This is a genomic window from Micromonospora sp. NPDC049049 (assembly GCF_040649115.1).
GTDB lineage: Bacteria > Actinomycetota > Actinomycetes > Mycobacteriales > Micromonosporaceae > Micromonospora.
In genome coordinates, this window is record NZ_JBEZEX010000029.1 from 1 (window position 1) to 57521 (window position 57521).

General features: G+C 71.8%; 46 protein-coding genes, 1 tRNA gene and 4 pseudogenes (1 of these 51 running past the window's edge). 25 read left to right on the forward strand and 26 right to left on the reverse strand.

Going from position 1 to position 57521, the window contains the following annotated elements; genetic code table 11:
* Both AB0B68_RS25230 and AB0B68_RS25235 read right to left on the reverse strand, forming a co-directional pair.
* A partial coding sequence (locus tag AB0B68_RS25230; protein ID WP_355008434.1) for a glycogen/starch synthase occupies positions 1–158 on the reverse strand: 158 nt, incomplete at its 3' end.
* A 136-nt stretch (positions 159–294) separates the two neighbouring features.
* Complete coding sequence (locus AB0B68_RS25235) at positions 295–2238, reverse strand: amylo-alpha-1,6-glucosidase (protein ID WP_357263103.1); 1944 nt, start codon at positions 2236–2238, stop codon at positions 295–297.
* Between the two features lie 42 nt (positions 2239–2280).
* On the opposite strand from AB0B68_RS25235, the gene AB0B68_RS25240 reads away from it, so the two are divergent.
* Entirely contained in the window at positions 2281–4986 is a 2706-nt protein-coding gene (locus AB0B68_RS25240; RefSeq protein WP_357201597.1) for a glucosidase, read from the forward strand.
* 132 nt (positions 4987–5118) lie between these two features.
* Complete coding sequence (locus AB0B68_RS25245) at positions 5119–5586, forward strand: hypothetical protein (protein ID WP_357263106.1); 468 nt, start codon at positions 5119–5121, stop codon at positions 5584–5586.
* Positions 5587–5693: 107 nt separating this feature from the next.
* On the opposite strand, the gene AB0B68_RS25250 is transcribed toward AB0B68_RS25245, so the two are convergent.
* Complete coding sequence (locus AB0B68_RS25250) at positions 5694–6851, reverse strand: FAD-dependent oxidoreductase (RefSeq protein WP_357263109.1); 1158 nt, start codon at positions 6849–6851, stop codon at positions 5694–5696.
* A 99-nt stretch (positions 6852–6950) separates the two neighbouring features.
* On the opposite strand from AB0B68_RS25250, the gene AB0B68_RS25255 reads away from it, so the two are divergent.
* The gene (locus AB0B68_RS25255; RefSeq protein ID WP_357201606.1) at positions 6951–7550 is read left to right on the forward strand and encodes a TetR/AcrR family transcriptional regulator; all 600 of its coding nucleotides are present in this window, start codon (positions 6951–6953) and stop codon (positions 7548–7550) included.
* Positions 7551–7667: 117 nt separating this feature from the next.
* Here the strand turns inward: AB0B68_RS25255 and AB0B68_RS25260 are convergent, their stop codons facing one another.
* The gene (locus AB0B68_RS25260; protein ID WP_357201609.1) at positions 7668–8051 is read right to left on the reverse strand and encodes a DoxX family protein; all 384 of its coding nucleotides are present in this window, start codon (positions 8049–8051) and stop codon (positions 7668–7670) included.
* A 179-nt stretch (positions 8052–8230) separates the two neighbouring features.
* Between AB0B68_RS25260 and AB0B68_RS25265 the strand changes: the two genes are divergently transcribed.
* Positions 8231–9124: an RNA polymerase sigma-70 factor gene (locus AB0B68_RS25265; protein ID WP_357263113.1), complete on the forward strand. Its 894-nt coding sequence runs from the start codon at positions 8231–8233 to the stop codon at positions 9122–9124.
* Between the two features lie 6 nt (positions 9125–9130).
* Here AB0B68_RS25265 and AB0B68_RS25270 read toward each other — a convergent pair whose 3' ends face one another.
* Positions 9131–10330 (reverse strand): low temperature requirement protein A, encoded by a 1200-nt coding sequence (locus AB0B68_RS25270; RefSeq protein WP_357263116.1) that lies wholly within the window; start codon positions 10328–10330, stop codon positions 9131–9133.
* Between the two features lie 177 nt (positions 10331–10507).
* On the opposite strand from AB0B68_RS25270, the gene AB0B68_RS25275 reads away from it, so the two are divergent.
* A complete protein-coding gene (locus tag AB0B68_RS25275; protein ID WP_354944538.1) occupies positions 10508–11086 on the forward strand; it encodes a TetR/AcrR family transcriptional regulator in 579 nt (192 codons plus the stop codon).
* A 28-nt stretch (positions 11087–11114) separates the two neighbouring features.
* On the opposite strand, the gene AB0B68_RS25280 is transcribed toward AB0B68_RS25275, so the two are convergent.
* On the reverse strand, positions 11115–11759 hold the full coding sequence (locus AB0B68_RS25280) for a hypothetical protein (protein ID WP_357263120.1): 645 nt from the start codon (positions 11757–11759) through the stop codon (positions 11115–11117).
* Positions 11760–11930: 171 nt separating this feature from the next.
* On the opposite strand from AB0B68_RS25280, the gene AB0B68_RS25285 reads away from it, so the two are divergent.
* Positions 11931–12641 (forward strand): HAD family hydrolase, encoded by a 711-nt coding sequence (locus AB0B68_RS25285; protein ID WP_357263123.1) that lies wholly within the window; start codon positions 11931–11933, stop codon positions 12639–12641.
* Positions 12642–13042: 401 nt separating this feature from the next.
* Positions 13043–13828: a L,D-transpeptidase family protein gene (locus AB0B68_RS25290; protein ID WP_357263126.1), complete on the forward strand. Its 786-nt coding sequence runs from the start codon at positions 13043–13045 to the stop codon at positions 13826–13828.
* Between the two features lie 13 nt (positions 13829–13841).
* Here the strand turns inward: AB0B68_RS25290 and AB0B68_RS25295 are convergent, their stop codons facing one another.
* The 5 genes and pseudogenes from AB0B68_RS25295 to AB0B68_RS25315 form a co-directional block, all read right to left on the reverse strand.
* A complete protein-coding gene (locus tag AB0B68_RS25295; RefSeq protein ID WP_210781930.1) occupies positions 13842–14117 on the reverse strand; it encodes a hypothetical protein in 276 nt (91 codons plus the stop codon).
* A 47-nt stretch (positions 14118–14164) separates the two neighbouring features.
* A complete protein-coding gene (locus AB0B68_RS25300) occupies positions 14165–14596 on the reverse strand; it encodes a hypothetical protein (protein WP_355008410.1) in 432 nt (143 codons plus the stop codon).
* Between the two features lie 185 nt (positions 14597–14781).
* On the reverse strand, positions 14782–15483 hold the full coding sequence (locus tag AB0B68_RS25305; RefSeq protein WP_357263130.1) for a VOC family protein: 702 nt from the start codon (positions 15481–15483) through the stop codon (positions 14782–14784).
* Between the two features lie 207 nt (positions 15484–15690).
* A complete protein-coding gene (locus AB0B68_RS25310; protein ID WP_355008433.1) occupies positions 15691–15873 on the reverse strand; it encodes a DUF397 domain-containing protein in 183 nt (60 codons plus the stop codon).
* Positions 15867–16666 (reverse strand): annotated as a pseudogene (locus AB0B68_RS25315) (helix-turn-helix transcriptional regulator). The gene AB0B68_RS25310 and the pseudogene AB0B68_RS25315 overlap by 7 nt, the downstream one beginning before the upstream one ends.
* A 265-nt stretch (positions 16667–16931) precedes the next feature.
* Here AB0B68_RS25315 and AB0B68_RS25320 point away from each other — a divergent pair.
* From AB0B68_RS25320 to malQ, 6 genes are all read left to right on the forward strand, one after another.
* Entirely contained in the window at positions 16932–17189 is a 258-nt protein-coding gene (locus tag AB0B68_RS25320; RefSeq protein WP_357201632.1) for a flavin reductase, read from the forward strand.
* A 279-nt stretch (positions 17190–17468) separates the two neighbouring features.
* Positions 17469–18755, forward strand: a complete 1287-nt coding sequence (locus AB0B68_RS25325) for an ABC transporter substrate-binding protein (protein WP_355008403.1) — start codon at positions 17469–17471, stop codon at positions 18753–18755.
* Positions 18752–19735, forward strand: coding sequence for a sugar ABC transporter permease (locus AB0B68_RS25330; RefSeq protein WP_357201636.1), 984 nt, complete (start codon positions 18752–18754; stop codon positions 19733–19735). Before AB0B68_RS25325 ends, AB0B68_RS25330 begins: the two co-directional genes overlap by 4 nt.
* A gap of 1 nt (position 19736) precedes the next feature.
* Positions 19737–20573 carry a carbohydrate ABC transporter permease gene (locus tag AB0B68_RS25335; protein ID WP_357201639.1) on the forward strand — a complete coding sequence of 279 codons (837 nt, stop codon included), beginning with the start codon at positions 19737–19739 and terminating at the stop codon, positions 20571–20573.
* Positions 20574–20583: 10 nt separating this feature from the next.
* Entirely contained in the window at positions 20584–21792 is a 1209-nt protein-coding gene (ugpC, locus tag AB0B68_RS25340) for a sn-glycerol-3-phosphate ABC transporter ATP-binding protein UgpC (RefSeq protein WP_357263133.1), read from the forward strand.
* Between the two features lie 174 nt (positions 21793–21966).
* Positions 21967–24021 carry a 4-alpha-glucanotransferase gene (malQ, locus tag AB0B68_RS25345; RefSeq protein ID WP_357263136.1) on the forward strand — a complete coding sequence of 685 codons (2055 nt, stop codon included), beginning with the start codon at positions 21967–21969 and terminating at the stop codon, positions 24019–24021.
* Between the two features lie 10 nt (positions 24022–24031).
* Here the strand turns inward: malQ and AB0B68_RS25350 are convergent, their stop codons facing one another.
* Positions 24032–25141 carry a winged helix DNA-binding domain-containing protein gene (locus AB0B68_RS25350; RefSeq protein WP_357263139.1) on the reverse strand — a complete coding sequence of 370 codons (1110 nt, stop codon included), beginning with the start codon at positions 25139–25141 and terminating at the stop codon, positions 24032–24034.
* Positions 25142–25279: 138 nt separating this feature from the next.
* On the opposite strand from AB0B68_RS25350, the gene AB0B68_RS25355 reads away from it, so the two are divergent.
* The 4 genes from AB0B68_RS25355 to wrbA all read left to right on the forward strand — a co-directional run bounded on the left by AB0B68_RS25355 (position 25280) and on the right by wrbA (position 27766).
* On the forward strand, positions 25280–25672 hold the full coding sequence (locus AB0B68_RS25355; RefSeq protein WP_357201651.1) for a hypothetical protein: 393 nt from the start codon (positions 25280–25282) through the stop codon (positions 25670–25672).
* 64 nt (positions 25673–25736) lie between these two features.
* Positions 25737–26495 carry a HipA family kinase gene (locus AB0B68_RS25360; RefSeq protein ID WP_357263143.1) on the forward strand — a complete coding sequence of 253 codons (759 nt, stop codon included), beginning with the start codon at positions 25737–25739 and terminating at the stop codon, positions 26493–26495.
* Complete coding sequence (locus AB0B68_RS25365; RefSeq protein WP_357201657.1) at positions 26492–26860, forward strand: DUF3037 domain-containing protein; 369 nt, start codon at positions 26492–26494, stop codon at positions 26858–26860. The genes AB0B68_RS25360 and AB0B68_RS25365 overlap by 4 nt, the downstream gene beginning before the upstream one ends.
* Positions 26861–27148: 288 nt before the next feature.
* The gene (gene wrbA / locus AB0B68_RS25370; protein ID WP_357201660.1) at positions 27149–27766 is read left to right on the forward strand and encodes an NAD(P)H:quinone oxidoreductase; all 618 of its coding nucleotides are present in this window, start codon (positions 27149–27151) and stop codon (positions 27764–27766) included.
* Between the two features lie 95 nt (positions 27767–27861).
* Here wrbA and AB0B68_RS25375 read toward each other — a convergent pair whose 3' ends face one another.
* Complete coding sequence (locus AB0B68_RS25375; protein ID WP_357263146.1) at positions 27862–29784, reverse strand: anthranilate synthase family protein; 1923 nt, start codon at positions 29782–29784, stop codon at positions 27862–27864.
* A gap of 204 nt (positions 29785–29988) precedes the next feature.
* Between AB0B68_RS25375 and AB0B68_RS25380 the strand changes: the two genes are divergently transcribed.
* The 3 genes from AB0B68_RS25380 to AB0B68_RS25390 all read left to right on the forward strand — a co-directional run bounded on the left by AB0B68_RS25380 (position 29989) and on the right by AB0B68_RS25390 (position 34454).
* A complete protein-coding gene (locus tag AB0B68_RS25380) occupies positions 29989–31401 on the forward strand; it encodes an FGGY family carbohydrate kinase (protein WP_357205650.1) in 1413 nt (470 codons plus the stop codon).
* 99 nt (positions 31402–31500) lie between these two features.
* Positions 31501–34035, forward strand: a complete 2535-nt coding sequence (locus AB0B68_RS25385; RefSeq protein ID WP_357205647.1) for a nitrate- and nitrite sensing domain-containing protein — start codon at positions 31501–31503, stop codon at positions 34033–34035.
* 5 nt (positions 34036–34040) lie between these two features.
* Positions 34041–34454 (forward strand): roadblock/LC7 domain-containing protein, encoded by a 414-nt coding sequence (locus AB0B68_RS25390; RefSeq protein WP_355008432.1) that lies wholly within the window; start codon positions 34041–34043, stop codon positions 34452–34454.
* Between the two features lie 79 nt (positions 34455–34533).
* Here AB0B68_RS25390 and AB0B68_RS25395 read toward each other — a convergent pair whose 3' ends face one another.
* Positions 34534–35877 (reverse strand): GH1 family beta-glucosidase, encoded by a 1344-nt coding sequence (locus AB0B68_RS25395; protein WP_355008392.1) that lies wholly within the window; start codon positions 35875–35877, stop codon positions 34534–34536.
* An 848-nt stretch (positions 35878–36725) separates the two neighbouring features.
* Here AB0B68_RS25395 and AB0B68_RS25400 point away from each other — a divergent pair.
* Complete coding sequence (locus AB0B68_RS25400) at positions 36726–39632, forward strand: glycoside hydrolase family 48 protein (RefSeq protein ID WP_357205644.1); 2907 nt, start codon at positions 36726–36728, stop codon at positions 39630–39632.
* A gap of 317 nt (positions 39633–39949) precedes the next feature.
* Here the strand turns inward: AB0B68_RS25400 and AB0B68_RS25405 are convergent, their stop codons facing one another.
* Complete coding sequence (locus tag AB0B68_RS25405; RefSeq protein ID WP_357205655.1) at positions 39950–40618, reverse strand: DUF3159 domain-containing protein; 669 nt, start codon at positions 40616–40618, stop codon at positions 39950–39952.
* A gap of 170 nt (positions 40619–40788) precedes the next feature.
* Between AB0B68_RS25405 and AB0B68_RS25410 the strand changes: the two genes are divergently transcribed.
* Positions 40789–41676 (forward strand): phosphatase PAP2 family protein, encoded by an 888-nt coding sequence (locus tag AB0B68_RS25410; protein WP_357205641.1) that lies wholly within the window; start codon positions 40789–40791, stop codon positions 41674–41676.
* 36 nt (positions 41677–41712) lie between these two features.
* Here AB0B68_RS25410 and AB0B68_RS25415 read toward each other — a convergent pair whose 3' ends face one another.
* Together AB0B68_RS25415 and AB0B68_RS25420 are read right to left on the reverse strand one after the other, a co-directional pair.
* A complete protein-coding gene (locus tag AB0B68_RS25415; RefSeq protein WP_357263149.1) occupies positions 41713–42576 on the reverse strand; it encodes a DUF1028 domain-containing protein in 864 nt (287 codons plus the stop codon).
* Between the two features lie 47 nt (positions 42577–42623).
* Positions 42624–43844 carry a low temperature requirement protein A gene (locus AB0B68_RS25420; protein ID WP_357205635.1) on the reverse strand — a complete coding sequence of 407 codons (1221 nt, stop codon included), beginning with the start codon at positions 43842–43844 and terminating at the stop codon, positions 42624–42626.
* A gap of 154 nt (positions 43845–43998) precedes the next feature.
* Between AB0B68_RS25420 and AB0B68_RS25425 the strand changes: the two genes are divergently transcribed.
* A complete protein-coding gene (locus tag AB0B68_RS25425) occupies positions 43999–44982 on the forward strand; it encodes an LLM class F420-dependent oxidoreductase (protein ID WP_357196541.1) in 984 nt (327 codons plus the stop codon).
* Positions 44979–45770 carry an SDR family oxidoreductase gene (locus AB0B68_RS25430; protein WP_357196531.1) on the forward strand — a complete coding sequence of 264 codons (792 nt, stop codon included), beginning with the start codon at positions 44979–44981 and terminating at the stop codon, positions 45768–45770. The genes AB0B68_RS25425 and AB0B68_RS25430 overlap by 4 nt, the downstream gene beginning before the upstream one ends.
* A gap of 54 nt (positions 45771–45824) precedes the next feature.
* Here AB0B68_RS25430 and AB0B68_RS25435 read toward each other — a convergent pair whose 3' ends face one another.
* The 6 genes and pseudogenes from AB0B68_RS25435 to AB0B68_RS25460 all read right to left on the reverse strand — a co-directional run.
* Positions 45825–48182 carry a transglutaminaseTgpA domain-containing protein gene (locus AB0B68_RS25435; RefSeq protein ID WP_357263152.1) on the reverse strand — a complete coding sequence of 786 codons (2358 nt, stop codon included), beginning with the start codon at positions 48180–48182 and terminating at the stop codon, positions 45825–45827.
* Positions 48176–49348, reverse strand: coding sequence for a DUF58 domain-containing protein (locus AB0B68_RS25440; protein ID WP_357263155.1), 1173 nt, complete (start codon positions 49346–49348; stop codon positions 48176–48178). Before AB0B68_RS25440 ends, AB0B68_RS25435 begins: the two co-directional genes overlap by 7 nt.
* Positions 49349–49362: 14 nt before the next feature.
* Entirely contained in the window at positions 49363–50358 is a 996-nt protein-coding gene (locus AB0B68_RS25445; RefSeq protein ID WP_124777372.1) for a MoxR family ATPase, read from the reverse strand.
* Positions 50359–50385: 27 nt separating this feature from the next.
* Positions 50386–53001 (reverse strand): fibronectin type III domain-containing protein, encoded by a 2616-nt coding sequence (locus AB0B68_RS25450; protein ID WP_357263158.1) that lies wholly within the window; start codon positions 52999–53001, stop codon positions 50386–50388.
* 193 nt (positions 53002–53194) lie between these two features.
* A pseudogene (locus tag AB0B68_RS25455) lies at positions 53195–53659 on the reverse strand (fibronectin type III domain-containing protein); the annotation flags it as partial.
* A 1731-nt stretch (positions 53660–55390) separates the two neighbouring features.
* Positions 55391–55789: pseudogene (locus AB0B68_RS25460) on the reverse strand (tetratricopeptide repeat protein); the annotation flags it as partial.
* 250 nt (positions 55790–56039) lie between these two features.
* Between AB0B68_RS25460 and AB0B68_RS25465 the strand changes: the two are divergent.
* A tRNA-Leu gene (locus tag AB0B68_RS25465) sits at positions 56040–56123 on the forward strand.
* A 163-nt stretch (positions 56124–56286) separates the two neighbouring features.
* On the opposite strand, the gene AB0B68_RS25470 is transcribed toward AB0B68_RS25465, so the two are convergent.
* The 3 genes and pseudogenes from AB0B68_RS25470 to AB0B68_RS25480 all read right to left on the reverse strand — a co-directional run.
* The gene (locus tag AB0B68_RS25470) at positions 56287–56505 is read right to left on the reverse strand and encodes a hypothetical protein (RefSeq protein WP_357196538.1); all 219 of its coding nucleotides are present in this window, start codon (positions 56503–56505) and stop codon (positions 56287–56289) included.
* A gap of 44 nt (positions 56506–56549) precedes the next feature.
* Positions 56550–57229 (reverse strand): annotated as a pseudogene (locus tag AB0B68_RS25475) (cellulose binding domain-containing protein); the annotation flags it as partial.
* A 111-nt stretch (positions 57230–57340) separates the two neighbouring features.
* On the reverse strand, positions 57341–57521 hold the 3' portion of the coding sequence (locus AB0B68_RS25480; protein ID WP_357196515.1) for a disulfide bond formation protein DsbA. It continues 338 nt past the right edge of the window; the window shows 181 of its 519 coding nt (coding positions 339–519); its start codon lies beyond the right edge, outside the window; the stop codon is at positions 57341–57343.

Below are 57521 nucleotides of genomic sequence, written 5' to 3' on the forward strand. Positions count from 1 at the left end.
ACGGTGACTTCGTGGCCTGCGGCGGCGAGGGCGACGGAGAGGGCGTGCACGTGTCGGCCGAGGCCGCCGACGAGCACCGGCGGGTACTCCCAGGAGAGCATCAGCACCCGCAGCTGTCGGGCGGGGTTGATGTCGATCACGTGGGCATCGAGTGACATGCGGCCCCCTTTGAATTGTCCCCGGGCGCGCGCCGACCGACACCGAATTGATGTCGCCGTCGCGTCTGGATCGGGGCCAATCCTGCCGGGATCGCGATAACCAGCGGCGACACCACCGTTGCGGTCGTGTAAAGCGCTACTGGCTCTTTCGTCGCACCCGCAGCAGTTCGGCCACCGACCATGCCTGGAACGGGCACCCGGTGGCGGTGTGCGGCGCGAGGCCATCTGCCGTCTCGCTAACTGAGCCTAACCCATATTCCATCAAATGAGCCTCAATGCCAACGAAAACGTCATCGACGGACATCTTCCCCCGGCGGGCCGCGTCCACGTACGGGCCGAGCAACCACGGCCATACAGTGCCCTGGTGGTAGCCCCCGTCCCGCTCGGCCGGGCCGCCGCGGTGCCGGCCCACGAACTCCGCGGAATCCGGGGCCAGACTGCGCGGCCCGAGCGGGGTGAGCAGACCGCCCCCGACCCGCCGCACCGTCGCCTCGTCCGGCTCCATCGGCGCGTACGGCAGCGACCAGGCCAGCAACTGGTTGGGACGCAACGCGTCGTCGTCGTGCACCGCGGCGCCACCCAACGGGTACGCCGGCGCGGGCGCGTCCAGCACGTCGTGCAGCCAGCCGGTCGGTGCCGGGAACCGCTCCCGGAACGAGGCGGTGGCCTGCCGGTGGAGTCCCCATAGCTCGTCGGCGTCCTGCCCGGCCAGCTCGGCCAGCTCCGCGAGCCCGGCCAACCCGTTGATCCACAGCGCGTTGACCTCGACCGGCTTGCCGGTGCGCGGGGTGACCGGCACCCCGTACACCCGGGCATCCATCCAGGTCAGCGCGGTGCCGGCGGCGCCCTGGGTGAGCAGCCCGTCGGCCGGGTCGACCCGGATCCCGTACCGGGTGCCGGCGGTGTGCGCGTCGACCACAGTGCGCAGCGCCGGCAGCAGCTCGTCGCCGAGGTCGGTGTCGCCGGTGACGGTGACGTGCCGGCTCACCGCGTGCAGGAACCACAGCGTGCCGTCGACGGTGTTGTACTCCACCCGACCGGTGTCGGCCGTGTTGGCGAGCATCCCCTCGGACAGCGTCGCCGCGTACGCCCGCAGCAGCTCCCGACCCTCGTCGGCGCGACCCGTGCAGAGGAACAGCCCCTCGTACGAGATCATCGTGTCCCGCGACCACGCCCCGAACCACGGGTACCCGGCCACCACGTCGACCGCCGCCTGGTCGGTGCGCACCACGAACGCGTCGGCGGCCAGCGCCAGGGTGGCGTCCACGTCGTCGGCCGGCTGCGCCGTCGCCACCACCCGCCGGTTGCGCCGCCGGGCCGTCGCCACGATCTCCGTGGCCGGCGGCGGCTCCTCGTCGAGCCGACCGGCCCAGGCCCGCACCGACACCGTGTCGCCGGGGCGTTCCAGCTCACCGGAGAAGCGGCCCGCGTACCAGAGATCCTCGTCCGCGTTCAGACCACGGTTGGCCTCCTCGCGGTGGTGCACGCCCAGCCACCACTGCCCCTCGGGCGTCCAGCCCGGGCCGGCGAGCCGGTACGCGCCCTCGACCACCGCGCCGTCGGCCACCGCCTCGACCTGCGGGACCGGGCCGTCGGCCCGCCGTTCGCCGTGCGCGTCCCGCCAGGTGCAGGCGGCCGACAGCTCCAGCCGCACGGGACCACCGGCGACCAGTCGGTGCACCACTGCGACGCAGGAGCGGCCGGGCAGCATGGCCAGCTCCCGTTCGATGACCACCGCGCCGATCCGCCACCGCCACCGGGGCAGCCCGTCGACCAGGTCGAAGCGCTCCAACAGCTCGAAGCCGCGCGGGTCCACGTCGCCGGAGGCCCACTCGTGCGCGCCGAGGCGGACCCGTACGCCGGACGGCACTGTGACCGCCGGATCAAGACTCACCAGTCCCACCTGACGGGACGCCGGCGTTTCGCCGGGAACCACCAACAGGCCGTGGTAGCGACGTGTCCGCAGCCCGCTGACGGTGCCCATCGCGTAGCCGCCGAGGCCGTCGGGGACCAGCCACTCCCGGCTGGCCGCGCTGGTCAGATCGCCGCAGAGCTGCGGGCCGAACCGAATGTCGATCAAGTTTCCTCCACCGGCGGCAACGTGTAACACGCCACGACGAGAATGGCCGCTGTGGTCAAGTACCGCGGCGACGTCAAAGATGTGCACGTGATCACTGACCGATCGTCCTCCGACGCCTCGCCACCCGACGCTGAGCGGCTCCGGCTCGCCCAGGCCGACTCGGGGGAGCAGGACTGGCGTGCATGGGGTCCCTATCTGTCCGAGCGGGCGTGGGGGACGGTACGGGAGGACTACAGCGAGCACGGTACGGCCTGGGACTACTTCCCGCATGACCATGCGCGGTCCAGAGCCTACCGGTGGAATGAAGACGGGATGGCCGGCGTCTGCGACGAACGACAGACCTTCGCGTTCGCCCTCGCCCTCTGGAACGGCAAGGACCCGATCCTCAAGGAGCGGATGTTCGGCCTCGGCGGCGACAGCGGCAACCACGGCGAGGACGCCAAGGAGTACTGGTGGTACGAGGACTCCACGCCCACCCACTCGTGGATGCGCTGGCGCTACCACTACCCGCAGGCCGCCTTCCCGTACGACGAACTCGTCGCGGTGAACGCGTTGCGCGGCCGCGACGACACCGAGTACGAGCTGGTCGACACCGGGATCTTCGACGACGACAGGTACTGGGCGGTGACTGTCGACTACGCCAAGGCGTCCCCGACCGACCTCTGCATGGTGGTGACCGTCGCCAACCGGGGCGACCAGGCGGCCACCCTGCACGTCCTGCCCACCCTTTGGTTCCGTAACACCTGGTCCTGGGGTCTGCCCGGCGGCGACCGGATCCCCCGGCTGACCGGTCAGGGCACCCGCCTCGTCGGCGAACACCGGGTGTTCGGCCAACTGCTGCTGGAGGGCGACGGCGGCCCGGTGCCGCTGCTCTGCGACAACGACACCAACGCCGAACGGCTCTGGGGCCTGCCCGGCCGCTCCCCGTACCCGAAGGACGGCATCAACGACCATGTCGTCAACGGCGCGGCCACTGTCAACCCGGCCCGCGAGGGCACCAAGGGCGCGCTGCACTACGTGCTCGACGTGCCGGCCGGCGGGCAGCGCCAGATCCGGCTGCGGCTGACCCGCACCGCGTCGCCGCCGGCCGCCGCGCCGCCGCCCCCGGCCGACCTCAGCGACGGCTTCGAGGCCGTGGTGTGGGCGCGGCGGGCCGAGGCGAACCGCTTCTTCGCCGGAGTGATCCCGCCGGCCGCCACACCCGACGAGGCGCTGGTCGCTCGGCAGGCCATCGCCGGGCTGATGTGGGGCAAGCAGTTCTACCACTTCGACGTCAAACGCTGGCTCGACGGCGACCCGGGCTCGACACCGCCGGCCGGGCGTCGGCACGGGCGCAACAGCGCCTGGTGGCACATGACCAGCTTCGACGTCATCTCCATGCCGGACCCGTGGGAATACCCCTGGTACGCGGCCTGGGACCTGGCGTTCCACTGCGTGAGCATCGCCCGGGTAGACCCGGGTTTCGCCAAGGAGCAGATCCTGCTCCTGCTCCGCGAGTGGTACCTGCACCCCAACGGGCAGATCCCGGCGTACGAGTGGGCGTTCGGTGACGTGAACCCGCCGGTGCACGCGTGGGCGGCGCTGAAGGTCTTCGAGATCGACGGCGGCCGGGACTACGAGTTCCTGGCCCGGGTGATGCACAAGCTGCTGCTCAACTTCACCTGGTGGGTCAACCGCAAGGACACCGGCGGCAACAACGTCTTCGAGGGCGGCTTCCTCGGGCTGGACAACGTCGGGCCGTTCGACCGCTCGGCGGCGCTGCCGGTCGCCGGGGTGCTGGAGCAGTCCGACGGCACCGGCTGGATGGGCATGTACGCGCTCAACCTGCTGGACATCGCGATCGTGCTCGCCGAACACGACAGGACCTGGGTGGACACCGCCACCAAGTTCTTCGAGCACTTCGCGTACATCGCCGCCGCCGCGTACGAGCAGGGTTTGTGGGACGACGAGGACGCCTTCTTCTACGACGTGCTGCGCCTTGCCGACGGCACGAAGGTGCCGTTGAAGGTCCGCTCCGTCGTCGGGCTGCTGCCGTTGGCCGCCACCACCCGGCTCACCGCCCGGACCCTGCACCACCTACCGGAACTGGGCGCCCGGCTGCGCTGGTTCCTCACCAACCGCCCGGAGTACGCGCAGGTGATCGGCACCCGCCGGTTGGGCCCCGACGGCCGGCAGCAGCGACTGCTGTCCATGGTCGGCCCGGAGCAGGTGGTCCGCCTGCTCGCCCGGATGCTCGACCCGGACGAGTTCCTCTCCGACTTCGGCCTCCGTACGCTGTCCCGCGCGCACCTGGACAAGCCGTTCTCGGTCAACCTCGGCGGGCAGGAGTTCTCCGTCGGCTACGAGCCGGCCGAGTCGACCAGCGGATTGTTCGGGGGTAACTCGAACTGGCGCGGTCCGATCTGGATGCCGACGAACTTCCTGCTGATCAGCGCGCTGCGCGACTACGCGGCGTTCTTCGGCGACGACCTCCAGGTGGAGTACCCGACCCGCTCCGGGGTGAAGCACACCCTGGACGAGATCGCCGACGACCTCTCCGCCCGGCTGATCTCGCTCTTCACCCAGGACGACTGGGGTCGACGGCCGATCTACGGTGCCGCTCAGATGTTCCAGACCCACCCGGACTGGCGCAACCTGATCGCCTTCCCCGAGTACTTCCACGGCGACAACGGGGCCGGCCTCGGCGCCTGGCACCAGACCGGCTGGACTGCCCTGGTGGCCGACCTGATCCTCACCCTTCGCCGCTGACCCCCAGGGGTGCCGTGCCCGCTCTCGCCCCCACCCTGCCCTGAGCGCGCTGCCCCGCGCGCTGCGGGCGGCGGGCGGCGGGTCGTTCGCGCAGGGCGCCTATGTGTGGGCCATTCACTATCGTGATCGGCCATGGGGGAGTCGGTGAAGCCGGTGGGCGAGTTGCAGGTCCTCGGTCAGTCGCGGGTCTGGCCCGGTATTGCGATACCGGGCGTGATCCTGCTCGTGATGATCGTTGTCGGGGCGCTCTTCGACCTGTTCAGCTGGACCGCCCTGGTGTTTGGCGCCGGATGGATCATCATCGCCGTCCAGCGCTCACGAAACGCGGTGTTCGCTGACGACCTGGGGCTGCTGGTCCGCGATCGCAAAGGCTTGCGGCGTTCGTACGCCTGGGATGAGATCGAGCGCATGGGCTGGGTGGACCTGGGGATGTGGGGGGCCAGCCTGGCGGTCAACCCCCGAGGCGGTCCCTACGACGTGCCGGGGCCCAACGCGTCCATCAATGTAGGGCATATCTGGCGCCCCGGCCGTCGGCGCTCCGTGGACCCCGTGCCCGAACTGCTCAAGACCCATGGCATCAAGGCATTGTTCGATCAGTAGGTAGCTGACGAGGCGCCCGGCCCCGGCATGATCGTGCTCGATCCAGGTTGTAGCGGTGTCGCTAACGCTGGGCGCTTCACGTCAACCGATGTGACGCGCGGCACCGCTCAGCGGTTCGCCCGTTCGATACCTCGCCGGACGAGACTGCTGATGCCGGGCAGGGTGACCGCCCTGATGGTCAGGTCGCTCATCCAGACGTGGAATCGGCTGGGTGGCGCGTACTGGGCCATGCCCCGGCGGGCGAGTGCCTGTCGTTTGCCGACCTCGGGGCGTAGTCCGGCCTCCCACTCGGCGAGTGCTGCCGGGAGGTCGTCGGCGTGCCGTCGCAGGGCGGCGCCGAGGTGGTCGGCGCCGGCGAGGGCGAGGGCCGCGCCGTGTCCGGCGAAGAGCGTCACGCACCACGCCGCGTCTCCGAGCAGGACGACCCGGCCGGTGCTCCAGCGTGGCATGACCACCTGGCTGACGGCGTCGAAGTAGGCGCTGGCCGGGTCCTGCGCAAGATGGTCGATCGCGTCGGGCAGGCCACCCGCCAGATCTCCGAATGCGGTCCGCAGCGCGTCGACCGGACCTCGTCGCAGGTCGGTGGCGGGCTCCGCGCTGCGATAGGTGAAGAACGCCGACGACCGCTGCGGGCCCAGGTTGATCATCGCCGCGGTGCGCCCGGGACCGATGTGGGTGGTGGCGGACGACTCGGGCACGCCAGGCACCGGGTGGGGCAGCGGGAAGGCGGCCACGAGGTACGGGAGGTCCACCCGGAAGTCGGGGCCGAACACTGCGGTACGGGTTGTGGAGTGCACCCCGTCGGCACCCACCAGCAGGTCGGCCTGCTCGGTGGTGCCGTCGCTCAACTCCACGCGTACGTGGTCGGTGTCCTGTTCGACGGACGTGACGGTGGTGCCGAAGCGGATGTCGACCCGGCCCCGCACCGCTTCGAAGAGGCTGGCTTCCAGGTCGCCGCGGAACACCGAGAGGGCCCGCTCGCCGAGTGCGGCCTCGGCGATGGCGGACGGCACTGTGAACTTGGGCCGACCGTCGGCGTGGACGAGCACTGTGGTGAACGGGCCCAGGTCGGCGGCGGAGAGCGCGGGGAGCAGGCCGAGGCGTTCGGCGGCGTCGTAGCCCGGCCCGATCAGGTTCACCAGGTAGCCGCTGCTGCGCCGGGCCGGAGCCCGTTCGGCCACGAGGACCTGCCATCCGTCCTGGCGGAGTCGGAGGGCTGTGGCCAGCCCGGCTATCCCCGCACCCACGATCACCGCACGTCGCATCGAGCACCTCGCCGCTAGAATGAGCATCTGCTCAAACTAGTATGAGCGACTGTTCATACCGATGCAAACGGCGGCGGCGGAACCGCCTAGACTTCAGCCATGCCGCGCGGAGTCGCCATCCCAGCGCTCAGACAGCAGCTCTTCGCTGCCGTCGAGCGGTTGGTCGTTGAAGAGGGGCCGAGCCGGCTCACCGGCCGGGCCGTGACGCGCGAGGCCGGCGTCGCGACCGGCCTGCTCTACGCGCACTTCGCGAACTTCGACGACTTCCTGACCGGGTTCGCTGTCGACCGCGTCTTCCACATCACCGGCGAGGTGGCCGGCCTGCCGGAGCGCGCCGGGTCCGGCACTGTCGCCGACAACCTGCGCCAGGCCGTCCTGGCGACACCGCTGGGCACGCTGACGGCGTTGACCCGGCTGACCGCGTTCCGGCCGGAGTTGACGGCGAACGTCGAGGCGGTCCTGGGCAGTGGGATGTCGGGGCTGCGGGGGATCGAACGCGCGGTCGCCGACTACCTGGCCGCCGAGCAGACCCGCGGGCGTGTGCCTGCCGACGCCGACACCGAGGCACTGGCCCTGGCGGTGGTCGGCGTGCTGCACCACGTCGCGTTGACCGGCCCCACCGACCCGACGGCGGACCACCGGATCCAGCGGGTGATCGGCGCGCTCACCGACGGCTTCCCCGCCGCCGCGCCCTCCTGAGCGCCGCGCCGTCCCGGCAGTTCCGCGCCCTGTGCGTCTCCGCAGCGCGGTCCGCGACGTCATCGCGCGAGGCCAGCGGGGCGGCCGTCGGCCAGCCGGGGCAGGAGCGGGCTCAGGTCAGCCGCCGAAGGGCTCGGGTCCGAGGCGGCCCCAGGCCACGAAGGCGGCGATCGCGAGGTAGACCAGATTCAGCACGATGAACCTCGCCTCGCCGTAGCGCAGGTGGGTGATCATCGCGCCGATCATCAGCAGGACCCAGCAGATGGCGGTCACCGGCACCAGCACCGGTGCGATGTCGAGCACGGCGGGCAGGATGAGGCCGATCGCGGCCAGGAGTTCGAGGACCCCGAGGGTCTTGACGAAGCCCACGCTGGCGTCGCCGGTCCACCCGCCGCCGTTGTGTGCGGCCAACTTCTGCTTGGGTACGAAAATCTTGGTGATGCCGCCGGCCAGGGCGACTGCGGCCAACAGTCCGGCCGCGATCCACAGTGCCAGGTTCATGAGTTTCCCTCCGTAACGAGTCGCACAGGAGACACCGTCGGCCGGTGCGCTGTGACAGCTCGTGACGTGACGAGGAGCACGGACGCTCGGTGTCACAGAAGTCGCGAGGCCGGTGTCTGGTGGGCGACGCGGTCGAGTTCGGTGAGACTGGAGGGCGCATGGACGCGGAGGGCGGAATCATGAGCGCGGACGGTCGGGGGGACCGGGCTGTCGACGCGTTCGTCACCCACCGGAACCTGCTCTTCACCGTCGCGTACGAGATGCTCGGCTCGGCCGCAGACGCGGAGGACGTACTCCAGGAGACCTGGCTGCGGTGGGCGGACGCGGATCTCGCGGCGGTGCGCGACCAGCGTGCCTACCTGGTCCGGATCACCACCCGACTGTCGCTCAACAGGCTGCGGGCGGTCGGTCGGCGCAGAGAGTCCTATGTCGGCTCCTGGTTACCGGAACCGCTGCTGACCGCACCCGACGTCGCCGACGACGTCGAACTCGCCGAGAGTGTCTCGATGGCCATGCTGCTGGTGCTGGAGACACTCGCGCCGACCGAGCGGGCGGTGTTCGTCCTCCGTGAGGTCTTCGACCTCGGGTACGACGAGATCGCCGAGGCGGTCGACAAGAGTCCGGCCGCCGTTCGCCAGATCGCGCATCGGGCGCGGGCACACGTGGCCGCGCGCCGGCCCCGGGGGATGGTCTCGGCGGCGGACACGCGGCGGGCGTTGGACGCGTTCCGGCGGGCCGTCGAAACCGGCGACGTGCAGGGCCTGCTCGACGTCCTCGCGCCGGATGTCGTGCTCCTCGGCGATGGCGGCGGCATCAAGCAGGCCGTGCTGCGGCCTGTCGCCGGGGCCGACAAGGTGGCCCGTCTGCTGTGCAGCACACACGCCAGGACCGCGACCATGTCGCTGCACCCCACCCAGGTCAACGGTCACCCGGCGCTGGTTCTGCGGCTCGACGGCGCGGTCGACACGGTCCTTGCGCTGCGGATCGACGACGGTCTGATCAGCGGGGTCTACGCCGTGCGTAACCCGGAGAAGCTGTCGCACATGCGGCATGCGACCACCCTGCGCCGATGAGAGCACCTAGTACGGGGGAGTGGGTGTCTCCGGTGGTTGTCGACGGGAACGTCGCGTGTCCGCTGCGACGATGCCGAGCAGCACCACGGCGGCAAACGCGCCGGCGGTGAGCGGCCGGAGGTGCGGTGTCGCCGGGGTCAGCAGGCCGAGGGTCAGCAGGCCGGCGATCCGGCTTCGGGAGACCCGGCCGAATACCTGGTATTCGAGCGTCGATCGCCCGGCGAGGAAGAGCGCGGGGCCCCCGAAGATGGCGATGAGCCAGGTCGCCGGGAAGTGACCGCGCGGCTCGGTGATGAACAGTTCGAAGCCGACGCCGGTCAGCACGATTCCCGCGATCATGGCCATGTGGGCGAACGCCATGTCGGTCGCGAGCCGGGCCGGGTTACGGGAACGGTCGACAGCAGCGCCCAGCATCCCCCCGGCCACGTGGAAGTAGATCCGCCAGAGCAGGACGGTGCTCGCCAGCGCCAGGACGAAACCACCCGTCTGGTCGGTGTGGAACTCGCTGCCGCTGAAGGCGAGGCCGATGACGAAGATCGCCTCGCCGAGAGCGATGAGGAGGAACTGTTGGTACCGCTCGGCCAGGTGCTCGGCCGCGATCGTCTGGACGCCGAGCTGTCGCGCGCCGAGTCGGGGGGTCGGCCAGCCGAGGAACAGTCCGGTGTAGTCGATCAGGACGGCGAGGGTCCAGAGCGCCCCGCGGGCCCTGCCGTCGTCGACCAGCCCGCCGACGACCCAGAACGGTGCGCTCACGCCGAACCAGAACAGGATCCGGATGGACTGTTGCGGGTCCGGCCGGCCGTGCCCGACGACGCGGAAGAACACCACCCGGCCGATCTGGAGGGTCACCAGGGTGATGGCGAAGAGGGAGGCCCGTGCGCCGAAGCCGTCCGGCACGGCGACGGCCATCGTCATGGAACCGACCAACGTCATGATGATGACGGTCTGGACGATCGGGGTGTCCGGGTCCAGCCAACTGGTCGACCACACCGTCACCGACCAGACCGCCCACAGCGCCAGGAACAGCAGCAGAGCCTGGCCGAGGCCCGCGTACACGCCGCGTTGGCCGTCGGTGAAGTCGGTGATCAGCCGCGCGGAGATCCTGGTCAGGGCGAAGACGAAGACCAGGTCGAGGAAGAGCTCCAGGAAGGTGGCCCGCTGGCGGGTGGTCTCGCTGCGCAACAACCCGTCGGGGGTGTTCCTCATCGGCTCGCCGCGCGCCGATGTCGCCGAGCGATCACGTGCCCTCCCGTCGCGGTGATCTCCTCGCCTAACGAGCCAGGGGCGGCTGTGGCACGTGGAGCGAAGGTGCCGCCCCACCACAACAGTCGCCAATCTGTCACCCGACCGCTACGGCAGGTGTGCGCGCTTACGCTCGTGGGCGTGCCCGGACCTGCCGAGAAGGCCACTGAACAGGACCGGCGTGACCTCATCGTCACTGTCGCGCGAGAGCTGGCCGAGACGGAGGGCTGGGCGGGAGTGACCACCCGGCGGCTCGCCGAACGAACCGAGATCGACATGGGCGACATCTATCGGCACTTCGCCGATCTGGAGGCGCTGATCGCCGCGGTCGCGGTGTGCGCCTTCGCCGATCTGGCGGCCGACCTCGCCGAGGCGCACGCGGAGACCACCGGCAGCCCGGAGGGGGTATGGCCGGCGGTCGCGACCGCGTACCTCGACTTCGCGTACACGAATCCCGAGGTCTATGACGCGATGCTCGCGCTGACCCCCGACCTTGCCCTCGGCGTGGACGGGGTGCCGGCCGCGCCGCGGGCGGTCTTCGCCGAACTGCGGGCGGCCCTGACCCCGCTGGCCGAGGGGCGGGACCCGGACACCCTCGCCGAGGTGGGTTGGAGCCTGCTGCACGGCGTGGTGATGCTCACCCGCGGCGGTCGGCTGCGACCCGAGGGGCAGGAGGACCGCGAGGCACTGATCGCGCAGCGGTTGCTGCGGTGGCCGTGACCACGGCACGGCCCACAGTCGATCGTGGTCAGTTGAGGGGCTCGCGGTCGGCCGGGCCCTTGTCGGCGAACCGGAACGTGGTGTTCAGCTTGGCGTTGCCCAACTCCTTGAGGATGAGGCCGTTACCGGGGAGGTGCTGGAGGAACCGGGTCTCGCTGCCGATCGCGTACGTGCCGTCGCCCTTGGCGATGATGGTGAACCGCTGGATCGGGTCGTCCTGGTCGCAGACGGCGACCCCGATGGTCAGTTCGGGCTCGATGTCCAGGCCGTTGACCTGCCAGCAGGACGGATCGTCGTTCGCGGGGTGGCCGTCCCTGGTGCCGAATGCCCTGATCACGTACCGGTCGCCGCCGATCGGTGTCGGTACGAACAGGATGCGACCGCCGGTGTCGCCGCCCTCCTCGAGCCGCCCGCTGATCTCCAACGGTTCCCCCGAACCCCGCACCCGGGTGATCGTGATCTCCCGCTTGCCGGACAGCAGCGGGTCGGTCGCCGCCGCCGACGACGTGGTCGGCGTCGCTGCCGTGGGCGTCGGCGTGCCTGTCACGGCACCCGACGGCGTCGGAGTGCCCGCCGCGGCGCCCGGCGTCGGGTCCGCACCGCCCTGGCACGCCACCAGCGCGCTGGCGCAGGCCAGCATCGCCGCGCCGGTGACCCACTTCATGGTGACCATGCCGTACTCCTCAACAGCCGTCCCGAACCTGGGCGGGAATCATCATGGATGTCGCGTCCGCATGACGGCGGTCGCGCCGCGACGGTTCACGAAAATCCGGAAGATCTCACATCGATCTCCCGCCTATCCTGTCTCTCGGCCTTGCGGGCGGTGGCACGGGGAGGGCATGGCATGACGGTCGACGTGGCGGCGCGACGACAGGCGCAGGTGTTGATCTTCGATGCGGACGACACGTTGTGGGAGAACAACGTCGTCTTCGAGCGGGTGATCGACGACTTCCTGGGCTGGCTGGACCACCCCACCCTGGACCGGGCCGCGCTGCGGGCCGTCCTCGACGACATCGAGCGGGCCAACGCGGTGGCGCACGGGTACGGCAGCAAGGTCTTCCTGCGCAGCCTGGCGGAGTGCCTGGAGCGGCTGCGCGAACGGCCGGCCACCGACTCCGAACGTCAGGAGATCGACCGGCTGGCGGTGGCCCTCGTCGAGCACCAGGTGGAGCTGATGCCCGGGGTGGCCGACGCGCTCGACGAGTTGGCCCGCCGGCACGAGTTGCTGCTGCTCACCAAGGGCGACCGCGAGGAGCAGCAGCGCAAGCTGGACGCCTGCGGTCTGCTGCACCACTTCGGGGCGGCGCACATCGTCGCCGAGAAGAACGTCGACACGTACCGGTGGCTCACTCGGGAGCACGGCTTCGCGCCGGACGGGGCGTGGATGATCGGGAACTCCCCGAAGTCCGACATCCTGCCGGCGCGGGCCGCCGGGTTGAACGCGGTGTTCATTCCGAACGAGAACACCTGGGTCCTGGAGGACGACGAACTGGACCCGACCGACGGCGGGGTGCTGCGGCTCGCCGCGTTCCGGGACCTGCTGCGCCACTTCTGACCGTACCGAAGTCCAACAGCGTCGGCGATCATGGTCGCGTTACGCGAATCTGCCCGATTTTCAGCGTGGGATCAGTCCTGCCGCCGGTCGTCCGACGCGGCTTGTCCGGCCGGTCGGAGCGCGCCTAACCTGGCTCGGCGCTGCCGGCCCTTCGGGGTGTGTCGGGGCGCGTCGGCGTTCGGCGGGTGAGCACCGTGGAGCTGAGTGCGAAAGTGGCTGGCTCGCCCCGTTCCGGCGCGTGGCGTCGTGTCACGCCCGCGCGGCGGGGTGCTGGAGCTGTCCGCTTCCCTGCCGGACGGCCGAGGGTCAGGGCCGGGTAGTTGCGGACCCGGTCCTGACCCGGCCCGCGAAACGGGCGAGCGGGGCAGACCGCGCGCCGGTTCGACTGTCAGGATGGCGGCATGAAGCGCAGATCTCTCCTCCTCGGCGCGGCGGCGGGTCTGGTCACCCCGGCCGTGCTCGCCCCGGCCGCGCCCGCACTAGCGGCGAGCGGCTCGCTGCGGACGGGCGCAGCCACGGCACCGCCACAGCGGCCCTTGCCGAAGTGGCAGCCCCAGAACCGGGCGAGCGCACTGACCACGCTGCCGGCGGGGACGAAGCAGGTGATCATCGTCGGCGCCAGCAGCTACACCACCACCTACGCCACGCTGGAGGCGTTCGTGCGGGTGCGGAGCACCTGGCAGCCGGCCTCGGCGTCGTTGCCCGCCCGGATCGGCTCGAAGGGCTTCAGCGACAACCACGTGGAGGGTGTGCCGACCACGCCGACCGGCGTCTACTCGATCGGCCCCACCATGTACGGCATCGCCGCCGACCCGGGCGTGCGGTTCCCCTACCACCGGCTGGTCGACGGTGACTGGTGGAACGAGAACCCGTCGTCGGCGCTCTACAACACCTTCCAGCACAGTGCGACCAACCCGGGTGGGGCCAGCGAGGCACTGTGGAAGGAGGTCCCCGCGTACACGCACTTCGGGGTGATCACCTACAACATGCCGCCGAACGTGCCGAAGCCGGTGCCGAACGCGGGCAGCGGGATCTTCCTGCACCAGTTCAGCACCAGCGCCGGCAACGCCACCGCCGGTTGTGTCTCCCTCGCCCACGATCACCTGGTCGACGTGCTCAACTGGCTGGACCCGGCGCTGTCACCACGCATCGTGCTCAGCCCGTACGCCCAGCTCAGCCGATACTGAGAGCCGCTGCGGCTCAGCCTGCCTCGCGCCGGACGATCGCCACCGCCACTCGGCAGAACTCGTCCATGTCCGGGTTGAAGCCGGCAGCGATGTCGGGATGCAACCCGGAGCGGGTCTCCTCCAACAGCCGCTGACAGACCTGCTCGACCGGTTCGCCGGCATAGCCGGAGCGGACCCGCTCGGTGGCCGCCTGAAGCGCCGAGGTCAGCTGCTCCTCCAGCGGGCCGCGCAGCTTCTGCTGCACAGGATCGAGCCCGCGGGGGTCGAGCGTGACATGTGGCTCCGACATCGGTGCTCCCTTCGTCGGCGTCCGCGATACCCCACCGCGGACGTCGGTCAAACCCCTGTCGGTACGGCGGCGACCCGCACCTGGTACGAGAACTCCTCGGCCGGCTCCTCGTGGTACGACAGCCGGCGGATCTGCCGGTCGTCGTCGTAGAGGGCGACATCCACCAGCACGCCGAGGTGGGTGAGGCCGATGCTCGACACCCGCTTCTTGTCCTGCAACACCGCGCAGACGCCGCCGAGAAGGGTGCTGGCGTCGGACGTACGGTGCCCGGGCGGGCAGCGCAACACCAGGTCCACCTCGATCGGCCCGGGCAACGGCGTCCAGCCGGTGCGCTGGGCCGCGGCGAGGGCGGCCTGGAGCAGGGTGCGGACCCTCGTCGCCTGCCGGTGCCCGGCGGCGAAGATGGACAACGCTTCGGTCTTGACCGGTGGCAGGCCGCTCACCTCGAACGTCAGGGCGAGAGCGCGGGTGTCCTGCACGACGGCACCTCCTCGTTGGGACGATCCTGCCGAAACGGGGGAGCGGCGGTGGGACGTTCCCGCGATTACCAACCGATCGGGCAGGCATGGGTCGGCCGGAGGCGTGTCGACGGCGGCGGCGAACGCGCCAGCTACGGCGCTAGGAAAACGCTAGCCGACGACGCCCGCGCTGGGTAGTCGGTCGTTCACCCGGTGGGGCGTGGTGCGAAGGCGCAGAACTCGTTGCCCTCGGGGTCGGCCAGCACCCACCACCAGTGCGCCTCGTCGATCGGCTCCCGCAGCAGCGTCGCGCCCGCCGCGATCAGCGCCATCGGCTCCGGCTCGGCCAGCTCGACGTCCCAGTGCATACGGTTCTTGACCGTCTTGGGCTCGCTGACCCCGTCGAAGACCCAGTGGTCCCAGGGCAGGCCGGCAGACCCGAACACCAGCGCGTCGGTCGACCCGTACTCGGCGGTGCCGCCGAGCACGCCGGCCCACCAGGTCGCCTGGGCGGCCGGGTCGAGCGCGTCCACCACGAGCTGAAACGGCCCCGGTCGGCTGTCGGCGTCGGCCGCGAGCGCGCAGAACTCGTTGCCGTCCGGGTCGGCCAGCACCCACCGGCCGTCGTCGTTCGGCTCGCGGACCAGTCGGGCGCCGTCCGCGAGCAGCGGCGCCGGGTCCGCGCCGGGCAGCCGCAGATCCAGGTGTACGCGGGTCCTGCCGACCCGAGGCTCGGGCACCTTGTTCACCCAGATCGACTCCGCGGGTGAGCGCGCCGAGCGCGGGTCCACCCGGGTGTCGTCGTCCCCGGCGTCGGCCACGTCCCCGTCGAGCATCCGGGCCCAGAAGGCACCCAGTGCGAGCGGGTCGTTGGCGTCCAGGCAGAGGTCCTTGAAGCGCGCGATCATCGTGCCAGCATGCCTGGTCCCAAGGGGTGCCCGCGCGCGTTGAGAGGGGAGTCCCCGCACGACGCCGCGACCGAGCCGAGCCGGGCTGGGCCGAGCCGGGCCGGGCTGGGCCGCGATCTTGCACTTACTGTCCCGACGTAGGCGGCATTCCACGCTTTTCGACGACCGAAACTGCAAGATCGGCGGGGTTGGCGGGGCCGGGGCGGGTTAGTGCTGCTTGGCGTACTTGATGAAGGCCTTCCAGGCTGTTGGGTCGACGTGCAGGGTGCCGCCGTCGCGGTCCTTGGTGTCGCGCACCAGCACCACGCTCGGCAGGTTGTCGGCGACCTCGACGCAGGCTCCGCCGTTGCCGCCGGACCGGGTCGACTTGCGCCACTGTGGGGTCAGCATGCCCATGACTTCGCCACTTCCTTGATCAGGTCGATTGACTGCCGGCGGGGGAGCGCCTCGTTCCGCACGATCTCCCACGTCTTCGCCAGCTTAGCGACGTCGGTTGGCGCATCGACGATCTGCGCGGTGAGCTGGTTGTCGGCATAGGTCACGCGCTCGCGTCCGGCATCTCGGCGATGATGAACTGGCCTCCCATCCCCAGGTACATCCCAGCATCCGTCGGGACGATGTGCACCTGGATATGCTCCGCCGCCGTCAGTTGGGCGAGGTGTTCGCACTGCTCGACCATGAGGCCCGGCTGGTCGAGCACCGGCCGGCGTAGCACCGCCTCGTCCAGCACGGCGATGAGCTGCGGCGGGCGCGGGCGTTGCAGGATCGCCTGGCGCTCCAGCCGGGAGGCGACGATGCGGTCCACATCCTCGGGGTCGAACCGGCCACCGGCCAGCGTCGCGCGAGCGTACCGCTCGGTCTGGAGCAGGCCCGGCACGTAGGCCAACTCGAACCAGCGCAGCGTGGTCGCCTCCCGCTCGAACTCGATCCACTCGCGAAGCCAGGCCGGTTCGGCGTCGAGCCGGGCCAACCCGTCGAGCATGCGGAGGAAGCGTCCGTCGGTCTGGTGGTGGGTGTCGACCGCCCTCATGTATTCCTTCGTGGGCGGTCGCCCGCCGGTCTCTACCGAGCTGACATGTGAACCCGAATAGCCGATGCCCCGGCCGAAGTCCTCCTGACTGAGACCGAGCCCCGTGCGGAACAGGCGCAGTTCCTCCAGTACGTAGTCGGTGACGCTTCCCATCGATTCCCCAACCTTCGCTCAGTCTGGCTCGGCGTGTCCCTCATGAATGCTCACCTGGACCGCTGAGCTGCACGGATGGCGCGAGCACGTATCGACGGTAGTCGTGTCATCACCAGACTGTCACCAGTGGCGGGTCCGCCGGTGGCCGGAATGGCGGCGGTGGGCCCTGCCCGTCGGGGTCGCTCCCGTCTCCCCCTTGCGGGAGCGGCCCCTTCACCCACCTACAGGAGGACGATGTGCTGAGCCCTTTGGTGCGGTGGCGGTGATGGTTGTGGTCCGGCCGCCCGTCCCGCACGTCGCCATGCGCCCGCTCTGGCGGTGCCGCAACTGCGGCCGGGAGTGGCCCTGCCAGCCGGCCAAGCTCGCCCTGCTGACGGAGTACCGGGCCCACCGGACCGCGCTGTTGATCTACCTCGGCACCCTGATGCACGAGGCGACGAACCAGCTCACCCAACTCCACCCGGACCACCCGCCGGCCCGGATGACCGAGCGCTTCCTCTCCTGGGCGAGAGCCCGCGGCTGACGCTCGGCCCGCCGTCCTTCATCCCGGAAAGTGGATCAGCGGCACCCCGTCGGAGTATCCGGGGCCCTCGGGTGGCACTCGGGTGCGGGCTGGCGGCGGCGGTCCGGGCGTGGACTTCCGCTGTTACAGCCAGGTTTCGCGGCTTCACGGGTGGGGCAGAGTACCCGCTACAGAGCGTTCACGCCGGAGTTTTCGCAGCTCACCGGCTGGAGATCGTCTCGCCGTGCGCCGGGGCACGGATGCCCTCCCCGGTCTTTCGCCGAGGAGAGGGGGAGGGCGATGACGGACCCCGAAACGGCTCGACACCGACGCCGACCGGTAGCACGGCTGGGCGCGGCGGCCGCCGCGCTGGCACTCGTGGCGCCGTTGGCCGCGTGCGGCGCGGACGACGCTGGTGGCCCACCGACGATCAACCTGTACTACCCGCCCGAGCAGAACCTGCAGAAGGTCGTCGACGACTGCAACGCGCAGGCCCAGGGACGGTACGAAATCGCCTACCGGGTGCTGCCCCGGCAGGCCGACGACCAGCGGGTGCAGATGGTGCGCCGGCTGGCCGCCGAGGACAGCGGGATGGATCTGCTCGGGCTGGACGTCACCTGGACCCAGGAGTTCGCCAGCGCCGACTGGATCCGCGAGTGGACCGGCCAGGACAAGGCCGAAGTCGAGCAGGGCACCCTCGCCGGCCCGTTGGACACCGCCCGCTACAAGGACAAGTTGTACGCGGCGCCGAAGAACACCAACGTCCAGCTGCTCTGGTACCGCAAGGATCTGGTGCCGCAGCCGCCGACCACCTGGGACCAGATGATCAGCGCGGCCCAGCAGCTCAAGGACCAGGGCAAGCCGTACCAGGTGCTCACCATGGGCGCGCAGTACGAGGGTCTGGTCGTCCTCTACAACACCCTCGCCGAAAGCGCCGGCGGGAAGATCCTCAACGACGACGGTACGAAGGCCGAGATGGACGAGGGCACCGTCCGGGCGTTGGAGCAGCTGAAGAAGTTCGCCACGTCGGGCGTGACCTCGCCGTCGTTCAGCAACGCCACCGAGGACCCGGTTCGGCTGGAGTTCCAGTCCGGCGAGGGCGCGTTCCAGGTGAACTGGCCGTTCGTCTACCCGGCTCTCCAGGAGGCGAACCCGGACCTGGCCAAGCAGGTCGGCTGGGCTCGGATCCCGGGCATCGACGAGGGCACCCCCAGCAAGGTCACCATCGGTGGCGTCAACCTGGCCGTCAGCTCCTACTCCAAGCACCCGGAGCAGTCCTTCGAGGCGGCCCGGTGCATCCGCAGCGCCGAGCACCAGAAGTTCTCCGCCATCAACGACGGTGTGCCGCCGACCATCGAGGCGGTCTTCGACGACCCGGAGATGACCGAGGCGTACCCGATGAAGGACACCATCCTGGAGGAGCTGAAGGAACCGGCGACGCGTCCGCTGACCCCCGCCTACCAGAGCATCTCCACAGTGATGTCGGCGATCCTGTCGCCGCCGTCCGACATTCGTCCGCAGCAGACCGCCGACGAGCTGCGCGACGCCATCGCCGACGCCCTCCAGTCCAAGGGGGTCCTGCCGTGAGTATCAACGCCACACCGACCGGCGCCGACGTCGCCGCCGAGGAAACCCAGCGGCCCGCCTCCGTACCGAAGCAACGCGGCAGCCGTCGCAAGCCCCCGTTGAGCGAGAACAAGAAGGCCGAACGCCGGCTCGGTCTCCTGCTCTGCGCGCCGGCCGCGCTGGTCATGATCGCGGTGACCGCGTACCCGATCATCTACTCGGTCTGGCTGTCGTTGCAGCGCTTCGACCTGCGCTTCCCCGACCAGCGTGAGTTCATCGGGCTGGAGAACTACGTCACAGTGCTCACCAACGAGTTCTGGTGGACCGCGTTCGGGGTGACCATGCTGATCACGGTGGTCACCGTCGCCATCGAGCTGGTGCTCGGCATGGGCCTGGCGATCATCATGCACCGCACCATCGTCGGGCGCGGCCTGGTCCGGACCTCGGCGCTGATCCCGTACGGGATCGTCACAGTTGTCGCCGCGTTCTCCTGGCGGTACGCCTGGACGCCCGGCACCGGCTACCTGGCCGACCTGTTCAGCGACGGCGCGCCGCTCACCGAGCGGGCCAGCTCCCTGGCGATCATCATGCTGGCGGAGATCTGGAAGACCACCCCGTTCATGGCGCTGCTGCTGATGGCCGGACTGGCGCTGGTCCCGGAGGACCTGCTCAAGGCGGCCTCCACCGACGGCGCGACCGCCTGGCAGAAGTTCACCAAGGTGATGCTGCCGGTGATGAAGCCGGCGATCCTGGTCGCGTTGCTGTTCCGCACCCTGGACGCGTTCCGGGTCTTCGACAACATCTTCGTGTTGACCGCCGGAGGCAACGAGACGTCGTCGGTGTCGATGCTCGCCTACAACAACCTGATCCGGGGTCTCAACCTCGGCATCGGCTCGACGATGTCGGTGCTGATCTTCATCACCGTGGCGATCATCGCCTTCGTCTTCGTGAAGCTGTTCGGCACCGCTGCTCCGGGCAGCGACGACGGGGAGAGGCGCTGACATGGCTGTCGAAACCACTACCAGGGCAAAGCTGCGCTGGGGTCTGCTCGACGTCCTCGTGGTCGTCTTCGCGCTGGTCCCGGTGCTGTGGATCGCGTCGTTGTCGTTCAAGACGCCGGCGACCCTCACCGACGGGAACTTCATCCCCCGGGAGTGGACGCTGGACAACTACCGGACCATCTTCGACACCGACCAGTTCGTCCGGGCACTGGTCAACTCGATCGGCATCGCACTGATCGCCACGCTGATCGCGGTGGTACTCGGCGCGATGGCCGCGTACGCGATCAGCCGGCTGGACTTCCCCGGTAAGAAGCTGCTGGTCGGTGTCTCCCTGCTGATCGCGATGTTCCCGCAGGTGTCACTGGTGTCGCCGCTGTTCGAGATCGAGCGCCAGCTGGGGATCTTCGACACCTGGCTGGGGCTGATCCTGCCGTACATCACCTTCGCGCTGCCGCTGGCGATCTACACGCTGTCGGCGTTCTTCAAGCAGATCCCCTGGGATCTGGAGAAGGCCGCGAAGATGGACGGCGCCACCCAGGGGCAGGCGTTCCGGCGGGTGATCGCGCCACTGGCCGCGCCCGGGCTGTTCACGACGGCGATCCTGGTCTTCATCTTCTGCTGGAACGACTTCCTGTTCGCGATCTCGCTGACCTCGACCGAGCGGTCCCGCACGGTGCCGGCCGCGTTGTCGTTCTTCACCGGCGCGTCGCAGTTCGAGGACCCCACCGGGGCGATCTGCGCCGCCGCCGTGGTGATCACCGTTCCGATCATCCTGTTCGTTCTCTTCTTCCAGCGTCGCATCGTGTCCGGTCTGACCTCCGGCGCGGTCAAGGGATAGGTGGGTAGTCATGGCTGACATCGTGCTGGACAAGGTGAGCAAGAGCTTCCCGGACGGGACCGTCGCCGTGCAGGACGTCGACCTGGAGATCGCCGACGGCGAGTTCGTGATCCTGGTCGGGCCCTCGGGCTGCGGCAAGTCCACCACCCTCAACATGATCGCCGGGCTGGAGGACATCAGCTCCGGTGAGCTGCGCATCGCCGGGCAGCGGGTCAACGACAAGGCCCCCCGGGACCGGGACATCGCCATGGTGTTCCAGTCGTACGCGCTGTACCCGAACATGACAGTGCGGGAGAACATGGCGTTCCCGCTGCGACTGGCCAAGCTCGACAAGGAGACCATCGACCGCAAGGTCGACGAGGCGGCGAAGGTGCTGGAGCTGACCTCGCTGCTGGACCGCAAGCCGGCCAACCTCTCCGGCGGCCAGCGTCAGCGGGTGGCGATGGGCCGGGCGATCGTCCGCCAGCCGAAGGCGTTCCTCATGGACGAGCCGTTGTCCAACCTTGACGCCAAGCTGCGGGTGCAGATGCGCACAGTGGTGTCCCGCCTGCAAAAGCAGCTCGGCACCACCACCGTCTACGTCACCCACGACCAGACCGAGGCGATGACCCTCGGCGACCGCGTGGTGATCATGCGCGGGGGCGCGGTGCAGCAGGTCGGGCCGCCGCAGGAGCTGTACGACCACCCGAAGAACCTCTTCGTGGCCGGCTTCATCGGCTCTCCGTCGATGAACTTCCTGCACGCCGCCGTGCAGGACGGCGAGCTGCACACCGCCCTGGGCACCGTGCCGATCGGTGACCGGATCCGCCGCGAGCTGGAGGCGGCCGACGCGCCCCGCGAGCTGATCCTCGGCATCCGACCCGAGCACTTCGAGGACGCCGAACTGGTCGACGACGACACCCGTCGGCGGGGTATGGAGTTCGAGGCGCCGGTGGACATCGTCGAGTCGATGGGCTCGGACAAGTACGTCTACTTCACCGTCGAGGGGGAGAAGGCCAGCGCCGCCGAGTTGGAGGAGTTGGCCGCCGACGCCGGCGGGGCCGACTTCGCCGGCGCCGGTGGCAACCTGGTGACCCGGTTGTCCGCCGAGTCCCCGGTCGCCGAGGGGCAGACGCGGCGGGTCTGGTTCAACCTGGAGAAGATCCACCTGTTCGACCCGGCCAACGGCCGCAACCTGACCCTGCAGGAGGGCCGAGCAGCCGGCGCGCTCGCCGACTGACGACCTCCTTACGCCGCCGATCTTGCACTTTCGGTTGTCGATACAGGTGGAATGCACCTTGTGTCGCGACAGAAAGTGCAAGATCGGCGCAGCGGGGGGTGGGGGTGCGTGTTCTGCGGGGTTCGGGTGGGCGTGGCAGGGTGGTCGTAGGTCGCGTCGTGGAGCGGGGGGCACATGGACCGACGATTGGCCGCGCTGGCCAACGCGCACGGTGTTTCCACCTGGTACGAGGACTGGCGGCACCGCCGCGTCGAGGTCGCACCGCGGACAGTGGTCGGTGTGCTGGGGCTGCTCGGCGTGGACGCCACCAGCCCGTCGGCGCTCGCCGACGCGCTCGCCGCCGCCCGTGCGGTCGACCGGAACGCCCTGCCGGAGACGGTCGTGCTCACCCACGGTCGCGGCCGGGCGCTGCCCGCCCCGGGGATGGTGACCCTGGAGGACGGTGGCCGCCGCGCTGTCGACGGCGAACTGCCGGCCGACCTGCCGCTGGGCTGGCACCGGCTGGCCTGCGCCGACCGCGAGGTGACACTGGTGGTGGTGCCGCGTCGGCTGCCGGTGCCGCCGTCGAGCTGGGGGTGGATGCTCCAGCTCTACGCGCTCACGTCGGAGCAATCCTGGGGCATGGGAGACCTCGGTGATCTCGCCGAGTTCACCGGGTGGGCCGGTGCCAACGGGGCGGGGCTGGTGCTGCTCAACCCGCTGCACGCGGTCGGGCCGGCGCACCCGGTGGCCACCTCACCGTATTCGCCGGCCAGTCGACGCTTCGTCAATCCGCTCTACCTGCGGGTCAGCGACACCGCCGCGTACCGGGCGGCGGAGCCGGCCACCCGGGCGGTGGTCGACGCGCTGCGCCCCGACCGGGGGCCCCTGATCGACTACGACGAGGTGTGGGCCGCCAAGCGGCGCGCGCTGGAGTTGCTGCACCCGTACGCCCAGCCGGTGGACCTTGGCGCGGACCCGGCGCTGACCAGCTTCGCCACCTGGTGCGCGCTCGCCGAGCGGCACGGCAACGACTGGCGGGCCTGGCCGGCGGAACTGCACCACCCGGACGCCCCGGCGGTCGCCGAGCAGCGTCGGCGTCTCGCCGACCGGGTCGCCTTCCACGCCTGGCTGCAACACCTCTGCGACGAGCAGCTCGACGCCGTCACGGCGGCGGCCCGCTCGGCGGGGATGCCGGTCGGTGTCGTGCACGACCTGGCCGTCGGGATCGACCCGGGCGGCGCGGACGGGTGGCAGCTCGCCGACGTGCTGGCCCAGGGCGTGCGGGTCGGCGCGCCACCGGACGACTTCAACCAGCTCGGCCAGGACTGGGGGCTCGCCGCGTGGCGCCCGGACCGCCTCGCCGCAACCGGGTACGCCGCGTACCGGGACATGCTGCGCCGCGTCCTGCGGCACGCGGGTGGCCTGCGGGTCGACCACGTGGCCGGTCTGTGGCGACTGTGGTGGGTGCCGCCAGGCGGCGGTGCGGCCGAGGGCACCTACGTGCGCTACGACGCCGAGGCGATGCTGGGCATCCTCGCGTTGGAGGCGCACCGGGCCGGCGCGGTGGTGGTCGGTGAGGATCTCGGCACTGTCCAACCGGCGGTGACCCGAGGTTTGCGGGGGCGCAACATGCTCGGCTCGACGGTGCTGTGGTTCGCGCGCGACGAGGCCGGTGACTTCGTCCCGCCGGCCCGGTGGCCGCGTAACGCCCTCGCCACCATCTCCACCCACGACCTGCCCACCGCGCCGGGCTTCCTGACCGGTGAGCACGTGCGGGTGCGCGACGAGCTGAAGCTGCTCGGCACCGACGTGGCGGTGGAGCGGGCCCGCGCCGCCGCCGACCGGGACCGGTTGCTGGGCATGCTGCGCGCCGAGAACCTGCTGCCCGAGCCGACCTCGCGGCCACCGACCGGTACTGTCGCCTCCGCGGGTGCAGAGCAAAGGACGAATGCCGATTCGGCGTTGCCCGATGCGACTGGCGCACCCGACGACGGCGAGGTGGTGGTGGCGATGCACGCCGCACTCGCGGCCAGCCCGACCCGGCTGCTCGGCGTCTCCCTCTACGACGTGCTGGGCGAGGTGCGCCAACCCAACATGCCGGGCACTGTCGACGAGTATCCGAACTGGCGGCTGCCTCTGCCGGCCAGCGTGGCGCAGATCCGCGCGGACCCCCGGGTGGCCCGGATCGTCGACCTGCTCAGCGCCGCCCGCCCACGACCGGCCGACCCGGCGCCGCCGCAGCGGTGACGCCGCCGGGTCAGGTCAGCCAGTCGAAGCGGGCCGGCAGCCCGAGGAATTCGGCGTAGCGCCCGAGTGCCTGCTCCACCCGGGCCCGCGCGGCGGCGTCGAGCGTCGTGAGCGGCTGGATCGTCACAGTGACCGCCGTGCGGCCGATCTTGCGTTTCCACACGCCCACCACCCGACCGGCGCGGACCACTGTGGCCTGGAAGATGCCGTTGTTGCCCGGCACGACGGCCGCCTGGTGGGCGGGGTCGAGCATCAACGTGCGGTCCCGGTAGCCGAGCAGGTACTCGTCGAAGCCGGGCAGCGCCAACACGTCGTCCGGCGTGGTGCGTGGCGCGTCGGCCAGGGCCGCGTCGACGTACATCGCGGTGCCGTCGACGCGTACCGTGCTCAGCGCGTCGTCGGCGGCGGCCAGACCGCGCCGGGCGTCGGTCACTGTGAGGCCGCTCCACCCGGCGAACTCGCGGTCGGTGACCGGGCCGTGCCCGCGAACGTATCGGTGGGCGAGCACTGCCAACGCCTCGTCCCGCTCCAGCCGGTGGGACGTGGGTGCCCACTCGTCGAGCAGGGCGAAGGTCTGCTCGGTCCCGATGTTCGGCGCCACGCAGGTCACGCCGCGCACGCTCGCATACCACAGCAGGTGGTAGCCACGTTGCCCGTCGGTGCCCAGGCCGGCCGCCCGTAGGGTGGCGAGGCACTGCGCGCGGGTGAGTCGACCACCGCCGGCCAACGCGGTGCCGAGGACGTCCACCGCCCGGTCCGCGTCGGCCTCGCTCAGCCCCAGCTGCCCCCGCCGGGTCGCCACGCCGGCCAGGGACCGTACGCCCGTCACCTCCAGCATCCAGCGGGCATCGGCGGGCGGAACGAGGTGCACGGTGCCCCGCATCGGCCAGGTACGCAGCGCCTCACGCCGCTCCAACGCCGCCTGCACGTCGGCCATGCCGTGACCGGGTAGCCGGGCGCCCAGCGACCACAGCCCGCTGGCCAGATCCTGTGCCTGCATCGCGCCGAACCACTCGACCACCTCGGCGACGGTGCCGGGGCGGGTGCTCGGGTGCGGGCGCAGCAGCAGGCTGGTCATCCGCAGCGCCAGCGCGTCGGCCGCGCTGAGGTCGACAGGCATCCTGCGCTCCTTTTCGTGGCCGGGCGGCCAGCCTAGGGCCGGGCACCGACACTCCTGCTGGTGGGAGGCGTAACGGCGGTCGTCGGGGGAATGCGGCTCGCCGGAAGTGCGCGCGCCGCGCGTACGGAAGGGAATCTCATGACTGCCGCAAGCGAGCCGGCGCGGGGCGCCGGCGTAACGGCCGGGTCCCGGGGCCATCGGGGGGACGCCCGCGCGAAGACGAGCGCCGCGGCGACCTTCGCCCTGGTGTTCGGGGTGGCCGCTCTGTTCAGCGTGTTGACGGCGATCCTCGCCTGGCTGGGGTTGGTGCTCGGCATCATCGGGATCATCCTGGGCATCGTCGGCCTCAAGATGGCGCGTCGACCCGGGGTCACCGGTCGTGGCGTGTCGATCGGCGGCCTGGTGCTCAGCATCCTGGCCGTGCTGATCGGGCTCGGCCTGGCCGCGGGTATCACCACGTTCGTCAACAACGAGAACGCTGTGGACCGCCTGCAGACCCAGGTCGACAAGCTGCGCGACAAGCTCGACTGACCCGCGCGTGCCGGTCTGGGCCGGCCCGCCACCCGTCCCGGCCGGCCACAGTAGGGTGGGCGGCGTGCTCCGCCAGGTCACCGCGATCCGTTACGTCACCCCGCTGCGCGAGGGTGGGTCGCTGCCGGGCGTGGTGGAGGCCGACGACCTGGGCACCTACGTGGCGAAGTTCCGAGGCGCCGGGCAGGGGCCCAAGGCGCTGATCGCCGAGGTGATCTGCGGTGAGCTGGCGCGCCGGCTGGGGTTACGGGTGCCGCCGCTGGTGGTCCTCGACGTCGACCCGGTGATCGGGCGGGCCGAGCCCGACCAGGAGGTACAGGAGCTGCTGCGCAGCAGCGGCGGCGCCAACCTCGGGATGGACTTCCTGCCCGGGGCGTTGGGCTTCGACCCGGTGGCGCACCCGGTCGACCCGGCGCTGGCCTCCCGGGTGCTCTGGTTCGACGCGTACGTGGAGAACGTCGACCGGAGCTGGCGCAACCCGAACCTGCTCGTCTGGCACCGGGAGCTGTGGCTCATCGACCACGGCGCGTCGCTGTACTTCCACCACAACTGGCCGCGCGCCGAGGCCGCCGTGCACCGTGCCTACCGCGCGGAGGACCACGTGCTGGCGCCGTACGCGTCGCGGCTGGCCGAGGCCGACGCCGAACTGGCCCCCCAGGTCACCCCGGATCTGCTCACCGAGGTGCTGGCCCTGGTGCCGGGGGAGTGGTTGACCGCCGCCGACTTCGAGACGGCCGACGCGGCGCGCGGCGCGTACCTGGATCACCTGTCCCGCCGGGTCGCCCGCACGGCCGACTGGCTGCCATCGGGGAGCGGGGCATGAGGCAACCCTTCGAGTACGCGCTGATCCGGCTCGTGCCCCGCATCGAACGCGGTGAGCAGATCAACGTCGGGGTGTTGCTCTACTGCCAGCAGCGTGACTTCCTGGCCGCGCGGACGCACCTGGACGCCGACCGGGTGCGCGCGCTGGCGCCCGACGTCGACCTGCCGGCGGTGGCCGCGGTGCTCGACTCCTGGGACCGGACCTGCTCCGGTGACGGGCCGGCGACCCGGATGCGCCTCGGCGAGCGGTTCCACTGGCTGGCCGCGCCGCGCAGCACGATGATCCAGACCGGGCCGGTGCACACCGGTCTCACCGCCGACCCGGCGGCCGAGCTGGACCGGCTGATGGCGACCCTGGTCCTCTGAGCCGGAGCGTGGGAGCGGTGATCGTCCCCTGATCGCGCTACGCCAGCGCCATTGCCGGCGGAGCGCGATCCCCCGTTCAGGTGCCCGGTGCGGGGCGGCGGCTCGATCCCGCCGGCACCGATGGCACCAGGATCGTCGTCCGGGCCTGGCGGCGGGCCGGAACGACCGGGAAGTTGCGGAAAACTTGAGCCGGCGTATCGGTAGCCGGTGGCCCCGGAGGCTGTCGTTAGAGCGCGTCCGCAGCGGGTAGTCGCGGGAGCTGATCCGAGACGAGAAGGGGACACTCTGATGGCTGCCCAGACCAAGGTAGCGGTGATCTACTACAGCGCCACCGGCATCACGTACCAGATGGCGCAGGCCGTGTGTGAGGCCGCCGGGGACGCCGGTGCCGAGGTACGCCTGCGCAAGGTGCGCGAGTTGGCGCCGGACGAGGCGATCCGCTCCAACTCCGGATGGCAGGCGCACCACCTGGAGACCCAGGACGTGCCCGAGGCGATGATCGACGACCTGGCCTGGGCCGACGTGGTGATCCTCGGCGCGCCGACCCGGTACGGCATGATCGCCGCGCAGCTGAAGCAGTTCATCGACACGACCGGCCCGCTCTGGGCCCAGGGCGCGCTGGCCAACAAGGTCTACTCCGCCTTCACCTCGACGGCGACCTCGCACGGGGGGCAGGAGACCACGCTGACCTCGCTCTTCAACGTCTTCTACCACTGGGGCGGTGTGGTGGTCACCCCGGGCTACACCGACACCAGTCAGTTCATCGCCGGCAACCCGTACGGTCCCTCGCACACCAGCAACAACGGGGAGATCGCCCCGGACGCCGTGGCGCTCGGGGCCTGCGCGCTGACCGCCCGGCGCGCCGTGCTGCTGGGGACCGCGCTGAAGGCGGGTATGGCCGGCTGACCGACCGTCGAACGAGGGCGACCGGTGGCGCGGGCGGGGGCTCTCGGCCCGCCCGCGCCACCGGTCCATCCAGCCCTACCCCCGGGCCGGGCCGACTATGCGCCTTCGCGGATCGCGGACAGCTCGTCCGGGCGTGACGCGGGCAGCAGGTCGGTCAGCAGCTCGCTCAGCACGGCGAGCCCGTCGGGGCTGAGCACCGACTCCGCGTGGAACTGCACCCCGGCGAAGCCCCGGCCCCGCAGGGCGTGCACCGCGCCGTCGTCCGGGTCGCGGGCCAGCTCCACCGGCCCGTACGCGGTGGCCAGCCGGTCGGCGTCGGAGCGGGCCGTGAACGTCGAGTAGAACCCGACCCGGCGGGTGCGGCCGAACACCGGCACTTCCCGCTGCAACCCCTGATACGGCGCGTCCCGGCGGTGCAGCGTCAGCCCCAGCAACCCGGCCAGCACCTGATGACCGAGGCAGACCGCGAGGGTGGGACGGCCGGTGGTCAGCAGCCCGGTCAGCAGCTTGCGCAGCGCCAGCATCTTCGGCTCGGCCGCGCTGCCCGGGTCGCCCGGCCCGGGACCGACGACCACCAGGTCGTAGTCGTCGACCGGGCCGCTCGCGTGCCAGGCGCGGGTGGTCACCGCGAGACCCAACGCGCTCAGTTGGTGGGCCAGCATTCTGGTGAAGGTGTCCTCGGCGTCCACGATCAACCCTCGGCGGCCGACCAGCCCGGGCAGTCCGGGCGCGTCCGGTGACCGCTGGTCCAGCCAGAACCGCGCCAGCGGTGCGTTGCGCGCGGCCAGCGCGTCGCGTACCGCCGGGTCGTCGTCCAGCCGCGCGACCGGCCCGCGGTCGCCGACGGACGCCGCCGGCCCGAGGCCGAGCGCGGCCAGCACCCCGGCGGCCTTGGCGTGCGTCTCAGCCACCTCGCCGGCCGCCGTCGAGTGCCGGACCAGGGTCGCGCCGACCGGCACCCGCAGTCGGCCGGTGGGGGAGATCTCGGCGGTCCGGATCAGGATCGGGGCGTCGAGCGTCTGCCGGCCGGCCTCGTCGTGGCCGAGCAGCGCCAGCACACCCCCGTAGTAGCCCCGGCCCCGGCGCTCGTGCCGGGCGATCACCCGGCAGGCGTTCTCGATCGGGCTGCCGGTGACGGTGGGGGCGAACATGGTCTCGCGCAGCACCTCCCGCACGTCGCGGGTGCCCCGCCCGGCGAGCAGGTACTCGGTGTGCGCCAGGTGCGACATCTCCTTGAGCTGCGGCCCGATCACCTGCCCACCCTGCTCGGCGACGGCGGCCATCATCTTCAGCTCCTCGTCGAGCACCATGTACAGCTCTTCGATCTCCTTCTCATCGGCGAGGAAACGCAGCAGCGCCGCCCGGTCCGCGACGCCACCGGGGCAGCGGAAGGTGCCGCTGATCGGGTTCATCATCACCAGTCCGTCGTCGACGCTGACGTGGCGCTCCGGGCTGGCGCCGACCAGCGTCCGGGTGCCGGTGTGCACCACGAACGTCCAGTACGCGCCGCGCTCGGCGATCAGCAGCCGGCGTAACGCGGCCAGCGCGGCCCTCAGCGGTGGGCCCTGCACGGTGGCGTGCAGAGCGCGGTGGATGACGAAGTTCGCGCCCTCACCGCGGCCGATCTCCTCGGACAGCACCCGCTGCACGGTCCGCGCGTACTCGTCGTCGCTGACGTCGAAGCCCGCGTCGGTGGTGCGCACCGGTTCGTCGGGCAGCGCGGCGAGGGCGTCGGTCAGCGTGATCCGTTGGTGCTCGCGGACCCGGAGAAACTCCAGCGGGGCGGCGTCGTCGACGCAGGCGAAGCCGCGCTCGGTGATCTGCCGGTACGGCACCAGGGCCAGCGTCCGCGCCCCGGACGGGCCCGCCGGCAATGGGAGGTCGGTGAGCTCTTCGACGGTGTCGACCGGGCCGGCAAACAGGTCCAGGTCGTCCGCGCCCTCACGGCGCAGAAGCGCGAAGGGGCCGGGGTCGACGCCGCTGGCGACGGCGGCGAGCAGGTCGGTCAGGTGGGTCATCGGAGTCTCCGTCGGGCTCGGTGCCGCCGTCGGGCGGCCCTTGAGCCGGGAGATCCGGCGACCGCCTCAATGGCGGCCGCGTGGATGGAGCTACGCGCGGGAGATGGCCGCCGGGTCGGCGGGCCACCAAACGGTCAACTGCGCGAGCATGTGATCCACCCTACGCGCCCGTCGGCCGGCTGGCACGGGGTAACTTGACCGGCGATGAACATTCTCGCGCTCGACCTGGGCACCTCCTCGGTACGCGGGCTGGTGCTGGACGCGGACGCCCAGCCGCTGCCCGGCGCTCTGGCCCGCCGCAAGGTCGACCTCGCCATCGGCGACGACGGCACCGGCACGCTGTCCGGTCGGGACTATCTGGCCAGCCTGGTCGAGTGCCTGGACGAGTTGGCCGACTCGGGGCACCTGCACGACGTCGGCCTGGTGGCGGTCTCCGCCCAGTGGCACTCGGTGCTCCCGCTGGACCGCGACGGCGCTCCCTTGGGCCCGGTGGTCACCTGGCTGGACACCCGACCGGCCCCGGTCGGGCGCACCCCCGGGCCGGCCGACCCGGACGGCTTCCACCAGCGCACCGGCTGCTGGTGGCACCGTTCGTACTGGTCGATGCGGTTGCCCTGGTTGCGTGAGCAGTCCGGCACCCCGATCGCCCGGTTCGTGGGTCTGCCCGAGTACGTGCTGGGCGAGTTGCTCGACTCGGCGCCGATGTCGATCTCCCAGGCCTCCGGGACCGGTCTGCTGGATCTGCGCACCCTGAGCTGGGACGAGGAGGCGCTGACGCTGGCCGAGGCGCGGCCGGCGGAGCTGCCGCCGCTGGGCGAGCTGGACTGGCACGGCCGGCTCCGGGTCGACCTGGCTCGTCGGTGGCCGCAACTGGCGAAGGCCCGCTGGTCGCCGCCGGTGGGCGACGGTGGGGCGTCGAACGTCGGCTCGGGCTGCGTCGACCCGAGCCGGGCCGCTGTCACAGTGGGCACCTCCGCCGCCGTACGGCTGATGCAGCGGATTCCGGCGGGCGAGCCGATGCCGCGCCTGCCCGAACGGTTGTGGCGTTACCGGGTCGACCACGAGCATGTGGTGACGGGGGCCGCGTACGCCAACGGGGGCAACCTCTTCGCCTGGGCGGACCGGGAGCTGCGGTTGCCGCAGGGCGCTGAGCTGGACGCGGCGCTGGCGCTGGTGCCGACGGGTGGTGGCCGGCCGGCGAATCCCCGCTTCGGTGGCGACCGGGCGCCGGGGTTGGCCCCGGCGGGCAGTGGTGAGCTGCGCGGTCTGAGTTTCAGCACCACCTCGGTCGACATCCTGGCTGGGCTGATGCAGGGGTTGTGTGAGCTGGTCGCCGAGGATCTCGGGGTGCTGGAGTCCACGATCGACAAACCGGTCGGCGTGGTGTTGGGCGGCGGTGCGGTGGCCGCCTCGGTGTGGTGGCGGCAGGCCTTCGCGACCGCGCTCGCCCCGCGACCGGTGTCGCATCAGCGCAACCCGGAGATTGGCGCCACCGGTGCCGCGTTGGTGGCGCTGGGGCGCTTCGGTGACGCGATCCAGCTCGCCGACATCGGCCGGACGGACGAGCTGGTTTTACCGACCACGGCAGGACGTTCCCACCCGCAGTATCCTTCCTGAACCTCGGCCTCGCCCGGGCCGTTGACAGCGGTACCGAGCCTGGTTGGATGGACTGCGCTCCCCCGACCGCGGTGGACGCGGTAGGACGGAGGAGGCAGGGTGGCGGCAGGTCCCGACCCGGCGAACGGCGCGGTGTCGAACCATCGCCGACGTCGCTTCGATGTCCGAGTCGTTCCGCATCGACGGCGGTCGCCGTTCCGGCTGCGCGACTGGCGGATGAGCACGAAGCTCGCCACGGTGCTGCTGGTGCCGTCGATGGCGTTCCTCCTGCTCGCCGGGGTGCAGACCAGCACCCTGGTGGGGCGGACGACGGCGTTGAACGACTTCTCGAGTCAGGTCGGCATCGGCCGGCAGATCACCGCGGCGGTGCACCAGCTCCAGCAGGAGCGTGACCGTTCGGCGGGGGAGCTGGGTGAGCTGCGCAAAGGTGGTGACCGGCAGGCCGCGGCGAACGACCTGAAGCCGTTGCAGGAGGCCACCGACAAGGCCATCGTGGACCTCAGCCGGGCCGCCGAGCCGTTGGCCGACGCGGACGCGTCCTGGCGGGTGGCCTTCTCCGAGGCGCTGGAGGCGTACGACCAGGTGGTCGACATCCGCTCAGCGATCCCACCGGCGGTGCTCAGCACCGAGACCATCCTGGGCAACTACCACCGGGCCGTCGGGGCGTTGCTCGACCTGCTCGCCGAGCCGACGCCGGGGCAGAACCAGCCGGCGTTGAACGACGCGGTGCTGCGCTACGTCCAGTTGGCCCGGGTCAAGGAGCTGTCCTCCCGGGTGCGGGCCCAGCTCTACGCCGCCGCCCGCGCCGGCGCGTACGGCACCGAGGACCGGGTGATCCTCGCCGACCTGCGCGGTCAGCAACTCACCGCGCTCGGCGCGTTCCGGGTGGCCGCGACCAGTGAGCAGATCCGCCGCTACGACGAGACCTCGGTGTCGCCGATGTTCCTGGTCGCCACCGGGTTGGAGGAGCGCAGCCTGTCCTCCGGCAGCGCGTCGCCGCAGGTGCTGCCGTCGGAGCAGTGGTGGTCGGCCAGCCAGCAGCGTCAGGAGCTGCTGCGTCAGCTTGAGGCGGGGGTGCTCGACGACGCTGTCCGCCAGGCCGAGGAGGCCAGCGACGATCAGCTGCGTACGACCCTGCTGGTCGTCGGCGGGGTGGTCACGGTCCTGCTGGCCGCGCTGCTGATCTCGTTGCTCATCGGGCGTTCGGTCGCCCGGTCGATGCGGCTTTTGCGCAGCCAGGCGTTGCGGATCGCCCAGGTCGAGTTGCCGGAAGCCCTGGACCGACTGAAGACCGTCACCGGTGGGGTGCCGCGCATGGACGTCGCGCCGGCGGTGGTCCGTTCACTCGACGAGATCGGCGAGCTGGCCGAGGCGTTCGTGGCGGTGCACCGCAGCGCGGTCACCGTCGCCGTCGAGCAGGCGCTGATGCGGCGCAACGTCAACGCGATGTTCGTCAACCTGGCCCGCCGCAGCCAGGTGCTGGTGGAGCGTCAGCTCGAGCTGTTGGACGACCTGGAGCGCGAGGAGAGCGACCCGGACCAGCTGGAGAACCTGTTCAAGCTCGATCACCTGGCCGCCCGGATGCGCCGTAACGACGAGAGCCTGCTGGTGCTCGCCGGCACCGACTCCACCCGCCGGTGGAACCGGCCGGTCGGGCTCGGTGCGGTGCTGCTGGCTGCCGCCGCGGAGATCGAGCAGTATCAGCGGGTCCGGATCGAGTCGGTTGCCGACGTGCACGTGGTCGGGCACGCTGTCGGCGAGTTGGTGCACCTGCTCGCCGAGCTGCTGGAGAACGCCACGGCCTTCTCCCGCCCGGACACCGTCGTGGTGGTGACCGCCCGGGTCGAAGCGGGCGGTGCGCTGATCGAGATCGTCGACCGGGGTCTGGGCATGAGCCCGACCGCGTTGGTGCAGGCGAACGAGGTGCTGGCCACCCCTCCGGCCGCGGACGTCGCGGCGGTGGAGCGGATGGGGCTCTTCGTGGTCAGTCACCTCGCGGCCCGGTTGAGCGTCCGCGTGCGGTTGCAGGGCGGCGAGGACGGCCTGGTCGCCCGGCTCGCACTGCCCGCGGAGTTGCTGGCGCCGCCGGGCAACGTGGAGCTGGACGCGCCCCCGTCGGCGCGGATGCTGGCGGCGAGCGCGGCACGAGGGGTGGTTCCGCAGCCCGGGGCCGCCCGGCCGGCCGCTGCCCCGATGGTGAACGGCGCGGTGCGGGACCTGCCGGTGGCCGGTCGCCCGCCGGGCGTCGGCGTGCCGCGTCAGGGCCGCCCGGTGCCGGTACGCGCCGAGGACGTGTTGACCCCCGCAGCCGCTCGCGGTGCCGGCGGGGGCTGGTATTCGCGGCAGGGCCCAGCGCCGGTGGTGCCCGCCGCGGCGGCGCCACCGACGATCCCGGTGACCGCCGGCACCAATGAGCGGGGATTGCCGGTGCGGGTGCCCATGGCGCAGTTGAGCGCGGTCACCCGTTCGGCACAACCGATGACGGCACCGACCCGCACCGACCCGGACCCGGAGGCGGTCGGCGGCATGCTCTCGCGGCTCTACAGCGGAGTACGGCGCGCCGAGGCTGAGGACACCACCGAGATACCCGTGCCACCGTCCGGGGGGCACGACGAAGGGGGACGACGACAGTGACGACGTTGAGCCAGGAGGCGCGTGACCTGAGCTGGCTGGTGAGCGCGTTCGCGGAGCGGGTGCCGGGTGTGGCGCACGCGGTGGTGGTCTCCTCCGACGGGCTGCTGGTGGCGATCTCCGATCACCTGCCGCGTGACAACGCGGACAAGCTCGCCGCGGTGACCTCCGGGCTGATGAGTATCACCGCGGGCGCGGCCTCGATGTTCGACGGCGATATCGTCAAGCAGACGGTGGTCGAGATGGGCCGAGGCTACTTCCTTGTGATGCAGATCCGCGACGGTTCGATTCTGGCCACGCTGGCCGCCGGTGACGCGGACATCGGCGTGGTCGGCTACGAGATGGCCCGGTTGGCCAAGCAGGCGGGGGAGATGCTCACCCCGGCCCTGCGGGCGGAGTTGCAGCAGGCGCTGCCCCGCTGAATGAGCCGGCCGAGGCCCGGACGGTCGCGGCTCACCCGAGCCGAGCCGTCCGGGCCCGGGCGTCCGGGTGGCGGCGCGCTCAGAAGCCGCCGTCGGCGATGACCGAGCGGTACCAGGTGGCGGAGTTCTTGAGCACCCGACGCTGGGTGGCGTAGTCCACGTAGACCAGGCCCCAGCGCTGGTCGTAGCCCTGGTCCCACTCGAAGTTGTCGAGCAGTGACCAGACGTGGAAGCTCTCCAGCGGCACTCCCTCGGCGATGGCCCGGTGCGCGGCGGTGAGGTGGTCGCGCAGGAACCTGATCCGCCCGGTGTCCTGGACGGTGTCGTCCGCGCCCAGGGTGTCCGGTGTGGGCAGCCCGTTCTCGGTGATGGTGAGCGGGATCGGCCCGTATTCGCGGGTGATCCGGGTCAGCAGGTCGTACATCCCCTCGGGGTAGATCTGCTGCCATTCGGCCTCGGAGGTCTCCCAGCGGTGCGTGGTGCCGCCGTCGCCGGTGACGTAGATCGGGGTGTAGTACTGCACCGCCAGCAGGTCGACCGGCGCGGAGATGGTCTCCAGGTCGCCGTCGCGGATGCCCTGGGCCATCCGGCTCTGCGGGCCCAGGTCGGCCAGCAGGTCCTCCGGGTAGCTGCCCTTGAGCAGGGAGTCGAGGTAGAGGCGGTTCTCGTAGGCGTCGTAGAGGTGGGCGGCCGCGGCAGCCTGCGGGGAGTCGTCGGCGGGGTAGCAGGGGTGCAGGTTGAGAGCGGGGCCGATGCGGCTGTCGCTGCCGGTGGCGCGCAGCGCGGCGACGGCGTACCCGTGGGCGAGTTGCAGGTGGTGAGCGACCAGGTAGGCGGCGTCCGGGTCCTGCCGCCCGGGGGCGTGGTGGCCGGTGAGGTAGCCGTTCTGCACCACGGTCTTGGGTTCGTTGATGGTGAGCCAGGCCGGCACCCGGTCGCCAAGGGCGCGGAAGACCACGTCGGCGTAGTCGGCGAAGCGGTGGGCGGTGTCGCGTGACTCCCAGCCGCCGGCGTCCTGGAGCGCCTGCGGGAGGTCCCAGTGGAACAGGGTGGCCATCGGGGTGATTCCGCGCTCGTGCAGGCCGTCGAGGAGGCGGCGGTAGAAGTCGAGGCCGCGTTGGTTGGGCGTGCCGGTGCCGTCGGGCTGGATCCGGGGCCAGGAGATGGAGAAGCGGTAGCTGCGCAACCCGAGGTCGCGCATGAGGTCGAGGTCCTCGGCGTAGCGGTGGTAGTGGTCGATGGCCACGTCGCCGGTGTCGCCGTTTCGGGTGCGACCTGGGACGCGGCTGAAGGTGTCCCAGACCGACTCGCCGCGCCCGTCCTCCTTGGCGGCGCCCTCGATCTGGTAGGCGGAGGTGGCCGCGCCCCAGCCGAAGTTGTCCGGGAAGCGCAGCGGGCCGGCGGGCCCGGTAGGTATCGACATGGATTCTCCTCATGGATACGGGGCCACCGCCGAAAGATTCGGGAGCGCTCCCATGATAGGGCAGGCGCTGCCAGCCGGTCAGCCGGCCGTCAGAACGGCCGGTGCTGGCGGTTGGGAGGCGGGTGTGGGCCCCGAGCAGCGAACGAGGCCGTCCGGGCGGCGCGGCGCGCCTGTCCCGTCGGCCTCTTTTCCTATCGTGTACGGGGGTTTAGTGTGGGGACGGGGGAGGGCAACCCCCGTCCCCACCGTAACTGCACACACACGGGCGGAATTTGGGTCCTGCCGTGCGTGTCGCGCGGGAGCCGGGCCACGCGAGTGGCTCTGGTTCCACCTCCCTCCCTGTGGCGGGACGATGGCTGACGACGGCGTCCGGGCTGGCCCGTCGTCGGCCCTCGGTCTGGTTCCCTGGGCTCGTCAGGACGACCCCAGCGATCTTCTTGTTGGAACCTTGTCGATGGAAGCGCTCCCATCGACCGATGTTGCGACTGTAACGCCCGTCACGCCTTTGTGAAAGACCCAAAACGAGATCGAAACAAGGAGCTGATCCAGCGCTCCGTGCGCTTGTTGTGGGAGCGCTTCCATGGCACACTGTCGATTCGACGCGACAGGAGCCACATCGCGTGAGTGCGGGTCCACCGAGGGCAGCCGGCAGCGCCAGCTCCGGTCACGGTCACCCGAGCGCAGCCGGCGGGGCCCCCTCCCGTGCGGGCCGCGACCGCCCTACCCCGGCCGGGCCCGGGGAAGACCACCTTCCCGGCGCCTCGACATCCCCGCGGACCACCACCACCGTCGCGGGCAGGCGCCTCGCCGGGGACCATCCCGGCCTGGTCCGAGGAGACACCGCGCACATGAGACAACTGGCAATACGCCGCCGCGTGGCGCTCGCCGCCGCCGCGCTGCTCGCCATCGGCGGGGTGACCCTGCCTGCCGGCGCCGCACAGGCCGCACCGGCCTGCGACGTGGTCTACGCGACCAACGACTGGAACACCGGCTTCACCGCGAACGTCACCATCAAGAACCTGGGTGACCCGGTGAGCAACTGGACGCTCAAGTGGACCTTCCCGACCAGCGGTCAGCGGGTCACCCAGGGCTGGTCGGCCAGATACAGCCAGACCGGCAGCGAGGTCACCGCGACCAACGAGTCGTACAACGGCAACCTTGCCACCGGGGCCTCCACCACCATCGGCTTCAACGGCGCCCACTCGGGCAGCAACCCGAAGCCCACCTCGTTCACGCTCAACGGCACCCCCTGCAACGGCACCCCGGCCAACCAGCCGCCGACGGTCTCCCTCGGCCTGCCGACCGGGCCGTTCACCGCGCCGGCCGACGTGCCGCTGACGGCCACCGCCAGCGACCCGGACGGGACGATCAGCAAGGTCGAGTTCTACCGCAACGGCCTGCTGATCAACACCGACACCTCCGCCCCGTACGCGTACACGCAGGAGGACCTGCCGGCCGGCAGCTACACCGTCCAGGCCAAGGCGTACGACAACGCCAACGGCATCGGGGTCGACGAGAAGGCGTTCACCGTCGGGGCAGCCACCGGCCCGACACTGGTCGCCACCCCGTCCGCGGTGAGCGTCGCCGAGGGTGGCAGCGCCACCTTCAACCTGAAGCTCAGCGCCGCCCCGACGGCCAACGTGCCGGTCACCCTCACCCGCACCGGTGACACCGACGTCACGGTCTCGCCGGCCACGGTCACGCTGACCCCGAGCAACTGGAACACCGGGGTCACCGTCACGGTCGCCGCGGCGGAGGACGCCGACACCGTCGGTGGCGCCGCCACCATCACCGCGTCCGCCACCGGTCTCGCCTCGCTGGCGGTCAGCGCCACTGAGATCGACAACGACACCCCCGGCGGCGACAACGCCTACACCGCGAAGTTCCTCGAGCAGTACGGCAAGATCAAGAACTCGGGCTACTTCAGCCCCGAGGGCGTGCCGTACCACTCGGTGGAGACGCTGATCGTCGAGGCGCCCGACCACGGCCACGAGACCACCTCGGAGGCGTTCAGCTTCTGGCTCTGGCTGGAGGCCTACTACGGCAAGGTCACCCAGAACTGGGCCCCGTTCAACAACGCCTGGACGGTGATGGAGAAGTACATCATCCCCACGCACGCCGACCAGCCGACCGCCGGCTCCGCGGGCACCCCGCAGTACGCCGCGGAGTACAACCTGCCCAGCCAGTACCCGTCGGCGCTGAACCCGAACGTCTCGGTCGGTCAGGACCCGCTGCGCTCGGAGTTGCAGTCCACCTACGGCACCGGCGACATCTACGGCATGCACTGGCTGATGGACGTCGACAACACCTACGGCTTCGGCCGCTGCGGTGACGGCACCACCAAGCCGGCCTACATCAACACCTTCCAGCGGGGCACCCAGGAGTCGGTGTGGGAAACCATCCCGCAGCCCTCCTGCGACACCTTCAAGCACGGCGGTCAGTACGGCTACCTCGACCTGTTCGTCAAGGACACCGGCGCCCCCGCCAAGCAGTGGAAGTACACCAACGCCCCGGACGCCGACGCCCGCGCCGTGCAGGCCGCGTACTGGGCGCTGACCTGGTCCAAGGCGCAGAACAAGCAGGCCGACGTCGCTGCCACCATCACCAAGGCCGCCAAGATGGGCGACTACCTGCGGTACGCGATGTTCGACAAGTACTTCAAGAAGATCGGCAACTGCGTCGGGGCCAGCACCTGCCCCGCCGGCAGCGGCAAGGACTCGGCGCACTACCTGCTCTCCTGGTACTACGCCTGGGGCGGCGCGTACGACGCCAGCCAGAACTGGTCCTGGCGGATCGGCTCCAGCCACAACCACTTCGGCTACCAGAACCCGTTCGCGGCCTGGGCGCTGACCAACACCCCGGAGCTCAAGCCGCAGTCGTCGACGGCGGTCGCCGACTGGACCAAGAGCTTCGAGCGGCAGCTGGAGTTCTACACCTGGCTGCAGTCCGCCGAGGGTGGCATCGCCGGTGGCGCCACGAACAGCTGGGACGGTAGCTACGCCCAGCCGCCGTCCGGCACCAGCACCTTCTACGGCATGTTCTACGACGTCGACCCGGTCTACAACGACCCGCCGTCGAACCAGTGGTTCGGTATGCAGGCCTGGTCGATGCAGCGCATCGCCGAGCTGTACCAGCAGACCGGCAACGCGAAGGCCAAGGCGCTGCTGGACAAGTGGGTGCCCTGGGCGATCGCCAACACCACCCTCGGCACCAACTGGTCGATCCCGTCGGACATGGCGTGGACCGGTCAGCCGACCACCTGGAACCCGTCCAACCCGCAGCCCAACACCGGCCTGCACGTCGAGGTCATCAGCAAGGGCCAGGACGTCGGCGTCACCGCCGCCTACGCCCGGATCCTGATCGCGTACGCGGCCAAGTCGGGCAACGCGGCGGCGAAGACCACCGCCAAGGGGCTGCTCGACGCGCTGTCGGCCGCCAGCGACGCCAAGGGTGTCTCCACCACCGAGAAGCGTGGCGACTACCGGCGCTTCGACGACGTCTACAACGCGTCCACCGGGCAGGGCCTCTACGTCCCGTCGGGTTGGACCGGGAAGATGCCGAACGGCGACGCCATCGCCGCCGGCAAGAGCTTCCTCGACATCCGGTCCTTCTACAAGAACGACCCGGACTGGCCCAAGGTGCAGGCGTACCTGAACGGTGGTCCGGAGCCCGAGTTCAACTACCACCGGTTCTGGGCACAGGCTGACGTCGCCATGGCGTACGCCGACTACGGCAGCATGTTCCCGAACGGCTGAGACGACCCGGGGTGGGTGGCGTGGACCGCCCTCCCCGGGATTCGGCCCCGGTCCGGGGAACGACGGACCGGGGCCGGCGGGACGGCCTGACACCCACGGTCAGGCCGGGGTGGGCCGGCCATCTGGCCGACGCAGCGGATCGGCTGGCCCACCCCACCGCCCGGACTGGAGCCAGCCGCGAAAAAGCCCAGAAATTCGGGCCGTCGCGGGATCACACCGAGGTCTGTGACGGAGTAACGTACGTCACCGGAGAGGCCGCTCCCCCCGTGGCGGCCTCTCCACTTTTTTGCCCCGAGTCCGACCGGCGGGACCGGTTGTCAGCGCGGCGGCGCGACCGGGTGACGCAACCCCGGGTGCCCGGCCGGCAGCGAGCGCCGCAGCACCAGCCAGCTCAGCGCCAGCGCCGTGGCGACCAGCGGCCAGGTCAGCGCCACCCGGGCCACCACCAGCGCGAGCACCTGCCCACCCAGGTAGAGCGGCACGAACACGGCCACCCGCAGCAGGTAGGTCACCGTCCACACCCAACTGGCCCGGCCGTACCCGCGCAGCAGCGCCGGGTCGCGCCGCCACCCGGCCCGCTGGCCCAGCACCGCGCCGACCAGCACACCGAGCAGTGGCCACCGCACCACGATGCTGACCGTCCACGCCAGAGCGCTCGCGGCGTTCGACAGCACCTGGATCAGAAAGAAGTTCTCGGCCCGGCCGGTGCGCACCGCGATCAACGCCGCGACGCAGACGGCCAGCAGCCCGATCAGGACCGAGCGCGGCCGGTCACCCCGGCGTAGCCGTACGCCGGCCACCACCGCGCCCACGGCCAGCGCCGCGCCGACCCCGCCCCACAGCGACTCGCCGCCCAGCAGCCAGCCCACCGCGAAGGCCAGCGGCGGCAGGGTGGCGTCGATCGCGCCGCGTCGCCCGCCCAGCAGATCCGTCAGCGACTCGGCCCGCGCCGGCTCACCCGGGCCGGTGTCGCCGCCCGTCGGCACCGGCCCCGCCGACCCCGGATTTTCGCCTTCACCCTGCTCCGGGCCGGGTTGGGTCGGGCCGTTGTCGCGTTCGGGTACTCCGCTCACCACCGCCTCCTCGCCTCTGGCACAACCTAACCGGCACATGGTGGCGGGCCACCGGTCGGACCGCTGACACCTGCCGCTACGGTGTGCGAATGCGCGCGACGGCACGGGGTTGGACCGCGGTCTGGTTGGTCGTACTGGCCCTCGTCCAGGCGGCCGCCTTCCTCGCCGTGTGGCGGGTGGCCGTGCACTCCGAGATAGGTCAGTGGGTGGACACGGTCGCCCTCACCGGCAACCGGATCGGGCAGGACACCATCGACGGCCCCGTCGACAAGATCCTCAACGCGATGTCGGTGGTTTCGCTGCTGGCCGCCACCGCGACGATCGGGTTCATCGCGCTGATCCGAGGGCGGATCGCCCTGGCGATCACCGCGACCCTGCTGATCGCCGGAGCGAACGTCACCACCCAGTTGCTCAAGTACGGGCTCAACCGGCCCGACTACGGTGTCGACCCGGAACGCGCCGCGGTGGGCAACAGCCTCCCGAGCGGGCACGCCACGGTGGCCGCCTCGGTGGCGGTCGCGCTGATGCTCGTGCTGCCGCGCAAGGTACGAGCCGTCGGTGCCTTCATCGGTGCCGGGTACGCCGCCGTCGCCGGAGTCGCCACCCTCTCCGCCGGCTGGCACCGACCCAGCGACGCCGTCGCCGCGTACCTGGTGGTGGGTGTGTGGGCGGCGTTGGCCGGGTTGCTGCTGCTGGTCACCCAGCGGGAGCAGGCCGAGATCGCCCCCGGCGACGCGCACCGGGTCGCGGCGCTGGTGCTCGGGCTCGGTGGTGTGCTCGCCCTGGTGGCCTGTGGGCTCTCCCTGTCCTGGTTGCTCGACCTGCGCGACATCGGGCCGGAGGAGCTGGCCCGCCGTCCCCTGTTCGTCGGGTACGCGGGCAGCGCCGCCGGGATCGCCGGCACGATGGCGGTGGTGATGGCGTTGGCGCTCACCGTCGTGCACCGGCTGGTGCCCCGGGTCAAGGGCTGAGCCGTCCGGCGTAGCCACCTGTGCGGCCGAGCGGGGTCAGCTCGCGGCGCGGGGTGCGGGGACGTGCGGGGCGACACCGCGCAGGTGGTTGAGCACCACCGGGTCGATGCGGCCCGGCACCAGCCGCTCCTCCAGGTTCTCCAACCCGGCCCAGGAGATCAACGCCGCTTCCGTGCCGTCCTCGTGCACCCTGTGGCCCAGCGCGCCGAGCAACGCCGCCACCTCGGCGGCGACCGCGCCGCTCAGGTCGAGCAGGGTCGCCGGGTCGGGTCGGCCGAACAGCATGGTGTGCACAGTGAGCAGCCGGCCCAGCTCGGCGACCGGGTCCGGGTGGTCGTCCACGCGCAGGTCGACCACCACGTCGCTGGTGCCGCCGTACCCACCGTTGCGCTCGACCACCAGCAGACCGGCGCTCTGCCGGCCCCGCCGGTCGCCGCCGGCCTCGTCGCCGGCCCGCAGCGCGGCGACGAGCCGCTCGGCGAACGGCAGCGCCGCTCCCGCCTGCCAGGCCGCGCCGAGAGCGTCGACGACCTCCGGCCCGGTGAGGATGTTGCCCTGTGCGGCCCAACCGTCGCCGGTCCGCCCGCCGGCCCACGGATGGCAGGCCGGCCCGGTCCAGGTGGCACCCGCACCGGTGGCCCCCACGACGCCGAGTTGGCGGTGCTCCCGCTCGGGGTCGGCGGCGATCAGCCCGGCCACCACGTCGGCGGGGGCCACCCCGGTGCGTAGCAGGGTGAGGCCCTGCGGGCGGTAGGCGAGGTTGACGTGGGCCTGGGTGGCCAGCGCACCGACCTCGGCGGCGGCGGCCGGGACCAACGCCCCGGCGGCGAGGAACTTGCTGGCGACGGCGACGCCGTGCAGGCGGCCGTCGGCGGAGCGGGCGACGAGGGAGAAGGTCACCGGCCGAGATTAGCCTTCCGCGCCGCAGTGACGCGGGCACGCGAGGCTCAGAACGGTGGCGCGGCGGCCTCCGGTGGGGCGCCGTAGGCCCGACGGGCGTCAGCCACCGCGACAGCGGCCAGCACCACCGCTCCGACCGCTGTCGCGGCCACCCCGGGCAGGTGCCGCAGCGGCACGGCCGACGCCAGCAGCACCAGGAGGGCGATCCACCGGGACGGCGAGACCCGTGCGAACACCTCGTACTCCAGGCGGGACCGCCCGGCCAGGAACAGGACCGGACCGCCGAGCACCATGACCAGCCACGGCCCGGGGATCCGCTCCAGCGGACTCTCGATGATCAGCTCGTATCCGACCGCTGTGGAAGCGAGACCGATCACCATCACCAGGTGGGTATCGGCGGCGGAACGGCCGATGTTGGCGGGATGCCGGGCCTTCGTCACCGCCTCGCCCAGGATCCGCCCGGCCCGCTGCACGTAGATCCGCCACAGCATGATCGAGGTGGCCAGCGCCAGCGCGAACGCCCACGCGTGCCCGGTCTCGTACGGGCCCTTGCTGTACGCGAAACCGGCCACCAGGATCGTCTCGCCCAGCGCGACGAGGAAGAACTGCTGGTACCGCTCGGCCAGGTGCTCGCCGGCGATCTCCCACTTCGAGATTCTCGAGCGGCCCAGGCCGGGCACCGGCCAACCACAGCGGGCCGCCAGGTACTCCACCGCCAGCGCCGCCGACCAGAGCGCCACCTGCCCGTTGGTGCCCAACATCGCGCCGCCGATCCAGAGCACCCCGCTCACCGCGAAGATCACCGCCATCCGCACCTTCAGCCGGCGGTACGGGTGCGGGCCCAGCGCGATCGACAGGATCACCGGCCGGGTCACCTGCGCGATCACGTACGCCACCGCGAACATCAGCGCGGTCTCGCTGAACGCCCGGGGGATCGCGACCCCCATCAGCATGCTGCACACCAACGCGGTGATCACCACGGTCTGCAACGGCACCCGGTAGGGGTCGTAACGGCTGGTCGTCCACGCGGTGCCCTGCCAGACTGCCCAGAGCGCGAGCAGCAACAGCAGTGTCTTGCCGCTGCCGGTGACCGCCTCCCAGATGTACTTCCGGCCCGACTCCTCGGCCAGGTCCTCGAACGCGCGCGCCGAGATCCGGGTGAGCGCGAAGACGAACACCAGATCGAAGAAGAGTTCCAGGAAGGTGGCCCGGCCCGGTGTGGCCGCCCCGGGGACCGGCTCCAGGTGTCCTGCCGCCCTGAAACCCATGGTCAGCGGCCTGCGCCGTCGGTCCGGTCCACCTCGAAGTGGTAGCACTTTCCACCGCCAGGCACGGTCGGAAACCGGCGATTCTGCCCAACCCGGGGATCTTGCTCGGACCCGCGTCAACGGGCACGATCGACCGGTGACGAATCGATGGGGCATGACGGTGCCGCTGAGCGGGATCGCGCTGGCGCAGCACGACGCGGCCTACGCGGCCCTCGACCGGGCCGGGTTCACCGACGTCTGGTCGTCCGAGGTCGCCGGGACCGACGCGTTCACCCCGCTGGCGCTCGCCGCGGCCTGGCAGCCAGGGCTGCGGCTCGGCACCGCGATCACACCGGTCTTCACCCGAGGCCCCGGTCTCCTGGCGATGAGCGCGGCAGCGCTGGCCGAGGCCGCGCCGGGCCGGTTCTCGCTCGGCATCGGCGCGTCCTCACCCGTGCTCGTCCGGGACTGGAACGCCGTGCCGTTCGACGAGCCGTTCCGCCGCACCCGCGACGTGCTGCGCTTCCTGCGCGCCGCGCTGGCCGGCGAAACCGTCGACGAGGCCTACGACACGTTCACCATCCGCCGGTTCACGCTGGAAGCACCACCGGCGACGCCACCACCGATCCTGCTCGCCGCGCTGCGCCCGGGAATGCTCCGGCTGGCCGGCGCGGAAGCCGACGGGGTCATCCTCAACTGGCTCAGCGCCGACGACGTGCCGCGCGCCCTCGCCGAGCTGGGCGAGCGCCGCACCGGCTTCGAGGTCGCCGCCCGGATCTTCGTCTGCCCCACCGAGGACACCGCGTACGCCCGGGCGCTGGGCCGTCGGCTCATCACCAGCTACCTCACCGTCGGGGCGTACGCCGAGTTCCACCGTTGGCTCGGCCGCGACGAGACGCTCGCGCCCATGTGGGCGGCCTGGGCCGCCGGTGACCGGCGCGGAGCCAACGCGGCAGTACCCGACGAGGTGGTCGACGCGCTGGTGCTGCACGGTTCACCGGAGCGGTGCCGCGCCGAGGTACGCCGCTACGCCGACAACGGGGTGGACGTGCCGATCATGGCGCTGCTGCCCACCCCCGAGGTCACCGCCGGCGGCGCGAGCGCGCTGCTCAGCCTCATCGCCCAGTTGGGCGCCGCCCCGATGGAGGTCGCCGCGTGAACCTCACCGACCGGATCGTGGTGGTCACCGGCGGGGCCGGCGGCATCGGCGCGGCGCTGTCGCGCCGATTCGCCGCCGAGGGGGCCGCCGCCGTGGTGGTCGCCGACCTGGACGCCGACGCCGCCCGCGCGGTGGCCGAGGGCATCGGCCCGGTCGCGCACGCCCGCGCCCTCGACGTCACCGACGAGGAGCAGGTCCGCGCGCTGGTCGCCGACACCGAGCAACGGTACGGCCGGATCGACCTGTTCTGCGCCAACGCGGGCGTGACCACCGGCGGGGGAGTGGAGGTCGACGACGCCGGTTGGGACCGCGCCTGGCGGGTCAACGTGCTCGCCCACGTCTACTCGGCCCGCGCGGTGCTGCCCGGAATGCTCACCCGGGGCGGCGGGCACCTGCTGCACACCTGCTCCGCGGCGGGTGTGCTGACCGCTGTGGGCGACGCCCCGTACACCGCGACGAAGCACGCCTCGGTGGGGTTCGCCGAGTGGCTGGCCATCACCTACCGGGACCGGGGCATCCGGGTCAGCGCACTCTGCCCACAGGGGGTGGACACCCCGATGCTCGCCGACGGGCTCGCCGACGCTCACCTGGGCGCCCGGGTGGTCGCCGCGTCCGGTGCGGTGCTCACCCCGGACCAGGTCGCCGACGCGGCCGTCGCCGGGCTGGCCGAGGAACGTTTCCTGATCCTGCCGCACCCCGAGGTCGCCGACTACGCGCGCCGTCGCGCCGAGGACCCGGACGGCTGGCAGGCCGGCATGCGCAAACTCATCCGCCGGCTGACCACCTGACCCGCTACCGCGTGGGAACGCGTCCGACAGCCAGAAGGTGGGCGCTGGAGCTGATCAGCGCGGGGAGCGGCGGGCGCGGCGCAGGGGAGTGGGGTGCACGGACCAGAGCAGGCGACGCCACCAGGGGCGAGCGGAGCGCAGGGTGGTCACGTAGGCGGTGGCCACCTCGGCGGCGCGAGCCGCCTGGTCGGGTGTTGCGGCGCCGGGGGCAAAGCCCACCTGGTTGAGCAGGGCGGCCAACTCGTCGACGGCCGGGCCGGGCGGGTCTGCCGCCGCCGTGTCGCCGCTGGGCGCGACAGCGCCCGGGTCACCGACCGTGTCATTTCCGCTCCGCGCGAGACGGGCGTCGGCGAGGGTTTGGCGGGCGTGGCCGGCGACCTCGGTGGCGGCCAGGTCGTCGCCGACCGCTCTGCCGGCCAGCCGGAGCGCGTCGGTGACCTCCCGCCAGGCGCCGGCGATGCGCTGGCCGGGGTCGCCCCGCACGAGCCGGCTGCGGGTCAGCGAGCGGCGCATCGCCAGCAGAGTGAGCAGGAGCGCCCCCACCACCAGCAGCAGGCCGCCGCTGCCGCCGGCGACCAGCACCGGCGTGGAGACCCCGTCGTTGCCGGGCGGGGCGTCGGCGGCGGCCGCCGGTTCCGGTGAGGCGCTGGGCTCAGCGGTCGGTGCCGGCGCCTCCGACGGCGGCGGGTCCTCCGGCGTCGGGCGGAAGTCCTCCTCCACCGGTCGCGGCTCGTTGTCGGGGCGGGGCAACGGGTCGAACGGCACCCAGCCCAGCCCGTCGAAGAGCACCTCCGGCCAGGCGCACGCGTCACCGGCCAGCACCGGACCCTGCCCGCTGGTCCGGAAGCCCACCACCACCCGCGTGGGCAGCCCGGAGAGCCGGCCGAGGACCGCGAAGGCCGCCGCGAACTGCTCCGAGGTGCCCTCCTTCCCGCCGCCGTTGCGGGGCCCGAACAGGAAGAAACCCAGGTTCGGGTACGCGTGCCCGCTCGGGGCATCCGCTACCACCCGGTAGTGCTCGGCCAGGAACTGCTCGATCGCCGACGCCCGCGCGAACGGGGCGCCGTTCTCCTCGGCGAGTTGAGTGGCCAGCCGGCGCATCGGGTCGGGCACCCCGTCGGCGACCCGCAGCACCCGGGCCACCTCCTCGCCGGCGGGCACGTTCGCGCTGGCCAACAGATTCTGGTCGGGGCGTTCCTCGGCGGAGGTCACCGCGTACCGCAGCCCCGGCGTCAGCCCCTCCGGTCGGATCAGCGTCCCGCTCGCCGGGTCGTACGCCACCCGCGCGCCACTGACCTCCCGAGGTGTCGCCACGGCGGGCAGCAGCCGGCCGCTCAACTCGGCCACGCTGATCTGCTGCCGGACCGTCCGCACTGTGCTGTCGCGGGCCACGGCAGCGGCCGGCAGGATCCGCCCGGCGTTGCGGTACGTCGCGCCGACGCGCCAGGTCACCCCGTCGTAGTCGCTGAGCACCGCCAACCGGATCCGCACACTGCGCGCGGTGTCCGCCGCGGGATCGGCCTCCGGCGGGGGGCCAGCGGGCGGTGCGTCGGGGCGTTCCGTGCTCACGTCGAGGAGTTTCTGCTCCGGGTGCAGCGCCCAGCCGGAGATGCGGATCAGCGGGTTCTCGTCGAGCGTCTGCACCTGCGGCGGCTCCACGTACCGGCGCGGGTCCACCGGCCGGCCGTCGACCTGCCCGGCGACGATCGGGCCGAGCAACGCCACCAGCCCGACCACCAGTGCCACCCCGAGCGCCGCGCTGGTGGCCAGCCGCAGTCGCACCGCCGCGCGTACCCCGGGGGTCAGCTCGGCGCTCGGATCGCCGCCGCCCGCCGCGGTGCGGGTGGGGGTGGCCAGGCCGAGGGCCGCGACCGCGACGAACACCACTGTCGACCCCACCGCCGGTTCGGCGTTCGGGCCGACCACGTAGAGGGCGGCGGCGTAGAGCCCCGCCGCCGGCAGGTAACCCAGCAGCACCCGGCCGGTGCGCAGCGCCACCTCCGCGCCGGTCAGCCCGGCCAGCCAGGCGGCGACGACCGGCACCAGCACGGTGTCCGGGGTGGGCTCCACCGGGATCATCGCGGTGAGCAGCCGGGGGATGCCGTTGCGGGCGGCGTCCGCGCTGACCTCCAGCAGGCCGCCCGGCAACTCGGCGCGGGTGGCGGCCAGTCGCAGCGACCACAGTGTCCAGCCGGCCATCGCGGCCACCGACACCGGCGCCACCAACCAGGACGGCAGCCGCCGGGCGGCCACGCTGACCAGCACCGAACCCGCCGCCGCGCCGATCACCAGCCAGGTCAGCAGGTTGCCCGCGTACACCCGGCCGAGCACCACGCCGGCGAGCGCCGTCAGCCCGATCAGGGCCAGCGGCAGGACCGCCGCCCGCAGCACCCGCACGGCGAGCGTCACCACCGGCGTACCCCGTCCCACTCGGCGGCGAACTGCGCGCCGTCGGCCGCGTCGACGACCACGAGACCCGCGGTGCCCGGCGGCGTCGGCTCGGCCGCGCCGAACACCGCGACCACCACCGACGGGTACGCCCCGCGCAGCGCCCCGACGTGCCCCAGCTCGTCGCGGCCACCGGGCCCGGTCAGGAAGATCAGCGTGTCGCCGAGCCGGTCCTGCCGCAGTCGGGTGGTGGCCGCCCGCACCGCGTCACCGTCGTCGGACAGGTCGGCGGCGGCGAGCCGGTCCAGTGGCCCGAGCGCGCCGCCGGCCTCGCCGTCACGTGTCGTGACCTCGGCGGGCTCGGCGGCGACCATGAGCAGCAGCACCGGCAGGTCCGCGCGGTGCGCGGCGGTGACGACCGACGCCGCCGCCTCGCAGGCCGACTCGAACGACTCCGCCACCCCGCCGACCCGCTGCGGGTGCGCGACGGCACGGTTGTCCAGCAGGACGACCAGGCGCGGCAGGCTGGTATCCACGTTCTCCCGCACCATCAGCTCACCCACCCGGGCGCTGGTGCGCCAGTGCACCCGGCGCAGCTCGTCGCCGACCACGTACTCCCGCAGCGAGTCGAACGTGATCGACCCGTGCGGGACACCGTCCACCCGACCGTCGAGGCTGCGGCCCGCGCCCCTGGGCATGGCCGTCAGCGGATGTATCCGGGGGTGTACCCAGACCGGCACCGCCGCACCGTACGGGCGGGCCAGCGCCACCAACCCCAGCGGATCCCGGCGGGTCACCCGCAGCGGCCCGACCGGCACCACCCCACGACGGTCGGTCGGCACGTCGTAGCGGACCTCGGTGTCCCGACCGGGTCGCAGGCGCAGCACCGGCACCGGCACGGTCCGCTGGCCGCACCGGTCCTCGGCCAGCAGGTTCGCCGAGCGCAGCCGCCCGGTGTTGCGCACTGTCAACGCCATGCTCGCCGGCTCGCCACGCGCCACCCGGTCCGGGTCCGCACGACGGGTCACCGTCAGCCGGGGCCGCCAGGCCGCGACCAGCGCGGCGTAGCCGACGGCCGCGCCGGCCGCCGCGCCGAGCAACGTCAACTCGGGGTACGCGAACCGGAAACCCGCCCCCAGCAGCACCACGGCGGCGACGAGCAGCCCGACCCCACGGGCGGTGATTCCCATCGCGCTGCTGCCAGTCAGCCCTGCACCGGAGCGGGTTGCCCCGACGGCAGCGGCACCGGCACCGAGGCGACGGCCTGGCGCAGCACCTCCGCGGGGGTCATCCCGCGCACCTGGGCGTCCGGGGTGAGCAGCAGCCGGTGGGCGAAGACCGCCTCGGCGAGCGCCTTCAGATCCTCCGGCATGATCCAGCCCCGCCCGTCGATCAGCGCGTACGCGCACGCCGCGCGGGTCAACGCGATAACGCCCCGGGGGCTGACGCCGACGCGCACCTGCGGGTGGGTGCGGGTGGCAGCGGCCAACCGGACCGCGTACGCGTAGAGCGGCTCCGCGATGTGCACCCGGCGGGCCATCCGGACCATCTCGCCGACGGTGGCGGTGTCGGTGACCGGGGCGAGCGCCTCGGGGGACCGCACCGTCGCGCCGCGCAGCACCTCCACCTCGACGGCCTCGTCCGGGTAGCCGACGGAGAGCTTCACCAGGAAACGGTCCAACTGCGCCTCGGGCAGCCGGTAGGTGCCGTCCATCTCCACCGGGTTCTGGGTGGCGACCACCAGGAACGGCGACGGCACCGGGTGCCGGACCCCGTCCACAGTGACGGTCCGTTCCTCCATCACCTCCAGCAGCGCCGACTGGGTCTTCGGCGACGCCCGGTTGATCTCGTCGGCGATGACGATGTTGGCGAAGACCGGACCCGGATGGAACTCGAAGTCCCGGGTCGCCTGGTTGAAGATCGTCACGCCGGACACGTCCGAGGGGAGCAGGTCGGGCGTGAACTGGATGCGCCGCCACTCACCCTTGACCGTGGCGGCGATGGCCCGTGCCAGGGTCGTCTTACCGACCCCGGGCACGTCCTCCAGCAGTACGTGACCCTGGGCGAAGAGCGCGGTCAGCGCCAGCCGCACCACCTGCGGTTTGCCGAGCACCACAGCGTTGACGTTCTCGGCCAGCCGGGCGGCCAGGGCGGCGAAGCCCTGCACCTCCGGCTGGGTGAGCGGCTCGTGGGTGTTCACGGTCGGTGGTGCTCCTCGCCTGGTGGTTCAGCAGGTGGGCAGGACCTTGATGTCATCGCCGCCCTCCAGGTTGAGCCAGGCCCACGGGATGTAGTTCTTCCCCTTGTAGTTGACCTGCACCCACCAGGTGCTGCGCTTCTCGTTGTTGTAGATGTAGGCGTAGACCTCTTCGCCCGACTTCTTGCAGTACGCCTGGAGCCGGGTGCCGGGCTTGGCCCAGCCGGCCTGCTGGTCGTTGTCCTGCCGGGTGACCTTGAAGACCTCGTTGCCGTTGCGGCCTTCCCGGTCGCTGTCGCAGTAGGTCGACTCGGGCCCGGATGCGCCGTTGCGGCAGGTCGCGATCCCGTACAGCGCCTGGGTGGCCTGCGCCTTCGTGGCGGTGCCCTTGCCGGCGGCGTTGCTCGCCGTCACCGTGAACGTGTAGCTGGTGCCCGGCGTCAGGCCCGTCATCGTGATGCTGGAGCACGCCCCGGTCTTCGCCGGTTCGCCCGTCGTGGTCAGCGTGCAGGTGGCCTGACCGCCACCGGCGTCCACTGTGAACGTGACGGTCGCCCCGGTGGCCGTCGACGACGACCCGGTCACAGTGACCCGTGGCTCGGCCACCGTGCGGGCGGTGGCGGTGGCCTCCGGGCCGGGCCCCGCCTCGTTGACCGCCTTCACCTTCACCGTGACGTTCTGGCCGTTGCCCAGCCCGGTGACGGTCGTGCGGGTGTCGGTCACCTCGCTGACCCGCCCGCCGACGTCCACCAGGTACTTCGTCACCGGCCGACCGTTGGCCTCGGCCGGCGCCCACTGCACCGTCACCGCGCCCGGCTGGTTGGCGACCGTGCCGGCGCGCAGGTCGAGCGGCCGACCGGGCGCCGCGAACGGCACCACTGTGTTGCTGACCGGCGACGCCGCCGACCCGGCGCCCTTGCTGTTGACCGCCACCACCGTGAACGCGTACTGGGTGCCGAACTCCAGCTCACCGGCGGGCACCACCAGCTCCGTCTTGGTCGACTCACCGGCCGGCGCGTTCGTCCCCGCCGAACTGGCCGTCACCGCGTACCTCGCGATGGTGTTGCCCTGCCCGTTCGCCGCCGGCCACTTGACGAGCACCGTGCCGTCCGGCCGTTCCTGCGCCGTGACGCTCGCGGGTGGGTCGGGCACCGCCGCCGTCGGCGTCACCGGGTTGCTGTTGCGCGGCGGGCCGTCGCCCTTGGCGTTGACGGCGTGCACAGCGAACCGGTACGTCTCGCCGTTGGTCAGACCCTTGACCTCCACCGCCCGCTGGTTCGCGCCCACCTCCAGGCGCTGCCCGGCGCCCTGCACCACGTACTTGATGATCTCAGCGCCGTTGGCGGCGGCCGGGCGCCAACTCACCCGCGCCTGGGCGTTGCCGGCGGCGGCGGTGACGCTGCGCGGCGCGCTCGGCTTGCCCACCCGCGGCTTCTTCGGCGGAGGCGGCGGCGGGGGAACCGGCGGCGGGTCACCGCCGAGCACGTCGTTGGCGTACTTGTTGACCTCGCGCACCTGGTGCTTGTCGTCCACCACCCGGGCGGTCGCCGAGTCGGGCGAGTTGATGAACAGGTGGTTCTCCCGGACCTCCAGCTCCAGCGGCCCGTTGGCCCGCCCTCGGATGGTCTCGACCAGCTGGCCCGCCGCGTCGAAGGAGTAGATGGTGCCGGTGGCCTCGTCGGCGCAGTAGACCCGGTTCGCCCAGGCCACCGCCGGGCTGAGCCGGTCCCCCTCACCCGGCACGGTGAACGCGCTCTCCTGCCCACCGTCACCCACCAGCAGCACCCGCCGGTCGGCGGTCACCGTGACCGGCACCCGTGGGCCGCTGGTACGCGAGGGCAGGGCCGCCGGGCCGGACAGCGTCAGCGCCGTCGGGTGCACCTCACCGCGCTGCACCCGCACCAGCTTCCCTGCCGTCCGGTCGAGCACCGCCACCCCGTCGTCGAGGGTGGAGACCACCAACTCGTGGCTGGCGTCGGCGACGTCGTACGACTCGACCCGCTGCGGGCTGAGCCCGGCACTGGCTGTCGCCGGCGCGGACGGCAGCTTGGCCGCGGTGATCGCCGAGACCGTGCCCTGGCTGGGCACCGCGATCCAGAGCCGACCCTTACCGTCGAAGGTGCCGCCCGTGATGCCGGGCGGATAGCGCACCGGCTCGCCGACCGGGGTCAACGATCGCGGGTCGAGTTGGCGGACGATGCCCTGCACGGCGTCGACGACGAACGCCGCGTCCTCGTGCAGGGCCACACTGACGCCCAGGCCGGGGGTGGTCCGGGTGGTCGCGCTGAGCTGGAGGGTGGACAGATCCAGGGAACTGACCTGCCCGCTCTGAAGGTCCCGCAGGATCAGCAGCCGGTCGGTCTGGGTGATCTGCATCGGATGCTGCCGGGCACCGGGGATCTCCGTGCGAGTGTCCACCCGGGCGGTGACGCCGTTGACCCGGGCCAGCTCGCTGCGCGCTGCGCTCCACAGCCAGGAACTCGCGTCGTAGTTGGCCACCGCGTTGTCCGCCGCGCCCAACCCGAGGACGGTCAGCCCCATGGCTGCCAACAGCGCGGCCACCGTGCCGACGGTCACCAGCCCGCCGCGCAGCCGGGACCGGGAGCGGGGGGCCTCGGCCTGTACGGCGTCGTCGATGCTGGCCACAGCCGGCTGCCTCCCCTGAGTCGTGGCAGGTGGCGCGCCTTCCGGCAACCCCTCCCCTGAGCCGGGTGCCATCATATGGCGCTGGTGGTGGCGGGGGAACCCGCACCGTCACCCCTGTGGATACCGAGAGTGTGCGTTGTGGACGTCCAGCTCAGCCCGGTTCCCGCTCGACTCGGCGCGGTTTCGGCGCGACTCAGCGCGGCGACGCCCGGCCGGAGGGCTCCCCGCTCGACGTGGCTCCACGCTCCCGCGCGGTGCACACCTGTCCGGAAGTCGCAAAGCTGTCAGTGGAGTAGACCGCCAACACGGTGAAACAGTGATCCACTCGGGAGTTCAACCCGTTGACCGTGTAGCTCGTCCGGCCCGGATCCACGGTGGCCATCACGCCCAGGGCCTGCCCGGCCCGACCCGCGGCGACCATGAACGGCACCGCGCCGCCGGTCGGGTCCGTCCAGGTCAACGTGATAGTGGTCGAATCGTCCCGCAGCTTGAGATCGCCCGGCGGAAGCCCAGCCGCCGTCGGTGCCGCCGCCGTCGGCGCGGTCCCGGTCGGAGGCGGGTCGTTGCGGGTCAGCATCACCACACCCAGGCCCGCCACCGCCACGACGGCCACCCCGGCCGCCACGACCGCGCCGACCAGCGCCGCCCGGTTGCGGCCCGTCGACCCACTGTCATCGGCGTACGCCGGCCGGTACGCGTCCGGCACCGGGTGGTACTGCTGACCCGGGTACGGCGCCTGGTGCTGGTCCTGTGCCGGGTACGACCCCTGGGGTGGCTGGTGGTGGTACTGCTGGACCGGCGGCGGCGCGGCTGGCGGTGCCAGCGCCGGGTCAGCGCCGACGGACGGGAGCCAGGCCTGCTGCGCAGCGGGGCTCGGCTGCGCAGCGATGGGGCCTGCCTCAGCGATGCCCGGGTTCGCCTGGGTGCCTTCTCGGTGAGTTGGCGCGGCGGTGGGATGCGGTTGGGCGGCCGTGAGGTGCGTATGCGCGGCGGTGGGATTCGCCTGGGCGGCGGCGGGCCAGCCCGGACTGGTGTCGACCCCGGCCGGGACACGCTGCGCCGGAACGGACGGCAACACCACGGTCTGGTCGGACAGCGCGCCAGGAGCCCGCTGAGTCGGCACCACCGGGGCGTCGAGGATGCCCAGGCCAGAGTCGACATCCGCGCCGGTACCGCCCGCGTCCATCATGGCCTGCCCAGCCACCGGGGCCTGCCCGGCGGTGACTGTCTGCGCAGCCGTAACGGTCTGGGTGGGGGAGTCGGCACCTGGAGTCGGCAGGGGCTGCGGTGGGGCGCTGCTGCTCCAGGGCGGTGCGGTCAACCCCCAGGGCGGTACGGGTGGTGCGCTCACCGGAGGCGCGGAGACGGGCGGCCCAAAGCCGGGCGGCGCGGACACGGGGTAGGTGTGCCCGGGTGGTGCGGATACGGGTGGGCCGTAGCCGGGCGGCGCGGACACGGGTTGGGCGTAGCCGGGTGGTGCGGACACCGGGTAGGTGTGTCCGGGGGGTCCGGACACTGGTTGGCCGTAGCCGGGTGGTGCGGAGACCGGGTAGGTGTGCCCCGGGGGTCCGGACACGGGTGGGCTGTAGCCGGGTGGTGCGGAGACAGGGTATGGGTGGGCCGGCGGTCCCGAGACCGGGTACGGCTGGCTGGGGGGCGCGGAGATCGGGGACGGGGTCACCGGCGGTGCGCTGATGGGCTGGGCCGGTGGCCCGCTCACCGGGTACGCCGACCCTGGTTGGCCGACGGTAGGGGAGGGGCTGCCCGATGATGTCGCCTCGGTGCCGGACACGGTGTGCGATTCGCTCGACGTGGTTGGCCGGGCGGCGGCTCGGGCGGCTTCCTCAGCGAGCAGCGGCTCGATCTGCCGTACCTGGATGGTGGGGTTGTCCCAGCGAGGTGCCGGCACCGCCGGTGTCGCCGGCGGAGCGGTCGACGCCGGGGCGGTTGGGGTCGACGTCGCGGGTGGCACGTCGACCACCGGCGGGGTCGCGTGACCGCCCAATCGTTGGCGTGGTGCGACGGTCGGCCCGGACGGCGCTCGGTCTGCTGACCGCTGCTCGGCCGGCGTCGACGGAGATGCCGGCTGAACGGGCATCGCCCGAGGGGCTGGCACCGGTGCCGGGGTGGCGTGGCCGGGCGACGGGGGTGTGGCGGGTGCGCGTACCGCCGGAGGGGTTTGTTGGGGTGCGGCCGGCGGTTGCGGCGCCCACTGTGAGACGGCGGGCGGCGGGCCATCGGCGGAGGGCCGCATCGCGGCGAGGGTCGCCAGCGACAGGGTCGGGCCGGACAGCGCCGACCGGGCGCCCGGCTCGGTCACCGGGACGGCCGGGGCAGCATCGGGCGTCAGCGCGGGGTGCTGCTCGCCCGGAGACGGCGGGGGTGGGCCGAGGTAGTCGCGGGCTGCGCGTACCGCCGGGTGGTTCTCCCCGAGCGCGGCGGGCCCAGCGGTGGCGACGCGGGTGTAGTTGCGGCGGGCCTCGTGCCGGTTGCCGAGCTCCTCGGCCACCTCGGCGAGTTCGAAGGCGAGGGCGAGCATCAGCGGGTCGGAGTGCTGCCAGCGCCGCTCACCCGCCGCGAACGCCTCCTCCAACACCCGGCGGGCGGCGAGCGGGTCGTCCCCCTCCCGGTGCAGCCGTGCCAGCAGGTGCGCGGTGTGCAGCACCTCGGGATGGTCGTCACCGTACGGCGGGGGAGCGGCTTCGACGACCTCCGCGAGCAGTTGCCGGGCGGCGCTGAGGTCGCCCGCGGCGCGCAGGGCGAAGGCTCGGTGCTGGGCGGCTGCCAGGGGGGAGGGATGGGACACGTGGCAATGCTGCCGTCACAGGGCCGCCGGACGCTACCCGGACACGCCCCGACGGTGTGTCGGTGCGGCCGTTTTGAGGCGGCTTGAGCAGCGGCGGAAGCTCCAGGGGAGAGGCGCCGGAAGGCGATGTGCATGATCCACGAGTGGCGTGTACAGTAACTCCCCGTGCGGCCCGCTGTGCTGACCACCGGATGAAAGATCATCTGGTCGGCAAGGTAGGCTGAACGTGTAGGTCCGGGTGGCGGAATGGCAGACGCGCTAGCTTGAGGTGCTAGTACCCGTATAGGGTGTGGGGGTTCAAGTCCCCCCTCGGACACGTTATTTCCACACGAACTGTGATGGTTGTTCGTGTTTTGCGTGATCCCCGTCCCGTTGGGCGGGGATTTTTGCTGTCGTGGCGAGGAAGCTCCCCGCCGCGGTGAGCGGGTAGATCGCGGTTTCGGCTTCGATGGTCCACGCGTGGTGGTCACACACAATGATCATGTTGTGGTGCGTAAGTAGGCGGCAAGCTTTTCTGGGTCGGGGCTGCGCAGTGCGGGATGGCGACGGTGTAGCCCGCGGTCGTGTCGGATGCGGTCGAGCAGGTGGTCTTCCCGGATGTAGAGGATCTTCGGTTGGGCGAAGGTCCTGGTGCGGGTGCTCGTGTGTCCGTGTCGGCATCGGTAGCCGGGTCGGCCGTGGACCCAGTGGGAGTCCATGATCCGGCCGCACACGCCGCAGCAGATCACTCCAGCCAACACGTAGCAGCGGTGAACTGGGCCTCGGTCTCCACGGTGGGGCACTCGGCAACCGGGCAGAGTTGGAAGCGGATGTCGCCGGAGGTGACGGAGGTGGGTTCGCCGAAGGCGAGGTTGACGATGTCCCAGTCGTCGGGCACGTCGGCCATCCGCAGGTACCCGGCCCCATTGGCAAAACTGGTGTGCAGGTAGCCGATCAGGGCGTGCTTCGGCAGCCCGGTGGACGGCGGACTGGTGGGCGCCGGTGTCGTGGTGGGCGGCGGGGTAGTCGGCGGTGTCGTGGTGGGGGGTGTCGTGGTGGGGGGTGCGCCACCGGCGCGCGTCGCGCCGTTGAGCGTGCAGTCTGCGGGCGAGCCGGAACCGGTGGCCAAGAAACCGAACGACGCCGACGCGCCGGGGCCAGGGTGCCGTTCCACGAGCGGTTGGTGAAGGTGTGCCTCTGCCCGGCGCTGCTGATCGTGGCGTCCCAGTACGACCCGAGAGTGGTGCCCGTCGGCAGGGTGAAGGCAACCTGCCAGCCGGTGATGGTGCTCGACCCGCCGTTGGTGATGGTGTAGCGGCCCTCCCAGCCGGAGCCCCAGTCGGAGGTCTTGGTGAACGCGGCCGTCGGGCCGGCGGCCAGGGCTGGATAGGCGAAGGTCGGGGTCGCCGCGGCGGCGGAGACCAGGGTCGCGAGGGCCGCCAGGAATGGTGTTCGGAATCTGCGCGCGATCCGGTCCTCCCGAGGGGTGCTCGATCGATGTGTATCGACGGGAGGTTAATTACTAGGTTTGTTAACTGAATATGTCCAGAGGGGCTAGGTAAAGCTGAGCTCATCGGTCCGAACGCGCTTTAGTTCCGAGAAGGCCGGACAGCCGGCGAGCAGGCGGGCGCCGTCGAAGACGCGGAGGGCGTCGTCCCCGCGTGGGATCGAGGAGAGCACGGGGCCGAAGAAGGCCACGTCGTCCACCACGATCGTCGGGGTGCCGAGGTCCTCA

Excerpts from the sequence above, each read along its gene's own strand:
- AB0B68_RS25305 (WP_357263130.1), bottom strand. The coding sequence starts at position 15,483 with ATGATCGCGCGCTTCAAGGACCTCTGCCTGGACGCCAACGACCCGCTC.
- AB0B68_RS25280 (WP_357263120.1), bottom strand. The coding sequence starts at position 11,759 with ATGGTCACCATGAAGTGGGTCACCGGCGCGGCGATGCTGGCCTGCGCC.
- AB0B68_RS25420 (WP_357205635.1), bottom strand. The coding sequence starts at position 43,844 with ATGGGTTTCAGGGCGGCAGGACACCTGGAGCCGGTCCCCGGGGCGGCC.
- AB0B68_RS25325 (WP_355008403.1), top strand. The coding sequence starts at position 17,469 with ATGACGGACCCCGAAACGGCTCGACACCGACGCCGACCGGTAGCACGG.
- AB0B68_RS25295 (WP_210781930.1), bottom strand. The coding sequence starts at position 14,117 with ATGTCGGAGCCACATGTCACGCTCGACCCCCGCGGGCTCGATCCTGTG.
- AB0B68_RS25470 (WP_357196538.1), bottom strand. The coding sequence starts at position 56,505 with ATGGACTCCCACTGGGTCCACGGCCGACCCGGCTACCGATGCCGACAC.
- AB0B68_RS25335 (WP_357201639.1), top strand. The coding sequence starts at position 19,737 with ATGGCTGTCGAAACCACTACCAGGGCAAAGCTGCGCTGGGGTCTGCTC.
- AB0B68_RS25255 (WP_357201606.1), top strand. The coding sequence starts at position 6,951 with ATGCCGCGCGGAGTCGCCATCCCAGCGCTCAGACAGCAGCTCTTCGCT.
- AB0B68_RS25290 (WP_357263126.1), top strand. The coding sequence starts at position 13,043 with ATGAAGCGCAGATCTCTCCTCCTCGGCGCGGCGGCGGGTCTGGTCACC.
- AB0B68_RS25425 (WP_357196541.1), top strand. The coding sequence starts at position 43,999 with ATGACGGTGCCGCTGAGCGGGATCGCGCTGGCGCAGCACGACGCGGCC.
- wrbA (WP_357201660.1), top strand. The coding sequence starts at position 27,149 with ATGGCTGCCCAGACCAAGGTAGCGGTGATCTACTACAGCGCCACCGGC.
- AB0B68_RS25350 (WP_357263139.1), bottom strand. The coding sequence starts at position 25,141 with ATGCCTGTCGACCTCAGCGCGGCCGACGCGCTGGCGCTGCGGATGACC.
- AB0B68_RS25375 (WP_357263146.1), bottom strand. The coding sequence starts at position 29,784 with ATGACCCACCTGACCGACCTGCTCGCCGCCGTCGCCAGCGGCGTCGAC.
- AB0B68_RS25270 (WP_357263116.1), bottom strand. The coding sequence starts at position 10,330 with ATGAGGAACACCCCCGACGGGTTGTTGCGCAGCGAGACCACCCGCCAG.
- AB0B68_RS25395 (WP_355008392.1), bottom strand. The coding sequence starts at position 35,877 with ATGTCGATACCTACCGGGCCCGCCGGCCCGCTGCGCTTCCCGGACAAC.
- malQ (WP_357263136.1), top strand. The coding sequence starts at position 21,967 with ATGGACCGACGATTGGCCGCGCTGGCCAACGCGCACGGTGTTTCCACC.
- AB0B68_RS25365 (WP_357201657.1), top strand. The coding sequence starts at position 26,492 with ATGAGGCAACCCTTCGAGTACGCGCTGATCCGGCTCGTGCCCCGCATC.
- AB0B68_RS25380 (WP_357205650.1), top strand. The coding sequence starts at position 29,989 with ATGAACATTCTCGCGCTCGACCTGGGCACCTCCTCGGTACGCGGGCTG.
- AB0B68_RS25285 (WP_357263123.1), top strand. The coding sequence starts at position 11,931 with ATGACGGTCGACGTGGCGGCGCGACGACAGGCGCAGGTGTTGATCTTC.
- AB0B68_RS25440 (WP_357263155.1), bottom strand. The coding sequence starts at position 49,348 with ATGGGAATCACCGCCCGTGGGGTCGGGCTGCTCGTCGCCGCCGTGGTG.
- ugpC (WP_357263133.1), top strand. The coding sequence starts at position 20,584 with ATGGCTGACATCGTGCTGGACAAGGTGAGCAAGAGCTTCCCGGACGGG.
- AB0B68_RS25355 (WP_357201651.1), top strand. The coding sequence starts at position 25,280 with ATGACTGCCGCAAGCGAGCCGGCGCGGGGCGCCGGCGTAACGGCCGGG.
- AB0B68_RS25400 (WP_357205644.1), top strand. The coding sequence starts at position 36,726 with ATGAGACAACTGGCAATACGCCGCCGCGTGGCGCTCGCCGCCGCCGCG.
- AB0B68_RS25260 (WP_357201609.1), bottom strand. The coding sequence starts at position 8,051 with ATGAACCTGGCACTGTGGATCGCGGCCGGACTGTTGGCCGCAGTCGCC.
- AB0B68_RS25320 (WP_357201632.1), top strand. The coding sequence starts at position 16,932 with ATGGTTGTGGTCCGGCCGCCCGTCCCGCACGTCGCCATGCGCCCGCTC.
- AB0B68_RS25240 (WP_357201597.1), top strand. The coding sequence starts at position 2,281 with ATGGCCGCTGTGGTCAAGTACCGCGGCGACGTCAAAGATGTGCACGTG.
- AB0B68_RS25310 (WP_355008433.1), bottom strand. The coding sequence starts at position 15,873 with ATGCTGACCCCACAGTGGCGCAAGTCGACCCGGTCCGGCGGCAACGGC.
- AB0B68_RS25265 (WP_357263113.1), top strand. The coding sequence starts at position 8,231 with ATGAGCGCGGACGGTCGGGGGGACCGGGCTGTCGACGCGTTCGTCACC.
- AB0B68_RS25250 (WP_357263109.1), bottom strand. The coding sequence starts at position 6,851 with ATGCGACGTGCGGTGATCGTGGGTGCGGGGATAGCCGGGCTGGCCACA.
- AB0B68_RS25245 (WP_357263106.1), top strand. The coding sequence starts at position 5,119 with ATGGGGGAGTCGGTGAAGCCGGTGGGCGAGTTGCAGGTCCTCGGTCAG.